54 protein-coding genes (2 of these 54 running past the window's edge) are annotated in these 55,529 nt (G+C 70.6%); 23 read left to right on the top strand and 31 right to left on the bottom strand.

From position 1 onward, the window contains the following. From nirB to HNQ07_RS15970, 3 genes are all read left to right on the top strand, one after another. Positions 1-972: the 3' portion of a nitrite reductase large subunit NirB gene (gene nirB / locus HNQ07_RS15980; protein WP_184113566.1), read on the top strand. 1,584 nt of this gene lie to the left of the window's left edge; the window shows 972 of its 2,556 coding nt (coding positions 1,585-2,556); the start codon falls outside the window, past its left edge; the stop codon is at positions 970-972. Between the two features lie 87 nt (positions 973-1,059). Continuing rightward, complete coding sequence (gene nirD / locus HNQ07_RS15975) at positions 1,060-1,434, top strand: nitrite reductase small subunit NirD (protein ID WP_184113564.1); 375 nt, start codon at positions 1,060-1,062, stop codon at positions 1,432-1,434. Continuing rightward, positions 1,413-2,249, top strand: coding sequence for a uroporphyrinogen-III synthase (locus tag HNQ07_RS15970; RefSeq protein ID WP_184113562.1), 837 nt, complete (start codon positions 1,413-1,415; stop codon positions 2,247-2,249). The genes nirD and HNQ07_RS15970 overlap by 22 nt, the downstream gene beginning before the upstream one ends. 215 nt (positions 2,250-2,464) lie before the next feature. On the opposite strand, the gene HNQ07_RS15965 is transcribed toward HNQ07_RS15970, so the two are convergent. Together HNQ07_RS15965 and HNQ07_RS15960 are read right to left on the bottom strand one after the other, a co-directional pair. Continuing rightward, entirely contained in the window at positions 2,465-3,292 is an 828-nt protein-coding gene (locus HNQ07_RS15965) for a DUF72 domain-containing protein (protein WP_184113560.1), read from the bottom strand. 64 nt (positions 3,293-3,356) lie between these two features. Beyond that, entirely contained in the window at positions 3,357-3,797 is a 441-nt protein-coding gene (locus HNQ07_RS15960; protein WP_184113558.1) for a response regulator, read from the bottom strand. Between the two features lie 214 nt (positions 3,798-4,011). On the opposite strand from HNQ07_RS15960, the gene hisF reads away from it, so the two are divergent. Together hisF and hisIE are read left to right on the top strand one after the other, a co-directional pair. Next, entirely contained in the window at positions 4,012-4,803 is a 792-nt protein-coding gene (hisF, locus tag HNQ07_RS15955; RefSeq protein WP_184113556.1) for an imidazole glycerol phosphate synthase subunit HisF, read from the top strand. Then, the gene (gene hisIE / locus HNQ07_RS15950; protein ID WP_184113554.1) at positions 4,800-5,474 is read left to right on the top strand and encodes a bifunctional phosphoribosyl-AMP cyclohydrolase/phosphoribosyl-ATP diphosphatase HisIE; all 675 of its coding nucleotides are present in this window, start codon (positions 4,800-4,802) and stop codon (positions 5,472-5,474) included. Before hisF ends, hisIE begins: the two co-directional genes overlap by 4 nt. 28 nt (positions 5,475-5,502) lie before the next feature. Here the strand turns inward: hisIE and HNQ07_RS15945 are convergent, their stop codons facing one another. Then, complete coding sequence (locus tag HNQ07_RS15945) at positions 5,503-6,882, bottom strand: MBL fold metallo-hydrolase (RefSeq protein ID WP_184113553.1); 1,380 nt, start codon at positions 6,880-6,882, stop codon at positions 5,503-5,505. 199 nt (positions 6,883-7,081) lie between these two features. Here HNQ07_RS15945 and HNQ07_RS15940 point away from each other — a divergent pair, with 199 nt between their 5' ends. Further along, a complete protein-coding gene (locus HNQ07_RS15940; protein WP_184113552.1) occupies positions 7,082-7,360 on the top strand; it encodes a metal-sensitive transcriptional regulator in 279 nt (92 codons plus the stop codon). Between the two features lie 61 nt (positions 7,361-7,421). Here the strand turns inward: HNQ07_RS15940 and trxC are convergent, their stop codons facing one another. From trxC to HNQ07_RS15920, 4 genes are all read right to left on the bottom strand, one after another. Next, positions 7,422-7,847, bottom strand: coding sequence for a thioredoxin TrxC (trxC, locus tag HNQ07_RS15935; protein ID WP_184113551.1), 426 nt, complete (start codon positions 7,845-7,847; stop codon positions 7,422-7,424). Positions 7,848-7,982: 135 nt separating this feature from the next. Beyond that, positions 7,983-8,246 carry a metal-sensitive transcriptional regulator gene (locus HNQ07_RS15930; RefSeq protein ID WP_184113662.1) on the bottom strand — a complete coding sequence of 88 codons (264 nt, stop codon included), beginning with the start codon at positions 8,244-8,246 and terminating at the stop codon, positions 7,983-7,985. Positions 8,247-8,290: 44 nt separating this feature from the next. Continuing rightward, a complete protein-coding gene (locus HNQ07_RS15925) occupies positions 8,291-8,878 on the bottom strand; it encodes a DUF305 domain-containing protein (protein ID WP_184113550.1) in 588 nt (195 codons plus the stop codon). Beyond that, positions 8,875-9,096: a CopZ family metallochaperone gene (locus tag HNQ07_RS15920; protein ID WP_184113549.1), complete on the bottom strand. Its 222-nt coding sequence runs from the start codon at positions 9,094-9,096 to the stop codon at positions 8,875-8,877. Before HNQ07_RS15920 ends, HNQ07_RS15925 begins: the two co-directional genes overlap by 4 nt. 130 nt (positions 9,097-9,226) lie before the next feature. On the opposite strand from HNQ07_RS15920, the gene HNQ07_RS15915 reads away from it, so the two are divergent. Next, entirely contained in the window at positions 9,227-11,731 is a 2,505-nt protein-coding gene (locus HNQ07_RS15915) for a heavy metal translocating P-type ATPase (RefSeq protein WP_184113547.1), read from the top strand. A gap of 144 nt (positions 11,732-11,875) precedes the next feature. Here the strand turns inward: HNQ07_RS15915 and HNQ07_RS15910 are convergent, their stop codons facing one another. From HNQ07_RS15910 to HNQ07_RS15895, 4 genes are all read right to left on the bottom strand, one after another. Beyond that, a complete protein-coding gene (locus HNQ07_RS15910) occupies positions 11,876-12,724 on the bottom strand; it encodes a carbohydrate ABC transporter permease (RefSeq protein WP_184113545.1) in 849 nt (282 codons plus the stop codon). 20 nt (positions 12,725-12,744) lie between these two features. Continuing rightward, positions 12,745-13,677 (bottom strand): carbohydrate ABC transporter permease, encoded by a 933-nt coding sequence (locus HNQ07_RS15905; protein ID WP_184113543.1) that lies wholly within the window; start codon positions 13,675-13,677, stop codon positions 12,745-12,747. Between the two features lie 138 nt (positions 13,678-13,815). Beyond that, complete coding sequence (locus HNQ07_RS15900; protein WP_184113541.1) at positions 13,816-15,099, bottom strand: ABC transporter substrate-binding protein; 1,284 nt, start codon at positions 15,097-15,099, stop codon at positions 13,816-13,818. Positions 15,100-15,186: 87 nt separating this feature from the next. After that, a complete protein-coding gene (locus HNQ07_RS15895) occupies positions 15,187-15,867 on the bottom strand; it encodes a glycerophosphodiester phosphodiesterase (protein ID WP_184113539.1) in 681 nt (226 codons plus the stop codon). A 104-nt stretch (positions 15,868-15,971) separates the two neighbouring features. Between HNQ07_RS15895 and HNQ07_RS15890 the strand changes: the two genes are divergently transcribed. Beyond that, entirely contained in the window at positions 15,972-16,826 is an 855-nt protein-coding gene (locus HNQ07_RS15890; RefSeq protein WP_184113537.1) for a MerR family transcriptional regulator, read from the top strand. 37 nt (positions 16,827-16,863) lie between these two features. Continuing rightward, positions 16,864-17,235, top strand: a complete 372-nt coding sequence (paaI, locus tag HNQ07_RS15885) for a hydroxyphenylacetyl-CoA thioesterase PaaI (protein WP_184113535.1) — start codon at positions 16,864-16,866, stop codon at positions 17,233-17,235. Between the two features lie 9 nt (positions 17,236-17,244). On the opposite strand, the gene HNQ07_RS15880 is transcribed toward paaI, so the two are convergent. From HNQ07_RS15880 to HNQ07_RS15835, 10 genes are all read right to left on the bottom strand, one after another. Beyond that, the gene (locus tag HNQ07_RS15880) at positions 17,245-18,246 is read right to left on the bottom strand and encodes a Gfo/Idh/MocA family protein (RefSeq protein WP_184113533.1); all 1,002 of its coding nucleotides are present in this window, start codon (positions 18,244-18,246) and stop codon (positions 17,245-17,247) included. Next, positions 18,243-19,214 carry a Gfo/Idh/MocA family protein gene (locus HNQ07_RS15875; RefSeq protein WP_184113531.1) on the bottom strand — a complete coding sequence of 324 codons (972 nt, stop codon included), beginning with the start codon at positions 19,212-19,214 and terminating at the stop codon, positions 18,243-18,245. The genes HNQ07_RS15880 and HNQ07_RS15875 overlap by 4 nt, the downstream gene beginning before the upstream one ends. 13 nt (positions 19,215-19,227) lie before the next feature. After that, a complete protein-coding gene (locus HNQ07_RS15870) occupies positions 19,228-20,109 on the bottom strand; it encodes a carbohydrate ABC transporter permease (RefSeq protein ID WP_184113529.1) in 882 nt (293 codons plus the stop codon). Further along, positions 20,106-21,038: a carbohydrate ABC transporter permease gene (locus tag HNQ07_RS15865; RefSeq protein WP_184113527.1), complete on the bottom strand. Its 933-nt coding sequence runs from the start codon at positions 21,036-21,038 to the stop codon at positions 20,106-20,108. Before HNQ07_RS15865 ends, HNQ07_RS15870 begins: the two co-directional genes overlap by 4 nt. Positions 21,039-21,117: 79 nt before the next feature. After that, the gene (locus HNQ07_RS15860; protein ID WP_184113525.1) at positions 21,118-22,371 is read right to left on the bottom strand and encodes an ABC transporter substrate-binding protein; all 1,254 of its coding nucleotides are present in this window, start codon (positions 22,369-22,371) and stop codon (positions 21,118-21,120) included. 153 nt (positions 22,372-22,524) lie between these two features. After that, positions 22,525-23,226, bottom strand: coding sequence for a 7-cyano-7-deazaguanine synthase QueC (queC, locus tag HNQ07_RS15855; RefSeq protein ID WP_184113523.1), 702 nt, complete (start codon positions 23,224-23,226; stop codon positions 22,525-22,527). 2 nt (positions 23,227-23,228) lie between these two features. Next, on the bottom strand, positions 23,229-23,927 hold the full coding sequence (locus HNQ07_RS15850) for a 7-carboxy-7-deazaguanine synthase QueE (protein ID WP_184113522.1): 699 nt from the start codon (positions 23,925-23,927) through the stop codon (positions 23,229-23,231). Between the two features lie 4 nt (positions 23,928-23,931). Continuing rightward, positions 23,932-24,342: a 6-pyruvoyl trahydropterin synthase family protein gene (locus HNQ07_RS15845; protein WP_184113519.1), complete on the bottom strand. Its 411-nt coding sequence runs from the start codon at positions 24,340-24,342 to the stop codon at positions 23,932-23,934. A 1-nt stretch (position 24,343) separates the two neighbouring features. Then, positions 24,344-24,844 carry a preQ(1) synthase gene (gene queF / locus HNQ07_RS15840; protein WP_184113517.1) on the bottom strand — a complete coding sequence of 167 codons (501 nt, stop codon included), beginning with the start codon at positions 24,842-24,844 and terminating at the stop codon, positions 24,344-24,346. A gap of 209 nt (positions 24,845-25,053) precedes the next feature. Further along, on the bottom strand, positions 25,054-26,310 hold the full coding sequence (locus HNQ07_RS15835) for a S53 family peptidase (protein ID WP_184113515.1): 1,257 nt from the start codon (positions 26,308-26,310) through the stop codon (positions 25,054-25,056). A gap of 198 nt (positions 26,311-26,508) precedes the next feature. On the opposite strand from HNQ07_RS15835, the gene HNQ07_RS15830 reads away from it, so the two are divergent. The 3 genes from HNQ07_RS15830 (at position 26,509) to HNQ07_RS15820 (ending at position 29,170) form a co-directional block, all read left to right on the top strand. Next, a complete protein-coding gene (locus HNQ07_RS15830; RefSeq protein WP_184113512.1) occupies positions 26,509-26,970 on the top strand; it encodes a MarR family winged helix-turn-helix transcriptional regulator in 462 nt (153 codons plus the stop codon). After that, the gene (locus tag HNQ07_RS15825; RefSeq protein WP_184113511.1) at positions 26,967-28,421 is read left to right on the top strand and encodes an MFS transporter; all 1,455 of its coding nucleotides are present in this window, start codon (positions 26,967-26,969) and stop codon (positions 28,419-28,421) included. Before HNQ07_RS15830 ends, HNQ07_RS15825 begins: the two co-directional genes overlap by 4 nt. Positions 28,422-28,651: 230 nt before the next feature. Then, a complete protein-coding gene (locus tag HNQ07_RS15820; protein ID WP_184113510.1) occupies positions 28,652-29,170 on the top strand; it encodes a DinB family protein in 519 nt (172 codons plus the stop codon). Positions 29,171-29,234: 64 nt separating this feature from the next. On the opposite strand, the gene HNQ07_RS15815 is transcribed toward HNQ07_RS15820, so the two are convergent. The 7 genes from HNQ07_RS15815 to HNQ07_RS15785 are packed head-to-tail and all read right to left on the bottom strand — an operon-like array spanning position 29,235 to position 38,873. Next, positions 29,235-31,058 (bottom strand): glycoside hydrolase family 2 TIM barrel-domain containing protein, encoded by a 1,824-nt coding sequence (locus tag HNQ07_RS15815; RefSeq protein ID WP_184113509.1) that lies wholly within the window; start codon positions 31,056-31,058, stop codon positions 29,235-29,237. 19 nt (positions 31,059-31,077) lie between these two features. Continuing rightward, entirely contained in the window at positions 31,078-32,979 is a 1,902-nt protein-coding gene (locus tag HNQ07_RS15810) for a glycoside hydrolase family 127 protein (RefSeq protein WP_184113508.1), read from the bottom strand. Further along, positions 32,976-34,010 (bottom strand): zinc-dependent alcohol dehydrogenase, encoded by a 1,035-nt coding sequence (locus HNQ07_RS15805; RefSeq protein ID WP_184113507.1) that lies wholly within the window; start codon positions 34,008-34,010, stop codon positions 32,976-32,978. The genes HNQ07_RS15810 and HNQ07_RS15805 overlap by 4 nt, the downstream gene beginning before the upstream one ends. Position 34,011: 1 nt before the next feature. Continuing rightward, positions 34,012-35,010: an arabinan endo-1,5-alpha-L-arabinosidase gene (locus tag HNQ07_RS15800; protein ID WP_229832090.1), complete on the bottom strand. Its 999-nt coding sequence runs from the start codon at positions 35,008-35,010 to the stop codon at positions 34,012-34,014. Beyond that, a complete protein-coding gene (gene araA / locus HNQ07_RS15795) occupies positions 35,010-36,518 on the bottom strand; it encodes an L-arabinose isomerase (RefSeq protein ID WP_184113506.1) in 1,509 nt (502 codons plus the stop codon). Before araA ends, HNQ07_RS15800 begins: the two co-directional genes overlap by 1 nt. Before the next feature lie 40 nt (positions 36,519-36,558). After that, entirely contained in the window at positions 36,559-37,230 is a 672-nt protein-coding gene (locus HNQ07_RS15790) for an L-ribulose-5-phosphate 4-epimerase (protein ID WP_184113504.1), read from the bottom strand. After that, positions 37,227-38,873 carry a ribulokinase gene (locus HNQ07_RS15785; RefSeq protein ID WP_184113502.1) on the bottom strand — a complete coding sequence of 549 codons (1,647 nt, stop codon included), beginning with the start codon at positions 38,871-38,873 and terminating at the stop codon, positions 37,227-37,229. Before HNQ07_RS15785 ends, HNQ07_RS15790 begins: the two co-directional genes overlap by 4 nt. 408 nt (positions 38,874-39,281) lie before the next feature. Between HNQ07_RS15785 and HNQ07_RS15780 the strand changes: the two genes are divergently transcribed. The 5 genes from HNQ07_RS15780 to HNQ07_RS15760 all read left to right on the top strand — a co-directional run bounded on the left by HNQ07_RS15780 (position 39,282) and on the right by HNQ07_RS15760 (position 45,337). Next, a complete protein-coding gene (locus HNQ07_RS15780) occupies positions 39,282-40,817 on the top strand; it encodes an alpha-N-arabinofuranosidase (RefSeq protein WP_229832088.1) in 1,536 nt (511 codons plus the stop codon). Between the two features lie 169 nt (positions 40,818-40,986). Continuing rightward, on the top strand, positions 40,987-42,279 hold the full coding sequence (locus tag HNQ07_RS15775) for an extracellular solute-binding protein (protein WP_184113500.1): 1,293 nt from the start codon (positions 40,987-40,989) through the stop codon (positions 42,277-42,279). Positions 42,280-42,363: 84 nt separating this feature from the next. Beyond that, on the top strand, positions 42,364-43,269 hold the full coding sequence (locus tag HNQ07_RS15770) for a carbohydrate ABC transporter permease (protein WP_184113498.1): 906 nt from the start codon (positions 42,364-42,366) through the stop codon (positions 43,267-43,269). Position 43,270: 1 nt separating this feature from the next. Further along, a complete protein-coding gene (locus HNQ07_RS15765) occupies positions 43,271-44,152 on the top strand; it encodes a carbohydrate ABC transporter permease (protein WP_221275114.1) in 882 nt (293 codons plus the stop codon). 105 nt (positions 44,153-44,257) lie between these two features. After that, positions 44,258-45,337 carry a LacI family DNA-binding transcriptional regulator gene (locus tag HNQ07_RS15760; RefSeq protein ID WP_184113496.1) on the top strand — a complete coding sequence of 360 codons (1,080 nt, stop codon included), beginning with the start codon at positions 44,258-44,260 and terminating at the stop codon, positions 45,335-45,337. 11 nt (positions 45,338-45,348) lie between these two features. Here the strand turns inward: HNQ07_RS15760 and HNQ07_RS15755 are convergent, their stop codons facing one another. Together HNQ07_RS15755 and HNQ07_RS15750 are read right to left on the bottom strand one after the other, a co-directional pair. Next, positions 45,349-47,457: an HD domain-containing phosphohydrolase gene (locus tag HNQ07_RS15755; protein WP_184113494.1), complete on the bottom strand. Its 2,109-nt coding sequence runs from the start codon at positions 47,455-47,457 to the stop codon at positions 45,349-45,351. Positions 47,458-47,462: 5 nt separating this feature from the next. Further along, a complete protein-coding gene (locus HNQ07_RS15750; protein WP_184113492.1) occupies positions 47,463-48,773 on the bottom strand; it encodes a S8 family serine peptidase in 1,311 nt (436 codons plus the stop codon). Positions 48,774-49,042: 269 nt separating this feature from the next. Here HNQ07_RS15750 and HNQ07_RS15745 point away from each other — a divergent pair, with 269 nt between their 5' ends. Then, positions 49,043-49,906: a hypothetical protein gene (locus HNQ07_RS15745; RefSeq protein ID WP_184113491.1), complete on the top strand. Its 864-nt coding sequence runs from the start codon at positions 49,043-49,045 to the stop codon at positions 49,904-49,906. Beyond that, positions 49,903-50,247 (top strand): hypothetical protein, encoded by a 345-nt coding sequence (locus tag HNQ07_RS15740; protein WP_184113490.1) that lies wholly within the window; start codon positions 49,903-49,905, stop codon positions 50,245-50,247. Before HNQ07_RS15745 ends, HNQ07_RS15740 begins: the two co-directional genes overlap by 4 nt. Positions 50,248-50,277: 30 nt before the next feature. Here HNQ07_RS15740 and HNQ07_RS15735 read toward each other — a convergent pair whose 3' ends face one another. Then, a complete protein-coding gene (locus HNQ07_RS15735; protein WP_184113489.1) occupies positions 50,278-53,190 on the bottom strand; it encodes an insulinase family protein in 2,913 nt (970 codons plus the stop codon). Between the two features lie 131 nt (positions 53,191-53,321). Between HNQ07_RS15735 and HNQ07_RS15730 the strand changes: the two genes are divergently transcribed. The 4 genes in view from HNQ07_RS15730 to HNQ07_RS15715 are tightly spaced (at most 25 nt apart) and all read left to right on the top strand, a layout consistent with a single transcriptional unit that may run on beyond the window. Continuing rightward, on the top strand, positions 53,322-54,269 hold the full coding sequence (locus tag HNQ07_RS15730) for an Ig domain-containing protein (RefSeq protein WP_184113488.1): 948 nt from the start codon (positions 53,322-53,324) through the stop codon (positions 54,267-54,269). Then, positions 54,266-54,745, top strand: a complete 480-nt coding sequence (locus tag HNQ07_RS15725; RefSeq protein WP_229832086.1) for a hypothetical protein — start codon at positions 54,266-54,268, stop codon at positions 54,743-54,745. The genes HNQ07_RS15730 and HNQ07_RS15725 overlap by 4 nt, the downstream gene beginning before the upstream one ends. Next, complete coding sequence (locus HNQ07_RS15720; RefSeq protein ID WP_229832084.1) at positions 54,742-55,428, top strand: hypothetical protein; 687 nt, start codon at positions 54,742-54,744, stop codon at positions 55,426-55,428. Before HNQ07_RS15725 ends, HNQ07_RS15720 begins: the two co-directional genes overlap by 4 nt. A 25-nt stretch (positions 55,429-55,453) precedes the next feature. Continuing rightward, positions 55,454-55,529, top strand: the 5' portion of a protein-coding gene (locus HNQ07_RS15715; protein WP_184113487.1) for an RNA-binding S4 domain-containing protein. It continues 128 nt past the right edge of the window; only the first 76 of its 204 coding nucleotides appear in the window; the start codon lies at positions 55,454-55,456; the stop codon falls past the right edge of the window.

The raw sequence follows: 55,529 nt of genomic DNA, 5'->3' as shown, positions 1-55,529 counted from the left end.
AAGCCCGCCGTGGCGTCCATCCTGGCCAGCCTGCACAACGAGCTGATCGTCAAGCCCCAGCACGCGCCGCTGCAGGACACCAACGACGCCTTCCTGGCGAACATCCAGAAAAACGGCACGTACTCGGTGATGCCGCGCGTGCCCGGCGGCGAGATCACCGCCGAGGGCCTGATCGCCATCGGCGCGGTCGCCAAGAAGTTCGGGCTGTACTGCAAGATCACCGGCGGGCAGCGCATCGACCTGCTCGGCGCGCACCGCGATGACCTGCCGGCCATCTGGGAGGACCTGATCGCGGCCGGCTTCGAGAGCGGGCACGCCTACGGCAAGAGCCTGCGGACCGTCAAGAGCTGCGTGGGCTCCACGTGGTGCCGCTACGGCGTGCAGGACTCCACCAGCCTCGCCGTGCGGCTGGAGCTGCGCTACCGGGGCCTGCGCAGCCCGCACAAGCTCAAGAGCGGCGTGTCCGGCTGCACCCGCGAGTGCGCCGAGGCCCGCAGCAAGGACTTCGGGATCATCGCCACCGAGAAGGGCTGGAACGTGTACGTCGGCGGCAACGGCGGCGTGACCCCCAAGCACGCGGTGCTGCTCGCCGGTGACCTCAGCGAGGACGAGGTCGTCACGCTGCTGGACCGCTACCTGATGTTCTACGTCCGCACCGCCGACCGCCTGCAGCGCACCAGCACGTGGCTGGAGAACCTGGACGGCGGCCTGGAGTACCTGAAGTCCGTGATCATGGACGACCGCCTGGGCCTGTGCGCCGAACTGGAGGCCGAGATGGCCCGCCACGTCGCGTCGTACGAGGACGAGTGGGCGGCGGCCGTGAACGACCCCAGCATCCGCGCGCGGTTCCGCACCTTCGTGAACTCCGACGCCCGCGACGACGGCGTGCAGTGGGTGGATGAGCGCGGTCAGATCCGCCCGGCCGACTACCCGCAGCTCACGCCCCTCCCCATGGCCGGCGGCGATGACTGACCGGCGCGCGCGGCCCCTGACCGGCCGACAACGACCGTGCCAGCGGACCCGTGCCTGCCCTCCCCCATCCGACCCCAAGGAGTCCCCATGACCCTGCTCCCCTCCGCTCCCCCGTCCTCCGTGCAGCCCACCTGGACGCCCGTGTGCGCGCTGCGCGACATCCTGCCCGGCCTGGGCGTGTGCGCCCTGGTGCGCGGCGAGCAGGTGGCCGTGTTCCACGTCGCCGGTCAGGTCTATGCCGTCGGCAACCGCGATCCCTACACCGGCGCGAACGTGATGTCACGCGGCCTGACCGGCAGCTATACCCGCAGCGGCGAGACCCGCGTGAAGGTGGCCTCGCCGCTGCTGAAACACGCCTTTGACCTGGAAACCGGCGAGTCGCTGGACGACCCGGCCACGGCGCTCCCCACCTACCCGGTGCGGGTGGAGGGAGGTGACGTATGGATTGGTTCGGCGGTCTGAGGGTCCTGAGTCTGGAATCGCGCCGCTCCGAGGAGATGGCGACCCTGATCGAGAAGTACGGCGGGCGCGCGGTCGTGGCCCCCAGCATGCGCGAGCAGAAGCTCGACCTGACGCAGCCGCTGGCCGCCTTCGAGCGTGACCTGCGTGCCGGCACGGTCAGTGCGCTGGCGTGCATGACCGGCGTGGGCACGCGGCTGTTCCTGCGCGAACTCGTGGCGCGCGACCCGGCGCTGCTGGAGCTCCTGAAGGGCGTGCCGCTGATCGCGCGCGGCAGCAAGCCCCTGCAGGCCCTCAAGGAATTCGGGCTGACCGGCGTGAACGTGCCGCGCCCGCACACGTGGCAGGAGGTCATGGAGGCCCTGGCCGGGCGCCTGGAACGCGGCCAGCACGCCGTGATCCTGGAGTACGGCGAGGCGACGCCCACCGCCATGCTGCGCGAACTCGGCTACGCCGGCATCCGCGTGACCAGCGTGCCGGTGTACCGCTGCGCCTTCCCGCTCGACACCGCGCCGCTGGCACAGGCCGTGCGGGACGTGGTGCTGGGCGGCCCGGACGTGCTGCTGCTCTCCAGCGGCACCCAGGCCCTGCACTTCCTGAAGTACGCCGAGAAGATGGGCCTGCTCGACGAGACCCGCGCCGCCCTGAACCGTCTGGTGCTGGTCAGCATCGGCCCGGCGTGCTCGGAGGCCGCCGCAGACCTCGGGCTGCGCATCGACCTGGAAGCCAATCCGCACAAGATGGGCATCCTGGTGCGCACCGCCGCCGAGCACGCGCCCGGCATCATCGCGGAACGCACGCTGCGCAAGACCGGCTGATTCCCTGGGAGGCCGCAGACGAAACGGCCTCCCGTCCATCTCCAGGCGGCAGCGGTCCCAAGGCGGTGTTCCCCCGCGTTAAGGCCGCAGCACCCACACGACTTCCGGGCACCACCCGGGCGGAGCGGCTGCCGGGATGCACCGCTCCACCCCCGAGGCGCCACGACCGGCCGCGTTTCCTGAACCCCCAGGCGCGGCCGGTGACCTGTTCCCTGTTACAGCAGGCGGCCGTCGTCGCCCGGGTCGGGGGTCTTCACGGGCACACCGCGGGCGTTCAGGGCGTCGCGCAGCAGGGGGATGTTCTTCAGGGCGTGGCCCTTGGTCGTGTTCTCGAAGAACACGTACAGCTCGCTCAGGTCGTCATTCACCACCGCGATCTTCTCGGCCCATTCATCCATCTCGGCGCGGGTGTAGCGGTAGTCGTGGCGCTCGGCGGCGCTGGTGCCCTCCCACCAGCTGCCGGCGTTGCGCCCGTGCAGCCGCAGGTAGCCCACGTCGGCGGTCACGTGCACCTGCGGTTCAGGCATGCCGCCCACCGGCGGGTAGTCGGGGCTGACCCAGATCAGGCCGTACTCGCCCATGCCCTCGCGGACCTCGGGTTTGTCCCAGCCGGCGTGGCGCAGTTCCACCGCAAGCTCATGCCCGGCGAAGCGCTCGGCCAGCATCAGCAGGTACTTGCGGTTCTCGGCGGTGCGGTGAAACGAGTACGGGAACTGGGCCAGGTACGGTCCCATCACGCCGGCCTCGCGCAGCGGTTCGGGGCTCTGGAGCATGCGGTCAAAGTCCGCGTCGGTGGGCGCGCGGTCGTGGGTGAAGGCCCTGTTCAGCTTCACGGCGAAGCGGGTGCGGCCCGCGCTCTTGCGCGCCATGCCCTCAAAGGCCTTCAGGCCGGGAATGGCGTAGAAGCTGGAGTTGAGTTCCACCGCGTCGAAGTGCCGCGCGTAGGTGTCCAGGTACTCGTCTTTCTTCACGCCCTCGTAGATCAGGCCGGGGGCCGTCCAGTCGTCGTTGCTGTACCCGCCGCAGCCGATGTAGACCCGCATGCCCTGAGCTTACGGGAGGCGGCCCGGCCGGCCCGGCGGCATGAAGGGCCGCACAAGACCCGGCTCAGTTCAGGCGGGGGTGGCGGTTCAGGGTCGTCCAGAACGAACGGATGGTGAGCATCGCCTCGCGGAACTGCGTGAAGTCCATGGGCTTGATCACGTAGGCGCTCGCGCCGTGCGCGTACGAGTCGCGGATGTCGCGGTCCTCGCCGCTGGTGGTGAGCATCACGACCGGGATGTCGCGCAGGTCGTCCTGGGCGCGGATGGCGTCCAGCACGGCCAGACCGTCCATCTGCGGCATCTTCAGGTCGAGCAGCACCAGGTCCGGCAGGTGGTCCTGGCCGTGCCCCAGCGCGGTGCGCAGGTTGGAGATGGCTTCCTCGCCGCTGCCCGCCACGTCCACCTGATAATCGAGGCCGTCGCCGGACATCTCCCCGAAGGCGCTCAGGGCCAGCTCCAGATCATTGGGATTATCGTCGACGAGCAGAATTTTGCGGGTTTTCACGGTTCTCCACGGGTGAAGAAGGCAGGCGGCAAGAGGAGGAGTGGGTGTGGGGCCGCCCTGCCGGGAGCACCCGACCTGTGATCAGTTTAGCAAAGTGTGTGAAGATTCATTAAAGGTTTGGCACGTTTTCGAAGCCTGAACGCGGTTCATTCCATGTCAAGCGACCTGGGCAGGATCACGCCGTGCCCTGCCCGGCGCGCGTAGACTGCCCGGCATGCTCACCAAACGCATCATTCCCTGTCTGGACGTGCAGCGCGGCCGGGTGGTGAAAAACGTCCGGTTCTTCGAGAACCACCGCGACGCCGGCGACCCGCTGGCGCTCGCGCAGGCGTACGAGGCGCAGCAGGCGGACGAACTGGTGTTCTACGACATCACCGCCACGCACGAGGGCCGCAGCCTGATGCTGGACGTGGCCGCGCAGGTCGCGGAACAGGTCATGATGCCCCTGACCGTCGGCGGCGGGGTGGGTGCCCTGACGGACTTCCGGCAACTGCTGCTCGCGGGCGCGGACAAGATCAGCGTGAACTCTGGCGCGCTGACCCGCCCCGAGCTGATCCGCGAAGCCAGCGACCACCACGGCGCGCAGTGCGTGATGCTGTCCATTGACGCCAAGCGCCGCCCGGACGGTCACGGCTGGAACGTGTACCGCGCCGGCGGCCGCATCGACACCGGCCTGGACCTGATCGAGTGGGCCACCCGCGGGCAGGAGCTCGGCGCGGGCGAGATCTGCCTGAACGTGATGGACGCCGACGGCACCCGCGCCGGCTTCGACCTGGAGGCCACGCGCGCCGTGTCGCGGGCGGTCGACCTGCCGGTGATCGCGTCGGGCGGCGCGGGCCAGCTGTCGGACTTCCGGGACGTGCTGCTGGGCGGCGACGCCGGCGGGCAGGCCGACGCCGCGCTGGCCGCCAGCGTCTTCCACTTTGGAGAGTTGACGGTGCCGCAGGTGAAGGCCTATCTGCGCGGCCAGGGCCTGCCGGTGCGGCCCGAGTGGAGGGATGCATGAGCGGCCCGGCCCACAGCGCCACGCTGGACGACCTGCGCTTCGGCGCGGACGGCCTGATCCCGGTCGTCACGCAGGACGCCCGCACCGGCGCGGTGCTGATGCAGGCGTACGCGGACCGCGCGGCCATCGAGCGCACGCTGGACACGCGCGAGGCCACGTACTGGTCGCGCTCGCGCCACGAGCAGTGGATCAAGGGCGCGACCAGCGGGCATACCCAGCGCGTGGTGGACGTGCAACTCGACTGCGACGGCGACAGCGTGCTGTACCGCGTGGAGCAGCGTGGTCCCGCGTGCCACACCGGCGAGTATTCGTGCTTCCACCGCCCGCTCCAGACCGGTGAGGCCCCGGCCGCCGGCCTGGACGGCACGCTGGAGCGCGTGTACGGCACGATCAGCGAGCGCCTCGCCACCCTGCCGGAGCACAGTTACGTGGCGCGGCTGCACGCTGGCGGCCTTGACCGCGTGCTGAAAAAGATCGGCGAGGAAGCCGCCGAGGTCATCCTGGCCGCCAAGAACGCCGACCGCGCCGAACTGGCGACCGAGGCGGCGGACCTGATGTTCCACGTGCTGTTCGCCATGGCCGAGGTGGGCGTGTCGCCGGGCGACGTGGCCGCCGTGCTTCAGGGCCGCGAGGGCAAAACGGGGCTCAAGGGGCCGAAGGAAGTCGGGTAGCAGGACACGGCCAGGCCTGGACCGCCGTTCACGCGGGCGGACCGGCTGCCCCTGCCCGCACCCACGCGTCGTAGCCGCCGTCCAGTTCGCTGACCCGGAAGCCCTCGGCGCGCAGCACGCTCGCGGCGGCGGCGCTGCGGGCTCCGCCCTGGCAGTACACGAGGAGGTCGCGGCCTCGCGGCAGGGTCCCGAGCTGTCCCACCAGACGGCCGGCGTGCACATGCCGCGCTCCCGGCAGGTGCCCGGCCGCGTACTCGGTGGCCGTGCGGACGTCCAGCAGCAGCGCGTCCTCGGGCAACTCGCCCGGCGGGATCACGGTGGCCGGCGCAGGGTCCAGACCGTCCGCGCTCGCCGTGAAGCCCACCACGGCGTCGATGCCGACCATCCACAGGCGGCGGCGCAGGGCCTCGGCCCGGCCGGCGGGGGCAAGCAGCACGTATGCGCGGGCCGGGTCGAGCAGCCAGCCCGCCCACGTCTCCACGGTGGGACCGTCCGGGAGGTTCACGCTGCCGGCGGGCGCGCCGGCGTGGTGCTCGGCGCGCGGGCGGGTGTCGATCACGCGGGCACCGGCCGCGACGCGCGCCCGCACCGTCGCCGTGTCCAGCTCGGGCAGGGGCGACAGACCACCCAGCAGCGCGGGGCCGGCGCGGTTCTGCGCCTTTATGCGGGCGTAGTAGAGCGGGGCGTCCGGCTGCCCGGACAGCAGGTGCGCCGTGAAGGCCGCGTCGTCGCCGGCCGTCACCAGGGGCGCCCACCACCCCACGGCGCGCTCGTAGCCGACCGTGGTGCTGGGCACCGCGCCCAGGGCCTTGCCACACGCGCTGCCGGCGCCGTGGCCGGGCCAGACCTGCACAAAGTCCGGCAGCGTCAGGATGACGTCGCGCAGCGACGCGAACAGCTGGCGCGCGGCCGCGAAGCGCGTGTCCACCCCGCCCGCCGCCTCGTCGAGCAGGTCCGGGCGGCCGACGTCACCGACGAAGACGAAGTCGCCGGTGAAGAGCATCACGGGCTGCTCGCCGCGGGCGGAATCGGTCAGCAGGAACGACACGCTCTCGGGCGTGTGGCCGGGGGTGTGGAGCACGTCCACCCGCAGATTCCCGACCCTGAAGACGTCGCCGCCGCGCAGGCCGGTGTGTGGGAAGGCGTAGGCCCACTCAGGGCCGCCCTCGGCCGAGAGCAGGAGCTGCGCGCCAGTGGCGGCGGCGAGTTGGCGGCTGCCCGAGAGGTAGTCGGCGTGAATGTGCGTCTCGGTCACGTGCGTGACGCTCAGGCCCTGCGCCGCCGCCGCCCGCGTGTAGATGCCGACGTCCCGCACCGGGTCGATGACCAGCGCCTCGCCGCGGCGCTGGCAGCCCAGCAGGTAGGACGCCTGGGCCAGGTCCGGGTCGTAGAAGCGTTCGAAGTACATGGGCCCTCCTGGGAACCGGCCGGGAGCCGTGGCCGCCCGCGTCGCCTCGACAATAAACCCCCCGGGGGTATACTGTCAACGGGCCGCATCGGCTGATCCCCCGGACCGCGGAACCCGGGTGGCCCCACAGACGCCACGCTCCGACATGCGCGATACTGACGGCACGGCCGGCCCACGGCCGGACAGCGAAAGGACCTCCATGACCACCCCACCCAGTGTGCCCCCCCTCAGCGAAACCGACGACAAGGTGCTCAAGCGGCTGCGCCGCATCGAGGGCCAGGTCCGCGGCCTCCAGCGCATGATCGAGGAGGGCCGCGACTGCCACGACGTGCTGACCCAGCTCTCCGGCGTGCGCAGCGCCCTGGACGCGGCCGGCGAACAGATCCTGGAGCAGTACGCCTCCGGCTGCCGCGCGCACCCCGGCGAGACGATCACGCCGCAGGACGTGGTGCGCGCCGTGAAACTCCTGCGCGGCTAGACCACATGGGGCGGGCGCCGGTTGAGATCACCCTCAACCGGCGCCCGTTCTGGTTTTGGCTTCAGTTCGCCTGAACTGCCGCGAGCCGCCGCACGATCTCGGCCCTGGGCACCGCCCCCACGATGCGGTCGACGGGCTGCCCGCCCTTGAACACGATCATGGTCGGAATGCCCTGCACCTGAAATGACGCAGGCGTGCGCGGATTCTCGTCCACGTTCACCTTCACCACGCGCACCCGGCCGGCGTGCTCCCGGGCGATGTCCTCCAGCACCGGGCCGATCACGCGGCACGGCCCGCACCACGGCGCCCAGAAGTCCACGATGACTGGCACGCCCGCGTGGATATCGGCGGCGAAGGATTCGTCCGTGCCGTTGTGCAGCCACGGCAGGTTCTCGCCGCAGCGGGCGCACACCGGCACCTGGCGCTCCGGAACGGCCGACACGCGGTTCTTCGCGCCGCAGTGGGCGCAGGTCAGGACGTCGCTCATGGTCTACCCCTAGTCCTCTGGCTGTGCGCTCCAGGGCAGGGCCAGCCCCGGCTAGCCCCTCCGCTCCGGCCGCTCCCCGGGCGGCAGTTCGCTTCGCTCGGGTGAGGTCGGACACGCTGCCCGACCTCACCGCCGTCACGCATACTTGAGCGCCTCCATGAGTTCCTCGACGATCTCCACCGTGTCGCCGCGCTCGTGGGCGGTGGCGACGTGCGCCTCCAGATGCCCGCGCAGCACCACCTCGGTCGCGCCGCTCAGGGCGCCCTGCACGGCCTTGATCTGCCGCAGGACGTCCACGCAGTACACGTCCGGGGCGTCCAGCATGCGGACGATGCTCTCCAGGTGCCCGCGCGCGATGCTCAGGCGGCGACTGGCGCGCTTGCGGGCGTCCTCGGGCATACACAGTTTGCCCTCGACGTGGCAGTGCGGCGCGGCGTCCGCGGTCACGGCCGGGCCGCGAGCCACGCCGTGAAGCGGGCGATCTCGGTCGTCTGCGTCCGGACGATGTCGGCCGCCAGGGCGCGCACCTGCGCGTCGGCCGTGTGGGTGGGCGCCAGCCGCGCCATCTCGACGGCGCCGCGGTGGTGCGGAATCATGCCGGTCAGGAACCAGCGGTCGGTGCTGCCCATGATCTCCATCAGCTTGCCCATGCCCCGGGGCGCGTACTCCTGGCCGGTCCAGGCCCGCAGCCAGCCCTGCATGACGGCGATCTCGCGCTGCTGCGCCGTGATGATGGTCTGCGCGGCGGCCTTCACGCGGGGATCGGTGCCCCCCGCGACCTCCACGCGCGCCATGTCCACGGCCATCTGGTGGTGGTCGGCCATGAGCTGCGCGAAACGGATGTCGAAGGCGCGGCCGCTCAGGGGCTGGAGTTCGGCCGTCATGCGCTCGCCCATGGCCTGCATATCGGCGGCCATCGACATCTGCGCCATGCCCTGAACCGAGTGGTCCATGCCGGACATGGGTGCGCCGCCCCCGCCCGCCAGGGCCGCGCCGGTCAGCAGCAGGGTCAGAACCAGGGCCCGGTTCATGCGCCGGCGACCTGCGCCGCGTAGCCTTCCTCGCTCACGGCGGCGAGCATGGCCTGCGGGTCCGCGTCGCCCTGGACGGTGGCCCGGCCGCCCGGAAGGTCGACACTGACGGCCTGCACGCCGGGCACGGCCTTCAGGGCGCCCTCGACAGCTTTCACGCAGTGGCCGCAGCTCATGCCGGTGATGGTCAGTTCGGTGGTGGGGGTCTGGGTCGTCATGACCGGAGGCTAGACCCTCCCCCTGGGGATTGTCAACGACTATGGACGAACGCTCAACGCCCTGCTTGATCTGGTCAGTCAATGGGCGCTAGCCTGGAGCCATATCCCCCCAGGGGGGATCGGGAGGGCCATGAGCAAGACCGTCGAACTCGATATCCAGGGCATGACGTGCGCGGCGTGCGTGGGCCGCGTGGAACGCGCGCTGAAGAAGGCCGGGGGCGTGGAGGACGCCAGCGTGAACCTCGCCACCGAGCGCGCCACCGTGACCTACGACGCCGCGCAGACTGCCGTACCCGCCCTGGTCCAGACCGTGCAGGACGCGGGCTACGGCGCCCGCACGCTGCACACCGAACTGAGCGTGAGCGGCATGACCTGCGCCGCGTGCGTGACCCGGGTCGAGCGGGCGCTGCGCAAGGTGGACGGCGTGCTGGACGCCACCGTGAACCTCGCCACCGAGCGCGCCAGCGTGGACGCCCTGAGCGGCGTGAGCGCGGCGCAGCTGCGGGCCGCGGTCCGGAACGCCGGGTACGACGTGCTGGACACGGGCGCCGGCCCCTCGCGCGTGGACGTGGAACGTGAGGCGCGCGAGCGGGACGTGCGCGAGCTGCGCCGCGCGGTGACCGTCAGCGCCGCGTTCTCCGTGCCGCTGCTGCTGCTGGCGATGCTGCCCATGCTGTGGCCCGCGCTCGACATGTGGCTGATGGACCGCGTGGGCGCCCGGACCCTGAACGTGCTGATGCTCGCGCTGGCCGCGCCGGTGCAGTTCGGCCCCGGGCGGCGCTTCCTGCGCTCCGGCTGGGCGGCGCTGCGCCACCGCAGCCCCGACATGAACTCGCTGGTCATGCTCGGCACGCTGGCCGCGTTCGGGTACAGCGTCGCCGTGACCGCCCTGCCGGGCGCGTTCCCGGCGGGCAGCGCGCACGTGTACTTCGAGGCGTCCGGCGTGGTGATCACCCTGGTCCTGCTCGGCAAGTACGTCGAGGCGGTCGCCAAGGGCCGCACCAGCGAGGCGATGAAGACCCTGCTGGCCCTGCAACCGGCCACCGCCACGGTCCTCCGGGACGGCGCGGAGGTCGAGGTGCCGGTGGACGACGTGCTGGCCGGCGACCTGCTGCGCGTGCGGCCGGGCGGCAAGGTCCCGGTGGACGGCGAGGTCGTCACCGGCTCGTCGTGGGTGGACGAGAGCATGCTCACCGGCGAGAGTGTGCCGGTCGTCAAGGAGGTGGGCGCCGGCGTGACCGGCGGCACGCTGAACGGCACCGGCACCCTGACCGTCCGCGCCACCCGCGTGGGCACCGACACCGCGCTCGCGCAGATCATCCGGCTGGTGGAACGGGCGCAGGGCAGCAAGCCGCCCATCCAGGGCCTCGCGGACCGCGTGGTCGCCGTATTCGTGCCGGTCGTGCTGGTCATCGCCGCGCTGACCTTCCTGACGTGGCTGCTGCTGGGAGGTCCCGGCGCGCTGGCTCAGGCGCTGGTGCACGCAGTCGCGGTCCTGATCATCGCGTGCCCGTGCGCCATGGGCCTCGCCACGCCCACGTCCGTGATGGTCGGCACCGGGCGGGCGGCGGGCCTGGGCGTGCTGTTCCGCAGCGGCGCGGCGCTCGAGGCCCTGGGCCGTGTGAACGTCGTGGCGCTCGACAAGACCGGTACCCTGACGCTGGGCCACCCGGACCTGACCGATCTGCACGTGCGCTCCGGATTCGGGCGCTCCGAGGTGCTGCGCCTGATCGCGGGCGCCGAGCACGAGTCCGAGCATCCCATCGCCCGCGCGATTGTCGGCGCGGCCGAACGCGAGGGCCTGACGCTGCCGGGTGCCACGGACTTCCGCGCCCGGCCCGGCCTGGGCCTGGAGGCGACCGTGGACGGCCGCCGCGTACAGATCGGCGCCGACCGCTACATGCTGGAGCTGGGGCTGGGGCTGGACACCACACCCTTCGCAGCCCAGGCTGCCCGGCTGGCCGACGGGGGCCGCAGTCCGCTGTACGCCGCTGTGGACGGCCAGCTCGCTGCGCTGGTCGCCGTGGCGGACCCCGTGAAGCCCGGCAGCGCGCCGGCGGTCGCGGCGCTGCACGCCCAGGGCGTGACGGTCGCCATGGTCACCGGCGACCACGAGGGCACTGCGCGGGCCGTCGCGCGCACGCTGGGCATCGACACCGTGCACGCGGGCGTGCTGCCCGGCGGCAAGAGCGACGTGGTCACGGCCCTGCAAACGGGCGGGCAACGGGTCGCCTTCGTCGGGGACGGCATCAACGACGCGCCCGCGCTGGCGAGCGCCGACGTGGGCGTCGCCATCGGCACCGGCACGGACGTGGCCGTCGAGACGGCGGACGTGATCCTGATGGCCGGCGACCTGCGCGGCGTACCGAACGCCGTCGCCCTCAGCCGCGCCACGCTGCGGAACATCCGCCTGGGCCTGTTCTGGGCCTTCGCGTACAACACCGTGTTGATCCCGGTCGCGGCGGGCGTGCTGTCGCCCGTGGGCGTGACCCTGAATCCGGTGCTGGCGGCGGCGGCCATGGGCCTGAGCAGCGTGTTCGTGCTGGGCAACGCCCTGCGCCTGCGCGGCTTCCGGCCACCTGTGACGGCTTCCGCCGCCCAGGTACCGGCCGTGGGCCGCGCCGTGCCGGCCTGACGCCCTCCACAGTGAGGCCGCGCCATCCGGGGGAACACCGGGCGGCGCGGCCTCTGACTTGATGGGTGAGAACGAGCCCTGCATCCTGAGTGCTCGCCTGTGAAGAGAACCCGAGTCTGTCAGGCTGGCGTGACGGGACTCTGACTACTTGTCCTCGGTCAGGGCGAAGCCCCGGCTGAACTGCTCCTGGAGCGCCGTGAAGACCAGCAGGGGCGGCACGGCCGTGATGATCGCGCCGGCCATCACCGCGCCCCAGTCGGTCTGGCCGCCCACCTCGATCAGCTTGCGCAGGCCCACCTGCACGACCTGCTTGTCGTCCTGCTGCATGATCACCAGCGGCCAGATGTACTGGTCCCAGCCGTACACGAACTGGATCACAGCCAGCGCCCCAATGGTGTTCCAGCTCATGGGCACCAGCACCCGGGTCAGGAAGGTCAGCGGGCCGCAGCCGTCGATGCGCGCCGCGTCGGCCAGCGACGTGGGGATGTTCATGAAGTGCTGCCGGAACAGGAATGTGCCAGTGGCACTCGCCAGGAACGGCACAATGATTGCCGCGTAGGTGTTCGCCCACTTCAGGTCGCGGCTGACCAGGTCGAACAGCGCGATGATCAGCACCTCGGTCGGGAGCATGAGCGAGAGCAGCACCAGCCCGAAGGCCACGCCCTTGAGGGGAAAGCGGAAGTACACGAAGGCCAGCGCGGCCAGCAGCGCCAGGACGGTCTTGCCGACCGTGACGCTCAGGGCCACGATCAGCGAGTTCGTCATGTAGCGGCCCAGGTGCGCGCCGCTCCACACCGACTCCAGATTGCGGAAGAACGCGCCGCCCGGAATCAGGCTGGGGCTCAGGACCGCGCTGGAGTCCTGCGTGGCCTTGATCAGCGCGAAGATCAGCGGCGCGCTGATGATCAGCACTGCGAGGATCAGCGCGAGGTGCGTGGGCCACGTGCGGCGGTGCGCCGGCGCGTGGGCCGGGACCGCGGCTCTGGACGTCACCGGTTTAAGCGCCACGGTGTTCACGCTCCATAGTGCACCCGCCGTTCGCCCACCCGGAACTGCATGACGGTGATGAACGCGACCAGCGCGAGCATCAGCGCGGCCTGCGCGGCGGCCGCCCCGGTCTTGAAGTTCACGAAGCCGTCCTGGTACAGCTGATACACCAGGAAGGTCGTGATCCCCGCGTGCCCCACATACGGCCCGCCGCGCGTGAGGATGTCGGTCAGCGCGAAGGAATCGAACAGTGCGGAGATGATGTTCGTGAACACCAGGAAGAACGTGATGGGGCTCAGCAGCGGGAAGGCAACCCGCCAGAACACCTGCCGGGGCGTGGCCCCGTCGATCTGCGCGGCCTCCATCACGTCGCCCGGCAGGTTCTGGATGCTCGCCAGGTAGAACACGATGTTGTACGCCAGACCCTTCCAGATGGACGCCAGCGTGACCAGCCCGAAGGCGAGGATGGGCGTGTCCAGCCAGCGCGGCTGCACGTGGAAGGCCGCGCGCAGCACCTGGTTCACCACCCCGATCTCCGGGTTGAACAGAAACAGCCACAGCGTCCCGGCAATCGCCGGGCTCAGCGCGTAGGGATAGATCAGCAGCAGGCGGTAGGTCTTGGCGCCGCGGATGGGCCGGCTCGCCAGCCACGCCAGCGACAGCGAGCACAGCAGGCCCCCCGCGACGGTCAGCACCGTGAACACCAGGGTCTGGAACGCCACCTGCTGGTACGCCGGGCTGGCGAGCAGGCCGGCGAAGTTGCCCAGGCCCACGAACTGCTCGGTGCCCAGGATCACGTTGGCGCGGAACGCGGCCAGGCGCAGGGTCCGCAGCGCCGGCAGGTAGATGAACACCGCCAGGATCAGCAGGGTGGGCAGCAGGAATAGCCACGGCAGCGCAGCGCCCCGGAAGACGGCACGCTCCTCGGACGGCGCGGCGCGGGCGGCGGGTTTCAGCACGGGAACAGCCTCATGGAACCTCCAGGGAAGCGGGGAATTCACGTGCGGCCCGCCCCCCGGACAGGGAAGGCGAGCCGCGCGTTTCGAGCAGGAAGCCAATGGATTCCGACACAGGGACGGAATCCAAGGTAGTCAGTCTTACTTGAAGTTCGCGCTGTACTCGCTCAGGGCGGCGTCCACGCGGGTCTTGGCCTCGGCCTGGGCGGCGTCCACACTCTGGCCGCCCAGCACCTTCTGCAGCCCCTCTTCGATGATGGTGCGCGTCTGGATGGCCGCGCCGTTCAGGCCGCCGGCCGTGGCGGAGCTGGGCACGGTCTTGAGCAGCTGGTTGAACGCCACGAGTTGCAGCGGGGTCTGCGTGAACCAGCCCTGCGAACGCAGAGAGTTGATGCTGCTCTGGCGCACCGGGTAGTAGCCGGTCAGCTTGTGCCAGTCGGCCATGTTCTTGGTGCTCGTCATGTACAGCGCGAAGTCCAGCGCCGCTTCCGCCTGCGGCTTGCTGACGCCCTTGGAGATCCACAGGCTCGCCCCGCCGATCACCACGCCGTTGCGCTTGCTGCCGTCCGGGATGGGCAGCACGCCCACGCCCAGCTTGAAGCCGGCCTTCTTGGCCGAGTCCATCTGGTTGCCCAGGTCCGCGGTCGAGTTGATGGTGAACACGGCCTTCTGGTTGGAGAAGATCGCGTTGGTGCCGTCGGTGTCGGCCAGCTTGCCCGAGTACGTCTCGTAGCCGCCGTCCTGCAGGTTCTTGAAGAACTGGAAGATCTTCTTGGCGGCGGCGCTGTCGAGGTTGCTGGCCGTGGCGCGGCTGTCGCGGCCGTTGCCGTTGTTGACCAGCGGCGCGCCCTGCTCGGCCATCCACTGCTCGAAGAGCCAGCCGTAGACCGGGACGGCCGCGCACTTGGCCTCCAGGCCCGCCGCCTTGATCTTCGCGCAGGCCTTGAGCAGCCCGCTGAAGGTCGTGGGCGGCGTCTTGGGGTCCAGGCCCGCTTTCTTCATCAGGTCCTGGTTGAAGTACAGCACCGGGCTCGACGAGTTGAACGGCAGCGAGTTCACCTTGCCCTGAATGGTGTAGTAGTTGATGACCGGCTTGATGTAATCGCTGAAGTCCACGTTCTTGATGGAGCTGACCGGCTGGAACGCGCCGCTGTCGAGCGCGAGTTGACTGCCGACCTCGAAGATCTGCACCAGCGCCGGGGCCTTGCCCTGACGCGCGGCCAGGATGGTCGCCTGCAGCGAGTCGTTGTAGCTGCCCTTGTAGGTGGGCATGATCTTCACGTCGGAGTGGGTCTTGTTGTACTCGTCAGCCCGGGCCTGGATCCAGCCGGAGCGCTTGGCGTCCCCGAACGAGTGCCAGAACTCCACGGTGGTCTGCGCGGAGGCGGTGCCCAGCATGGCCAGCGTCAGCAGTATTCTTTTCATGGGAATCACAGTAAGCGCCCACAATCATGGGCTTGTCAAGCGTCTGGGACGGCATCCAGGGGCTTATGGCGTCGTGCCACGGAGGTGTCAGCGCGCGGTCAGGAGCACGTCAGGCAGGTCCCCGATCAGGGCGCTCACGCCCAGCTGTGTCAGGCGCGCGACGTCCGCCGGCTCGTTGACGGTCCAGGTGTTCACGCGCCAGCCCCGGCGCTGCGCGCGCGTCATCAGCGCCGCGTCGATCAGCGAGTGGTGCGGGTGCAGCGCCACGCAGTCGGCGGCGCGCATGGCGAGCGGCACCGCGTCCAGCGGCCCGCGGGCGTAGGTCTTGTGGTACAGGAAGCCGCGCTCGATGTCCGGGGCGGCCTGCCGGGCGGCCACCAGCACCAGCGGATTGAAGGAGCTCAGGATCACGTGCCGGGCCAGGCCGTGCGCGCGGATGGCGTCCAGCGAGCGCGGCACCCGGTCGTCCGGCCGCGCGGACTCGTACTTGAGTTCCACGTTCACGTACGCGCCCGTGTCGGCCGCCCACGCCAGCGCGGCGTCCAGGGTGGGCACCTCGGCCGGCAGCTCGTCCAGGGTCAGGAACGGCAACAGGCGCCCGTCGGGCAGCGCCTCGTCATGGTGGATGACCAGCGTGCCGTCGGCCAGGCGCCGCACGTCCAGCTCCACGCCGTCCAGACCGGCGTCCAGGGCCGCCTGAAAGCCCGCCAGGGTGTTCTCGCGGTGAAGCCGGGGAGTGCCCCGGTGGCCGAGGAGCAGAGGGGTCATGGGTGCAGAGTAGCGAAGTCGCCCCGCCGCGGTGCCGGAGCGCGCCCCCTTGACCCTGCCCCTGGGGCAGCCCCCATGCTGGACCCACCTCCGGAGGCCCGCCCATGACCCAGCCCACGCCGCCCTCTCCCACCGCCGCCCTGATGGGCATCGGAGCCTTCGCGCAGGCCACCCGCCTGAGCCTCAAGGCGCTGCGCCTGTACGACGACCTGGGCCTGCTGCCGCCCGCCCACGTGGACGCCCAGACCGGTTACCGCCACTACCACCCGGACCAGCTGGGCACCGCCCGCGTGATCGGCCTGCTGCGGCAGCTGGACATGCCGCTCAGCACCATCCGCAGTGTGCTGGACGCCCCGGCCGGCGCCCGCCCCACCCTGATCCGCGGGTACTGGGAGGGCGCCGAGCGCCAGCACGGCCAGCACCGCGCCCTCGCCCAGTACGTCCTGAACACCCTGGAAGGAGCCACCATGCAGGAGACCTTTACCGTGCACACCCGCGACCTCCCCACCCGCCAGCTCGCCACCATCCAGCGCCGGGTGTTCCAGCCGGAACTCGACGGCTTCCTGCCGCCCAGCATCGGCCGACTGATCGGGTTCATTCCCGCGCAGGGCGCCGTGGTGGCCGGAGCACCCTTCGTGATCTATCACGGCGCCGTGACGGCCGACAGCGACGGCCCCGTCGAGGTGTGCGTTCCCTACACCGGGGCGCTGACCCCCACCGGCGACATCACCCTGCGCGAGGAGGCCGCGCACCACGAGGCCTACGTGACCGTCACGCGGCGGCAGTTCGAGTTCCCCACCATCCTGGAAGCCTTCGACGCGACCGGCGCCTACGCCGACGCCCACGGCGGCCGCAGCCCCCTGACGTGCCGCGAGGTCTACCCCTACGCGTGGGACGGCGCCGGGCCGGACGACCCCGCCGGCGAGGTCGCGTGGCCGTACACGCCGAGCGCGACCTGACCCGCCCGGCGCACGCCCGGCTGCCCTACCCTGACGTATGGCGTACGCCGACACCCTGGGCCTGAGTGTGCTGGAAGCCGCCCCCGAGCGTACCCGCGTGACCGTCCCCGTGACGGACGCGGGTGTGAACATGCACGGCACGGCGCACGGCGGCCTGATCTTCAGCGTGGCCGACGAGGCCTTCGCGGTCATCAGCAACCTGCACGCGCAGGCCGTGGCGATTGAGACCCACCTGAGCTTCTTCCGCGCCGCGCGCCCCGGCGACGTGCTCGTGGCGACCGCCACGCCCGAGCGTGTGGGCCGGACGCTCGCCACATACCGCGTCGAGATCCGCAACGGCGAGGAGGGTGACCTGCTCGCGCTGTTCACCGGCACGGTGAGCCGGCGGGAGAAAGAGGATCAGACCTGACGCGAGGGCTCAGGGCAGCGTGACGGCCTGCCCGCTACGGCTGGCGTCGTACGCGGCCAGGACGACGGCCAGCGCGTCCAGGCCCTCCTGACCGCTGGCGAGGAGGGTCGGGACGTGGCCCCGGCACACGCCCACGAACTCGCGCAGCATGGCGGCGTTCAGGTCGGGGCCGAAGCCGGCCCACTGCCGCCCGCGCGCGTTCGTCACGTGCAGGTGCTCGGCAAAGGCGTCCAGCGAGCGCAGGCCGGCGGTGCCGGTCACATCGAGCTTGAGGTGACCCCAGCGCGGGTACGTGCGCGGCCGGCTCCACGAACAGTCGATGGTGGCGACCGCGCCCGACACCAGGGTCAGCGTGACCAGTCCGGCGGCGTCCGCGTGTTCGTGGCCCGGCACCGTCCACTCGGGCACGGAGCGCAGCTGCGCCCGGACGCCCTGCACGCGCTCGCCGAAGTGGTGCAGCAGATCAGCGATGTGGATGATGTGGTCCATGCCCGCACCGCCCCCGGCCAGGGCGGGGTCGCTGAACCACGCGCGCTCGTGGTCCGGCGCGACGGAGTGGTTCACGCCGCTGTACGCGAGCGGCGCGCCGAGCTGCCCCGCCCGCAACTGCGCTCGCAGGCTCTGCACGGCGGGCGAATAGCGCACCGGGAACGCGGCGTGGACGGTCACGCCAGCTTGCGCACACGCATCCAGCAGGGCCTGCGCGTCCGCGAGGGTCGTGGCGATGGGCTTCTCGCACAGCACGTGGGCACCGGCCTGCGCGGCGGCCTCGACGTAGCGGAGGTGATGGACCGTCTCGCTGCACACGAGCACGCCGTCCGGACGCCACTCCAGCAGCTCCGCGAGGGGTCGGTGCCGCAGACCGGTGCCCGCCGCGAAGTCCTGAGCGAGGGCCGGATCGTCCTCCGCGAAGCCGACGATGTCGAGGTCCGGCTGGGCCGTGAGCCACGCCGCGTAGCCGTCCGCGTGCACATGCGCGACGCCCAGCAGCGCGATCCGCACGGGGGTCATGGGGTCACCCCCACCGGCTGCCCGGTCTGGATGCTGCGGCCCACCGCGAGGGCCACGGCCAGCGACGCGCGGGCGTCCCCCGGCTCGATCAGGAACGGGGTGCCGCTCTCCAGCGCGTCGTAGGCGTGCCACAGTTCGGCGGCGTAGGGATCGTCCGCACCCAGGTCCGGCAGCGCGGCGCCGTCCTGCTCGGGCGGCGGCGCGGCCACGCCGTGGGCCTGGAGAGGCGGCGCTGCGGCCGACGTCCACTCGATCACGCCCGCCGTGCCGGCGATGTCCAGATGCGTGCGGAACACGCCGGGCGGCGCGGCCCACCCGCCCTCGACCAGGGTGACGGCGCCGCCCGCGTGGGTCAGCGTGGCGTGAACCGTCACGCGGCTGCCCCGGCGGGCCTCCACGGCGCACACACTCCGCACCTCCCCGGCGATCCAGCGGGCGTAGTCGAGGTCATGGATCAGCAGGTCGAGGGGCACGCCGCCGCTCTGGGCCTCGTCCAGCAGCCAGCTGCCGGCGGGCGGCGGCGAGGACAGCCGGCCCAGGCGCAGCACGCGGGGCGAGCCGATGGCCCCGGCCTGCACCTGTTCCCACGCCGCCCGGTACTGCGGGAAGAAGCGCAGGACGTGCGCCACGAACAGCCGCACGCCGCCCTCCCGGCACGCCTGGATCATGCGGTCGGCGTCGTCCAGCGTGCGGGCCAGGGGCTTCTCGCAGATCACGTGCCGGCCCGCGCGGGCGGCCTGCACCGCGTAGTCGACGTGCGTCGGGGTCGGCGTGCACAGGTCGACCACGTCCACCTCGGACAGAAGCCCGTCCACGGTCGGGGACGCGTGCAGGCCGTGCTGGGCGGCGAAAGCGCGGGCGCGCTCGTCCGGAGTGTATACGGCGACCAGCACCCCGGGCCGCTGCGCCCAGGCCTGGGCGTGCACGCTGCCCATCACGCCCGTGCCGATCAGACCGACGCGCCTCATGCCCACGCTCCGGTCACTTCAGCGCTCCACCGGTGATGCCGCTCACGAGCTGCCGGGAGAACACCACGTACAGGATCACGACCGGCACGATCGCCAGGGTCAGCGCGGCCAGCACGGCGTTGTAGTCGTTCACGAACTGGCCCAGGAACGCGCTCGCGCCCAGCACGACGGTCTTGGTCTTCTCGCCGGGTGCGAGGATCAGCGGGAACCACAGGTCGTTCCAGATGGGAATCATCGAGATCGCCGTGACCGCGCCCAGCGCCGGGCGGATCAGCGGCAGGATCAGGCCGTAGATGCGGTACTCGCTGGCCCCGTCGATGCGGGCGGCCTCCTTCAGGTCGCGGGGCACGCCGCGCATGAACGAGGTGAGCACGAACACCGCGAGCGGAATGCCCTGCGCGGTGTACACCAGGATCAGCGCCCACAGCGTGTTCACGAGGTGCAGGTCCACCATCAGGTTCAGGATGCCCACCGTACCCAGGCGGATCGGCACCATGATGCCGATGCTGAGGTACAGGCCGGTCAGGGTGTTCAGCCGGAAGCGGTATTCGCTGAGGGCAAATGCCGCCATGCTGCTGGTCAGGACGATCAGCAGCAGCGACCCGACCGTGACGGTGAGGCTGTTCAGGAAGAACAGCGCGAAGTTCGCGGAGGTCGCCACGGTGTGGTAGCCGTCCAGCGTGAAGGTCGAGGGCGTCGGCAGCGCGAAGGGGTGCGAGAAGATGCTCAGGCGGTCCTTGAACGAGTTCATGATGATCAGCAGCGTGGGCAGCGTGGCCAGCGCGCTGAACAGGATCAGGCCCAGGTGCGCGAAGACCTGCGTGCTGCGGCCCACCACGGGTTTCTCGGCGCTCGGCGTGGCCGCCGCGCCGCGTACATTGCCCGGCGCGGTCACAGTTCCACCTCGGTCAGGCGGCGCTGCACGGTCACGAGGTACAGCAGCAGCCCGGTCAGGATGATCAGCAGCATCACGCCTGCCACGGCCGCGCCCATGTACGGATCACCGGCCTGGAGCTGGTATCCGAAGAAGGTGCGGTAGAACAGCGTGCCCAGGATGTCCGACGCGAAGTTTGGCCCGGCCAGCGCGCCCTGCACGGAATAGATCAGGTCAAACGCGTTGAAGTTCCCCACGAAGGTCAGCACGCTGACGATGCCCACGGTGGGCAGGATCAGCGGCAGCTGGATCGAGCGGAAGATCCGCCACCCGCCCGCGCCGTCCAGCCGCGCGGCCTCGTACAGCTCCTCCGGGATGCGCACCAGCGCCGCGAGGAACAGCAGCATGGGAATGCCGATGTTCTGCCACACCGAGATCAATCCCAGGGTCGGCAGGGCGCTGCCGGGCAGGCCCAGCCATGGCTGATCGAGAGCCCCCAGATGCAGCGGCTCCAGCAGCGAGCGCTGCACGCCCCACGCGGGGTTCAGGATCAATTTCCACGCGAAGCCGATGATCACCACCGACAGCACGGTCGGTGTGAACAGCAGCGTGCGGTACAGCGCCGAGCCGCGCAGCCGGAAACTGAGCAGCACCGCCAGCAGCAGGCCCACCGGGTTCTGCACCAGCATGTGCAGGGCGAAGAACACCACGTTGTTGCGCACGGCGTTCCACAGCGGCTGCGCGTACAGCTCCGTGCCCAGCAGCCGCTGGTAGTTCGCCAGCCCCACGAAGTGCTCCGGGCTGCCCGGCACCTGCCCCCGCAGCGACAGCCACAGCGACGACAGGATCGGGTAGATCATCACCACCGTGTAGATCAGCACGGCCGGCGCCAGGAACACCACGATGTGCCACGGAAAGGGCCGGCGGACACGGCGGGCGGGATACGTCATTCAGGGCACCTCTGGAGAACGCGCGGTAAGGTTCAGGCCCGGCCCGGAGGACACCGGACTGGGCCTGCCGGGAACGGGCTTACTTGCCTTTCTGCGGCGCGTACCAGCTCGCCAGGTTCTTCTGCACCATGTCCCCGGCGGCCTGCGGCGTCATGGAGCCGTTGAGCACCTGCGCGGAGACGTTCCACAGGTCGTTCTCGTTGTTCGGATTGGCGTTGCGCGACAGGATCTGGTACGAGCTGCGGAAGCTCTTGCCGCACTGCCCGCGCCACTTCAGGAACTCCTGCGCGACCGGGTCCTTGACCGTGTACTTCACGTTCGCCAGCGGGAAGAAGCCCGGCAGGGCGTTGGCGTACAGCGTGGCGAAGGCGTCGGACGCCACCCAGTTCAGGAAGGTCTGCGCCGCTGCCTGGTTCTTGCTGGCCGCGTTGATGCCCATGCCGATGTCCGGATGGTCGTCGATGACGCACTTCTTGCCGTCGATGGAGTACGGCGGGAAGGCCCCGATGTCCAGCTTGGGGTTCATCTGCCGGAACGTGCCGATGTCCCAGCTGCCGGCCGGGTAGACCACGCCGCGGCCCTGCGCGAACATGTTCTGCGCGTCCGGGTACGCCAGCGCCTGATAGCCGCGCGGCAGGAAGGGCGTCCAGCGGGAGAGCGCCTGGAAGGCCTGCAGGAAGCCGCCCTTGTTGTACTGCGCCGCGCCCGAGATCAGGCCCTTGCGCCCGGTCTCGCCGTTCCACAGCGTCGGGCCGATGTTCTGGTAGCCCATGGTGGCGGATTCCCACTGGTCTTTCGTGCCCATGACCAGCGGCTCGTACTTGCCGCCCTGCTTGATCTTGGTCAGGCCCGCCAGGAACTGGGCCTCGGTGGTGGGCACGTTCAGGCCGAGTTCCTTGAACAGCGCCTTGTTGTAGATGAACCCGTGGATCACCGAGGCCATCGGAATGCAGAAGGTGGTCTTGCCGTCGTCGGTCGACCACGCCGCCTTGGCGACGTCGTCGAAGTTCTTCAGCCCGGAGAGGCTGTTCAGGCTGGTGAGCCGCTTGGCGGTGTACAGCTCCAGACTCTTGTCGAAGGGACGGCAGGTGATCAGGTCACCGGCAGTGCCCGCCTTGAGTTTCGCGTCCAGCACAGCGTTGTACTCGGCCGGCGCACTGGGCGAGAACACCACGTGGATGTCCGGGTGCTGCTTCTCGAACGCGGGGATGATCGAGTCGCGCCACGTCTTCAGGTCGTCGTTGCGCCAGCTCTCGATGGTCAGGGTGGTCTTCTGGGCACCGGCGGCCCCGGCGAGCAGCAGCACAGAGAGCGGAATCAGGATCCGTTTCATGGGCAAAGCCTCCTGCGGAAGATGGTCGGACATGCGGCGTGATCGGTAATTGTGCTGAATACGGCTCAGGTATATCCCCCGGCCGGGGGAGTGTCAACATCAACACAATGCCCCCGGCCCTGTGGGGCACCGGGGGCAGGGACGCGGCGAACGTCAGCCGCGCGCCCGTTCGTCCTGCGCGTGGCGGGTGGCGAGTTCGGGATGCCCGGCGTCGATCAGCGCCCTGTCCCGGATGCGGCAGGAATCGCACACCCCGCACGGCTCCGCCCCGCCCTGGTAGCAGCTCCACGTCCACTCGATGGGCACGCCCAGCTCCAGCGCCGCGTTCACGATGTCCGTCTTGCTCATCTCCACCAGCGGCGCGGTCAGGACCGCGCCGTGTCCCTCCAGACCCGCTTTGGTGGCGAGATCAGCCAGTGTCTGGAACGCCGCGAGGTACTCCGGTCGGCAGTCCGGGTAGCCGCTGTAGTCCACGGCGTTAATGCCCAGGTAGATCCGCTCGGCGTCGATGGCCTCGGCCAGACTCAGCCCCACCGCGATGAACACGGTGTTGCGGCCGGGGACATAGGTTGGTGGGATGACGCCCTCCGCCGTTCCCTCCGTGGGCACGGTGATGCTCTCGTCCGTCAGGGCGCTCCCGCCGAACGACCCGATGTTGATGTCGATGACGCGGTGATCTGCGCCGAAATGCTGGGCGATCTTCGCCGCACGTTCCAGCTCCACCGTGTGCCGCTGCCCGTACCGGAACGACAGCGCCATGCACGCGTATCCGTCCCGGATCGCCATCGCCAGCACGGTGCTGGAGTCCAGGCCGCCCGACAGCAGCACCACCGCGCGTTTGTGTGTGTCCGTCATGGTCAGTACCCCAGTTCCAGGTTCCCGCCGAGCGGGATGGGTCGCTTGTCGCTGTGCGCGTCCAGGTCGTCCGCGCGGTACAGCTTGTGCATCTGGTAGCCCGCGCGCAGCCTCGGCGTCGCCTTCACGGCCTCGGTGATGGCGTTCAGCACGTCCGCGTCGCGGTTCCTGGCCCTGCTCCACTCCGGATGCAGCCACACCACCGCGTCGTCCCGCAGCCCCGTCAGCGTGTCCAGCCCGGCCCGGATGTCCCCGAGGTCGTGCACGATGATCTTCACCTCGTCCGCCCGCGCCACCACCGACGCCTCCGGCCACTGGCCGAAGGGTTTGGGCGACAGCGTCACCCAGTCCAGATCGCCCCGCAACGGCGCAATGCCGCTGGTCTCGATGTGGACACGGCGCCCGATGGCGTGCAGCGCGTCCACCAGCGGCGCGAGGTCGAACAGGATCGGCTCGCCGCCCGTGACGACCACGAAGGCGCCCTCCGGGCTTTCCTGCTGCACAACCGACACGAGGTCGGCGGCCGTCATCAGGGTCACGCCATTGGGGCGGTAGTCCCTGTGCCACGTTCCGGCGCTGTCGCACCACGGGCACGCCTGCGGGCAGCCGTACAGCCGGATGAAGTACGCCGCGCGGCCGAGGTGCACGCCCTCACCCTGCCACGTGTAGAAGCGCTCGTAGACCGGGTACTTGAGGCTCACAGGCTCATTCCCAGTACTCGCAGGACGAGTCGGGCGTTTCCCAGAGGGTCACGCGCAGTTTCAGGTCTCCCCCGTCGTCTCCATCCGGCAGGTCCGCCCGCACACGCTCCATCGTCTTGTGGTGGAGATACGCGGCGATCACCTCGGCGGTCGTGTCGTCCCCGAGGTCCGGCACGTCGTTCAGGAACGCGTGGTCGAGGCCGCCGTGCTCGACGTCCTTCTTGGCCCACTTGAGGGTCCTGAAGTCCGCGACCATGATGTTGCGTTTCACGTGCGCGCTGGGGCGCAGCGTCTCGCTGCTGAGTTCCATCCGCACGCGGTAGGTGTGGCCGTGCAGCCGCCCGCACGGCCCGTCGTAGCCCGTGATCACGTGCGCCGAGTCGAAGGTGAACTCGGCGCGCAGGGTCCACGGCACGTCAGGCCCCCCGCTGATCCGGGGCGGTGTACCGCACGGTGCAGATGGTGTTCATGCCGCCGCGCATGCCGTAGTCGCAGCGGATCTCCATGCTCAGTGGATCGAGGAGCGCCACGAGGTCCGCGAGCACCCGCCGGGTGGCGTGCTCGTGGAAGATGCCCACGAAGCGGTAGCTGGTCAGGTAGTACTTCAGGCTCTTGAGTTCCACGCAGTGGTGCCGCGGCAGGTAGCGGATCTCCAGGCGGCCGAAGTCCGGCAGGCCACTCCACGGGCAGATCGGGCTGAACTCGTCGGTGACGATCTCGATCTGCATGGGCTCGCCGGGATACGCCACGGGGTCGTCCTCGCGGACATGCGGGAAGGTGCCCAGCACCTGCACGTCGATGTCGTCCAGGCCGCGCACGTCGTAGCGGCGGTCAAAACCCGGATTCTGCGGGGTGGCGAACTGGGGAGCAGGGGCGGGCTGGGCGGCCGGGGCCACTCCATCGTGAACGTCGGTCATAGTGGCTCTCCTGGCGCGCCGTCCGGTCTGGACGGGCGGGATGACAGCACAGGTCATCCGGTATGGAAGAGTGTTCCGGCCACGCGGGGCGGCCGGAACCCGCGGCCATTATCGGGGCGCGGGCCGGGGGGCGCAAAGGGCCGCCTCACCTTGCTTAGGCGCGGCGCCCCCACCACAGGAACGGGTGGGGGCACCGGCAGCGGGCAGGCTCAGTGACTCTGGAGGTACGGCACCAGGGCCGAGGCCCTGGGACTGCCGACCCCGGTGGTCAGGTCGTAGCCGGTGCTGGCGCTGCACACGCTGCCGCAGGTGCCGTTTGTACCGGATGTGATGTCCGTGTAGTTCGCGCCGGAGTTCGTCGAACCGGTCGCGGCGCTGTAGAAGGGCGACGTGCTGGCGCTGGTGGTGGTCAGGGGACCGGCGCTGCGCCCGGAGTTCACGACGGCGATCAGGGCCGACCACTGCGGCGCGCCGGCGCTGGTGCCGCCGAAGACCAGCCACCCGGAGCTGCCCTGGCTGGGCGTGCTGTCGTACACGGCGACGCCGGTGTTCGGGTCGGCGTTGTAGGCCACGTCGGGGCTGCCGCGCTTGCCGCTGGTGGTCGTGATGCCGTACGCGCTCTGGTAGCCGGGCTCGGTCTCGCTGGTGCTGATGCCGCCGCCGGAGCCGCTCCACACGGTCTCGGCGCCGCTGCGATTTCCACTGGCGTCCAGGGGCAGGTGGGTGCCGCCCACCGCGAGCACGTAGGGGCTGGTGGCGGGGTAGCTGGTGCCGGTGCCGTTGTCGCCGCTGGAGGCGACGAAGCTCACGCCCGGAACGGTGTAGTGCGCGTCGTTGGCGGCGCTACCGGTGTCGCCGCCGCCGTAGCTCATGCTGACCACGCTGGCGTGCCGGGCGGCGTAGTCCACCGCAGCGTTCAGGTTGGTCAGGCTGGCGCTGCTCGCCTCGACCAGCAGGATCTTGGCCTGCGGCGCGATGGCGCACGCCCACTCGACATCCAACGAGATCTCCTGCGCCCAGCCGGCGTTCACGCGCGGGTACCTGGTGCCGCCCGTCTGGTTGACCTTGCTGAGGCTGCACCCGGTGATGCCGTACTGCGTCTTGAACACGCCCAGGTCATTCACGATGGTCGGGTCGTCGTAGGCGTCCACGATGGCGATGGTCTGCCCGGCCCCCTGGGCCGAGAGCGTGTCGAAGCCGTAGGCGTGGCGCATCTGGGCGGGGCTGTACCCGGCGGGCGTGGCGGTCGCCAGAGGGGCGCCGCTGGCGTCCACGACCACCTGCGCGTGGCAGCGGCCCCGGCCGGAGTCAAAGCCGCAGTCGACCGCGCGGACGTTCCGGTGGGCACTGCCCTGGCTCACGCCCTGGGCGGCGAGGTCGCTGGGCGTGGCCGACAGGTTCTGGCCGCACCCGGCCAGCACGAGGCTCGAGGTGAGGGCGAGGAGGACAGTGCGGGACAGCGTCATTGGGCTCCTTGGCGTGCTCGTGGAAACGGCTGGTGATGGCCGCGACTGTAGGCAGCGCTCCTAACGCAGACATGAAACGGGCCGGAAAAAGCGTGTCCAGCAGCGCGGCAGGCCGGTGCGTACCGACTGCCTGGACGCACGTCCCGGGCACGCCGCCCAAGACTTTAAACCTATATAGTTTAGGTCTATACTATCGACATGACGGATTCCTCCCCTCCGACCCGACCCCCGGCCGTGCGCCTGTGGGTCGACCTCGACCGCGTGTACACGGTGCTCAGCCGGCGCGTCACCGCCCGCATGGCCGACTTCGACCTCACCACCCCCCAGTTCCGCGTGCTGCGCCAGCTCTCGGGCCAGCCGCGCAGCCCCGGCGACGTCGCCGAGCGGATCGGCGTCACGCCCGGCAACCTGACCGGCATCATCGACCGGCTGGAACACGACGGCCTGGTGAGGCGCGAACGCGGCGAGGAAGACCGCCGCTCGCTGACGCTGCACCTCACCCCGGCCGGCGAGGAGGTGCTGGGCCGCGTGGTGCCGCAGATGCACGCGCACCTCCAGGGCCTCTTCAGCGCCCTGAGCCCCGACGAGATCACCCAGACCCTCAGCGTGCTGGACAAGCTCGAACGGCACCTGAATGCCAAGGAAGCGGTGAACGCATGAGTACCCTGCACGAGAAATTCAGTTACAAGTGGCTGGCCCTGAGCGTGACCAGCCTGGGCGCGCTGATGGCGTCCATGAACTCCGGCACGCTGATCATCGCGCTGCCCACACTGCTGCGCGACCTGCACACCACCCTGCTCAGCCTGATCTGGATTCTGCTGGCCTACAACGTCACGCAGACGGTGTTCGTCCTGAACGTCGGGCGGCTGTCGGACATGCTGGGCCGCAAACGGCTGTACGTGCTCGGCTTCGGCGTGTTCACGCTGGCCTCGCTGCTGGCGGGCTTCACGGCCCACGTGCCGCTGCTGATCGCGCTGCGGGCGCTGCAGGGCGTGGGCGGGGCGTTCATGCTCGCCAACTCCAGCGCCATCGTCACCGATGCCTTTCCGAAAAAGGAGCTGGGCTTCGCCATCGGGACGAACCAGATGATGGTCGCGGTCGGCGCCATCCTGGGGCCGATCATCGGCGGGGCGCTGACCGCGCTCGGGTGGCAGTGGGTGTTCTGGTTCAACGTGCCGCTGGGCATCCTCGGCACGCTGTGGGCGGCCTTCACGCTGCGTGACCTGGCCAGCAAGCAGGACCGGAACGACGCCTTCGACTGGTGGGGCAACCTGACCTACGCGGCGGGCTTCGCGCTGCTGATGATCGGGCTGTCGCAGGGCGGCATCGAGTCGTGGAACGGCGTCCTGGGGTACCTGGTGGTGGGCGTGGCCGCGCTGGCGCTGTTCACGGTCATCGAGGGCCGCGTGCGGGCACCCATGCTCGACCTGCGGCTGTTCCGCGACCGGGCCTTCACGCTGAACAACGCCACCGTGTTCCTGAACGCCGTGTCGCGCATGGCGCTGACCTTCCTGTTCGTCTTCTACTTCCAGGGCGGCAAGGGCATCGACGCCGTGGTCGCCGGGATCATGCTCGCCCCGGTCGCCGTGGGCCTGCTGATCGCGTCGCCCGTCGCCGGGCGGCTGTCGGACCGCATGGACCCGCGCACCCTGATCCAGTGGGGACTGGTGCTCGGCACGCTGGCGCTGGCCGGCATCGCCGTGAGCCTCAGCCTGAGCACGCCGTACTGGCTGATCGCCGCGCTGATGTTCGTGGCGGGGGTCGGCAACGGCCTGTTCAACTCGCCCAACTCCAGCCTGATCATGGGCAGCGTCGCGCCGGACCGCCGCGGCGTGGCCGCCGGCGTCCGCAGCCTGCTGATGAGCGTGGGCGGCGTGGTCGCCATCATCTTCACCCTCAGCATCGTGGTGAGCGCCGTGCCGCGCGACATCATGCTGCAGGTGTTCAGCGGCCTGAGCAGCACCCTGCCCGCCGCGACCCTGAACCCCTTCATCGACGGGCTGAAGACCGCGTTCTGGATGCTGGCGGGCGTGAGCGCCGTGAGCGCCGCGCTGGCCTACGTGATCCCCGCGCCGCGCCCGGCAGGCGTGACGGCCCAGGCCGCCGACTGACAGCGCTACCCAGATCGGTTGAAGGGAATCCCCTCAATCAATCTGGGGCGAGCGGAGCGAGTCACCGCGACATGCAGCGGTTGGAGTGGGGTTGACGGGGGTGCTGTCGACCCGTCAATGGAACGGAACACCGCTATGATCCCACCAGCACGCAGGGCGGGCCTCTCCGGAGCGCCCGCCCTGCGCCATTCATGACACGACCTGACGGCAATCACCGCTACGCTTGGGGCATGGACGCCCACGCCTTCTACCACTACCTGACCCTCGCCCGCCGCGACCTGTGGGCGGCCCTGCGCGCCGTGCCCGAGGCCGACCTCGCCCGGCCGCTGATCGACACGGACGGCGCGCGGTGCGTCAAGGACCTCGTGGCGCACATCCCGGTCGTGGAGGACGGCTGGTTCCGCGGCGACCTGCTCGGCGTGCCGTTCGTCATGGAGCGCTTCCGTCCCGAGCCCCAGTCTGCCGACGAGTACTGGCACCACCAGGACGAACCGCTCGAGGACCTGCTGGCCTACTGGGAAGCGGTGGAGGCCGACACGCTGGAACGCTGGCCGGCCCTGATGGAGGTCGCGGCCTCCGGGCGCCGCGTGAAGGTGGACGACAGCCGCCCCGAGACCTTCACGGCCGACGAGGCCATGTGGCACGTCATGCAGCACGAGGTGCGGCACAGCGCGCAGATCGTGCTGCTGCTGCGCATGCTCGGGCACCGGCCGCCCTCGCTGGATCTGGTGTTCCTGGTCGCGCACTGACCGGGCGGCCACAGCGAAGGGCGCCTCCGTTGACGCAGCGGAGGCGCCCTTCACAGCTGTGGGTTCAGCCCCCGGCCCCGGCCGGCTCCTTGCTCAGCCGCGCCAGCCAGCGGCGGTGGTAGCCGAGCGGGTTTTCGCTGTCCACGGCCCGGCCGCGCGTGGCAGCGGCCAGCGCGGTCACGTCCGCCTTGGGCGTGCGCGCCAGGGTGGTCAGGCCGTTGATCTCCTGGTAGGTGTCGGTCAACTGCGTGTAGCAGAAGCCCGCCAGCATCCGGCAGTCGTGGATCGTGGCCATCAGCGCCCGGTAGCGCTCCAGGAAGCTGGCCTCATCGCCCGCCTCGCTGTAGCCCCAGCCGGCCGTGCCGTCGGCGTTGTAGGCGATGCCGCCGAACTCGCTGAGGATCACGGGCTTGCCGGCCGGATCGTAGCCGGGCAGGGTCAGGCGCCGGCCCGCCGAGCGGTAGTCCTCCAGCGTGGTGCCCAGCGCGTCCCGCTGCCCGTAGCGCTGGCGCAGCACGTCCGTGTCGGCGGCGTAGTCGTGGATCGTCAGCAGATCGCCCGCCACGTGCTCCCAGCCGTCGTTGCCGATGGCGGGGCGGGTCGTGTCCAGGCTGCGGGTCAGCGAGTACAGCCCCTGCACCAGCGCCCGCTGCTCGGGCCGCAGCGGCAGGTCCGGCACGCCCCAGCTCTCGTTGAACGGCACCCACGCGACGATGCACGGGTGCGAGTAGTCGCGCTCGATGGCCTCCAGCCACGTCTGCGTGAGCTGCGACACGCTCCTCGGCGTGAAGGCGTAGGCGCTGGGCAGTTCCTCCCACACCAGCAGGCCCACGCGGTCGCACCACTCCAGCCACGTGGGGCTCTCGATCTTCTGGTGCTTGCGCACGCCGTTGAAGCCCAGCCGCCGCGCGAGTTCCACGTCGGCGCGCAGTTCCTCGCTGGTGGCGGTCATTCCGCCGTCAGGCCAGTAGCCCTGGTCGAGGGCGAGGTGCAGCGGGTACGGACGGCCGTTCAGCAGGAAATGCCCGCCGTCCAGGCCGACCGAACGCAGCGCCGTGTAGCTGTGTACGCGGTCGTGCGCCGCGCCGTCCGCGCCGCTCACGGTCAGGGCGGCGTCGATCAGCTGCGGGTGTTCGGGCGACCACAGCAGCAGGTCGCGGGCGTCGTCGATGCCGGGATCGGGCAACGACACCGTGCGTGTCACGGTGGTGCCGGTCAGGGCGGAGGACTCGTCCGCCAGCGTCTCGCCGTTCATGCTCAGATTCACGCCGAGGCGGCCGCCCACCGCTTCCTGGGTGACGGTCACGGTCAGCGTGAGGGACAGGGTCGCCACGTCCGGCGTCCAGCGCACGCTCAGCACGCGGGCGGCGGACACGCGCTCCAGCCACACGGTCTGCCAGATGCCGCTGGTGCGCGGGTACCAGATGCCGTGGCCGGTGCCCTCCGGCAGCCAGTCCTGCTTGCCGCGCGGCTGGCCCATGTCGGCGTGGTCGTCGGCGGCGCGCACCTCCACGCGCATGTCCGGGCCGTTCAGGGCGTCCGTGATGTCGAGGGTGAAGGGCGTGTACCCGCCCGCGTGAGCGCCGACGAAGACGCCGTTCACCCACACCTGCGCGTCCCAGTCCACCGCGCCGAAGTGCAGCAGCAGGCGCTCGCCGTCACCGGGCGTATCGGCGGCCTCCAGGGTCAGGTCGCGGCGGTACCACACGACCGGGTGCGGCGCGGGGTCGTTCACGCCGCTGCGGGGCGATTCCGGCGCGTACGGCACGGTGATCTGCCGGTCGAAAGTCACGGCGGCGGGCGTACGGGCGTCCGTGAAGGCGCAGTTCCACGGGCCATTCAGGTCGCGCCACGCGGCGCGTTTCAGCTGGGGTCGGGGGTGGGTCATCGGGGCTCCTTGCAGGGATTCAGCGGGCACTCTCGCGCAGCCACACGCGCATGGGCGTGGGCTCGCGGTTGTCCCACACGGCGTAGGGAATGGCCGTCACGCGGGCGGGGCGGGTGGGTGGGGGCACGTCGGTGTACAGGTCGGCGGTGGTGGCCGTATCGGCCACGGCGTCGCCCTCGATCACGGTGACGCCGCCGAGCAGGTCGGGGTCGAAGCGGGCGCTCAGGGCCGCGCCGCGCGGGACGCTCAGGGCGTGCAGGGCAGCGTCCTGATCCACGCCCTCCACGCAGTACACCAGCGGGCCGTATGCCAGAGACACCAGCCCGGCGTCCTGCGGCACGGCCGGGTGCGCGTACACGCGCCGGGGCACCAGGGGCAGCGTGAGGTCGATGCGGTCGCCGCTGTGCCACTCGCGCGTGAGCACCGCGTAGCCCTGCTGGGGGGTCACGGCCTGCGCCTCGCCGTTCACGCTCAGGGTCGCGCCCTGGGCCCACGCGGGAATCCGCAGGCGCAGCGCGAAGGTCGCGGGGCTGTCCAGCTCCATGCTGAAGTGCACGTCGCCGCGCCACGGGTACGCGCCCTCCTGCGTCAGGGTGAGGGCGTGGCCGGCCACGTCAGCGCTCAGGGTGCTGCCGACATACAGGTTCACGGTGACGTCCTGCGCGCTCACCGCGTACACGTACTCGCCCAGCGACGCCAGCAGCCGCGCGAGGTTCGGCGGGCAGCACGGGCACGCGTGCCACGCCCAGCGGCGGTGCGTGCCGTCGGACTCCAGCGGGTTCTCGTACAGGAAACGGTCGCCGGCCAGCGATACGCCGCTCAGGACGTTGTTGTACAGCGCGCGTTCCATCACGTCCGCGTACTTCGCGTCGCCGGTCAGGGCGGCCATGCGCCGCGCCCAGAACGCGAGGCCCACGGCGGCGCAGGTCTCGGCGTACGCGCTGTCGTTCGGGAGGTCGTAGGGGCGCGTCATGCCCTCGTTGCTCGCGGACGGCCCCAGACCACCCGTGACGTACAGGCTGTGGCGGGTCAGGTCGTCCCACAGCCGCTCGCACGCAGCCCGCAGTCCAGCGTCCCCGTCGGCGGCCGCCAGGTCGGCCATCGCGGCATACAGGTACACGGCGCGCACCGCGTGCCCGACCACCTGCGACTGCTCGCGCACCGGCTGGTGCGCCTGCATGTACTCGTAGGTGCCGGCCCAGAAGTCCTGCGGATTGTCGCCGCGCGCCAGCGCCTCGGTCTCGAAGTAGTTCGGGAACTGCCCGCGCTGGTCGATGAAATACCGCGCGAAGTCCAGGTGCTCCCTGCGTCCGGTCGCGTGGTACAGCCGCAGCAGCGCCAGCTCGATCTCCTCGTGGCCGGGGTAGCCGGGGCGCTGGCCCTGCCCCGTGCCGTACACGCCCGACAGGAAGCGCGCGTAGCGTTCCACCACGTCCAGCAGCGAGGTCTTGCCGGTCGCCTGATAGTGCGTCACCGCCGCCTCGATCAGGTGCCCGGCGTTGTACAGCTCGTGCCAGTCGCGCTCGTTCGTGAGCTTGCGGTCCGGTTCGATGGCCGTGAAGTACGTGTTCATGTACCCGTCCGGCTGCTGGGCGCCCGCGATGCGCGCGATCACGTCGTCGAGCTGCGCGTCCAGCGCGGGGTCCGGGTGCGTGACCAGCGACGCGCTCGCGGCCTCGATCCACTTGGCGACGTCGCTGTCCCACCACATCTGCGGCGTGACGTGGTGCGTCTTGGGAATCGTGATGCCCCGCTCGGCGTAGGCATCCAGGTCGAAGGCGTCCAGCGCCCCGACCTCCTGAAGCTTGCCGTGCAGGACGGGCAGCGTGCACGCGCGGTTGGCCTCCAGGCGCGGCGACCAGAATGCGTCGTGCACGCGCACCTGCGTCAGCGCGGGCGGCAGGGTCAGCGTTCTGGTCATGGTTCCAGCACCACCTTGATGGCGTTGTCCCGGTAGTCCGCGAGCATCTCGAAGGCGGGACGCACCTCCGAGAGCGGCAGCGTGTGCGTCACGATGGCATTCACGTCGATCCGCCCGGAGCGGACGTACTCGATGGCGCGCGGGTAGATGGCGCCCATGCGCCGCGAGAGCTTGATGGTCAGGCCCTTGCGCCGCACGTGCGAGCCGGTCAGCGTGAACTCGTCTCCGTCGGGAATGCCCACCAGGATGACCTTTCCGCCGATACGGGCGGCCTCGGTGGCGTGGCGCGGCCCCAGCGGACTGGTGGTGGCCTCGACCACCACGTCCGCGCCGCGCGTCGGCGTGTTCTGCACCGCCGCGAGGTAGCTGGGCACGTCCGTGTACACGGCGGTCGCGCCGAGTTCGAGCGCCTTGTCGCGGCGGTACGCCAGCGGGTCGATCACACTCAGGGTGAGCGCGCCGCTGATCCGCGCCAGCATCAGCACGTACAGGCCGATGGTGCCGGCGCCCAGGATGGCGAGGTTCGTGCCGGGCCGCAGCTTCGCCAGGTCCAGGGCATGCATGGCGACGCCCAGGGGTTCGAGCAGCGCCGCCTGCGCAGCCGTGAAGCCCTCGGGCACAGGGAACACCGTGCTGGCCGGCACCGCGATGTACTGGGCCATCGCGCCCGCGTAGGGCGGCGCGCCCACGAAGATCATGTTCGGGCACAGGTGGTGGTTGCCCTCGTGGCACCAGAAACAGTGCCCGCACGGCTGAGCGGGATCGACCGCGACCAGCGTGGCGTCACTCAATCCGTGCGCCTCACCGCTGCCCTCCACGACCGTGCCCGCGAATTCGTGGCCGGGCGTGAAGGCCCCGGTCACGACCGCCGAGCCGATCTTGCCCTCGTGCCAGTAGTGCAGGTCAGATCCGCAGATGGAGTTCGCGCCCACCCGGATCAGCACGTCGTTCGGGCCGGGCACCGGCTTGGGAATCTCCCCAAGTTCGATGTGGTGGTCGCCGCGCATGATGGCGGCGGTCTGGCTAGTCACTTCAGTTCCCTCCGTTCGGCAGCGCGCCCAGGTCGGGCCAGCCGTCCGCGTCCCAGTTCAGGCGGGCGGTCTGGAAGTGGCTCACGCCGTTCTCGTTGCCGTCGTAGTAGTGGTACACGAGGCGCTGCTCGGCACCGTCGGTGTAGACCTCCTGCCCACCGGGGCCGATGTAGCGGCCCTTGCTGGCCTGCACCTGCGTGCCGCCGCCCTGCATCATCGGCACGCCCTCGCGGTCCACATACGGCCCGGTGATGGCCGTGGAGCGGCCGACCATGATGCGGTACGTGCTGTCCACGCCCGCGCAGCAGCGGTCGAAGGACACGAACAGGTAGAAGTATCTGCCGTGCTGCACCAGCGTGGCGGCCTCGACCGCTCCGCCCCCGCGCGACGCGAGGTCGTACTGCCGCGTTCCCTTCAGCTTGCCGCTCACGGGATCGAGTTCGCGCAGCTTGATGCCGGTCCAGTACGAGCCAAAGACCATCCACGCCCGGCCATCCGGCGCGTCGAGGCGATACGGATCGATGGCGTTGAAGGAATCGGACTTCTTGGTGGTGAGCACCGGGCCGCGGTCCACCCAGCCGCGCTCCGGGTGCGCCGGGTCGAGCTTGGCGTTCGTATACAGGCCGATCACGCTGGTGTTCTCGCCGAACACCGACGCCGCGTAGTACAGGTACGTCACGCCGCCGTGCGTGGAGAGCGTGGGCGCCCACAGGTTCGGGGGCTGCGTGCCGATCTGGTCATAGATCCACTCGGGGATGCTCACGCCCAGCGTGCCCGCGTCCGTCCACGTGACGCCGTCGGGCGACGTGCGCAGCCGCAGCGTGCCGCCGTCCACGTTCTCGAGGCCGGTGCCCATCGCCACGTAGCGGGACCCGACCTTCAGGAGCGTGGGGTCGTGGAGTTGCGTGTTGCCCTTCAGGGCGGGTTGCACGGGCGGGCCGCCGCCGCCGGCCAGCGCCGCCGAGGTCAGCAGCGCCGCCATCAGCATCCGGGCGCGCATCACGCCCTCAGGCCGTGGGCCAGCACGTAGTACAGGTCGTTCAGGCGAAGGCCCTCGCGGAAGGAGCGCAGTTCGGTCCCCGCGTCGATGATCGCCAGTTCCACGCCGGCCATCGCGGCGAAATCCTCGATCATCTCGGTGGTCACCGCGGTCGAGTACCCGGTGTGGTGGGCGCCGCCCGCGTAGATCCACGCGGCGCACGCGGTCTTGAAGTCTGGCCGGCACTCCCACACCGCCCGCGCGACCGGCAGTTTCGGCAGCGCCGGGTGCTCCACCGAGTCCACCTCGTTCACGATGAAGCGGAAGCGGTTCCCGAGATCGACCAGCGAGACGTTGATGGCCGCGCCCGTCTGGGCGTCGAACACCAGCCGCACCGGGTCCTCCTTGCCGCCGATGCCGAGCGGATGCACTTCCAGGCGCGGTTTACCCTCCGCAATGGTCGGGCAGACTTCCAGCATGTGCGAGCCCAGCACCTGGTGCTTGCCGGGTGCGAGGTGGTAGGTGTAGTCCTCCATGAAGCTGGTGCCGCCGGGCAGGCCGTGGGCCATCACCTTCATGGCGCGCACCAGTGCCGGCGTCTTCCAGTCGCCCTCGCCGCCGAAGCCGTAGCCCTCGGCCATCAGGCGCTGCGTGGCGAGGCCCGGGAGCTGCTTGAGGCCGTGCAGGTCCTCGAAGGAATCGGTGAAGCCCCGGTAACCGCCCTCGGACAGGAACGTCCGCATGCCGGCCTCGATGCGCGCGCCGTCCAGCAGCGACTGGTGCCGCTCGCCGCCGGGACGGAGTTCCTCGGCCACGTCGTATTCCTTCAGGTACGTGTCGATCAGCGCCTGGACATCCTCGTCCGTGGCGGCGTTGATCTTCTCGGCCAGGTCGCCGATGCCGTGGGTGTTCACGGAGAAGCCGAACTTCATCTCGGCGCTGACCTTGTCGCCGTCCGTCACGGCCACGTAGCGCATGTTGTCGCCGAAGCGCACGAACTTCGCGCCCTGCCAGTCGTGCCACGCCCACGCGGCGCGCGTCCACGCGCCCAGGCGGGCGTGCACGTCCTCGTCACTCCAGTGGCCCACCACGACCTTGCGCTCCAGGCGCAATCTGGTGTGCAGGAACCCGGCCTCGCGGTCGCCGTGCGCCGACTGGTTGAGGTTCATGTAGTCCATGTCGATGCTGTCCCACGGCAGGTCGCGCTCGAACTGCGTGTGCAGGTGCACGAAGGGCTTGCGCAGGCTGCCCAGGCCGCCGATCCACATCTTCGCGGGACTGAAGGTGTGCATCCACAGGATCAGGCCCGCGCACTCGGGGTCGGCGTCCGCCTGGCGGCACAGCGCGCGGATCTCCTCGGGCGTGGTCATCACGCCCTTGGCGACGATCTTCAGCGGAATGTCGCCGCTGGCGTCCAGCGCGGCGGCGATCTGCCGCGCATGATCCGCGACCTGCGCGAGGGGTTCCGGGCCGTACAGGTGCTGCGAGCCGCACACGAACCACAGTGAGGGGGTATCGAGATGGATCATTCGTGGCGCTCCTTTGGTCGGTGGGCGGCCCGCAGACGCATCAGCGCTGGCCGTACACGTTGGTATAGCGGTCGTAGAGTTTGTCGATGTCGGCGGGGTCGAGGGTCTTGACGGGCGTGCCCAGGCTCGCGGCGAGCTGCACCGCCAGGAACACGCTGCGGGCCACGTCTTCCGCCATCACGGCGGCCTTGAGCGCCGCTTTGGGCGTGGGGCCGATGGTGAACACCCCGTGGCTCTGGAGGATGATCGCGGGCGAGCGGTGGCCGGTCAGCACCCGCACGACCTCCGCGCCGATCTGCTCGCCGCCGATCAGGGCAAAGCCGCCGCAGGGAATCGGGCCTCCGAACTCGTCGGCCATGGCGGTCAGGAGGCAGGGAATCTCGCGTCCCTGCGCGGCCCACGCGGTCGCGTAGGGGCTGTGCGTGTGCACGACGGCGCCCACGTGCGGCAGGTGGCGGTAGATGTACGCGTGCGTGGCGGTGTCCGAGGACGGGCTGTGCGTGCCCTCCAGCACGTTCGCGTCCAGATCGGTCAGCACCATGCTCTCGGGCGTGAGGTTCTCGAAGGTCACGCCGCTGGGCTTGATCAGCATGCCGCCGTCCACGCGGGCGCTGATGTTGCCGCTCGTCCACGTGACCAGACCGTTCTTCGGCAGTTCCAGATGGAGCGCCGTCAGGTCGCGGCGCACCTCAGGGTGGGACAGAGACGTCATTCGGCCCTCCGGCGCGCCCGCAGGCGGTGCATGACCTCGTTCGCGCCGCGCCCGAAGTAGTCGTGCAGCGTGCGGTACTCCCCGTACAGCTCGGTGTACACGGCCTGCGCCTCCGGGTTCGGGGTGTAGACGTTGCGGCTCACCTGCCCCATGGCCCGGGCCGCCTCGAAGATGTCCGGGTAGATCCCGGCGGCGACCGCCGCGTGGATCGCGCTGCCCAGGGCCGGCCCCTGCTCCGCGTCCAGCACGCTCAGGGGGCGGCCGGTCACGTCGGCGTAGATCTGCATCAGCAGGCGGTTCTTCTTCAGGCCGCCGGCGATGACCAGCTCGTGCACCGGCACGCCGCTCTGCTCGAAGGTCTCGATGATCAGCCGCGTGCCGTACGCGGTCGCCTCAATCAGCGCGCGGTAGATGTCGGGCGCGCGGGTGCCCATGGTCAGGCCCACGATCATGCCGCTGAGTTCGGCGTCCACCAGCACGCTGCGGTTGCCATTGATCCAGTCCAGCGCGACCAGGCCGTGTTCGCCCGGCGCCTGCTTCGCGGCCTCGCGTTCCAGCAGGGCGTGGATGTTCAGGCCCTCCTGCTCGGCCTGCGCGTAGTACTCGGCGGGCACGGCATTCCTGACGAACCACGCGAAGATGTCGCCCACGCCGCTCTGCCCGGCCTCGTAGCCGTACAGGCCCGGCACCACGCCGCCCGGCACCACGCCGCACATGCCCGGCACCTCGCGCAGCTGCTCGTCCACCATCACGTGGCACGTGCTGGTGCCCATGATCGCCACCAGGCGGCCGGGTTCGGTCACGCCGGCGGCGGGCAAGGTCACGTGCGCGTCCACGTTCGCCACGGCGACGGGAATGCCGGCGTTCAGGCCAGTCCAGCCGGCGGCCTCGTCGGTCAGGTGGCCGGCGACGCCGCCCAGCGGGCTGAGCTGCTGGCCCAGGCGGGTCTGCGCGAAGTCCGCGAACTCCGGGTTCAGCGCGCCCAGGTACTCGGCGCTGGGGTAGTGGCCGTCCTGGTAGATGGCCTTGTAGCCGGCGGTACACGCGTTGCGCGTCTCCACGCCGGTCAGGCGCCACACCACCCAGTCGGCCGCCTCGATGAAGCGCTCGGTGGCAGCGTAGGTGTCGGGGTCCTCTTCCAGAATCTGGAGGGCCTTGGCGAACAGCCACTCGGAGCTGATCTTGCCGCCGTAGCGCGCGAGCCAGCCCTCGCCGCGCTGCTCGGCCACGGCGTTGATGCGGTCGGCCTGCGGCTGCGCGGCGTGGTGTTTCCACAGTTTCACCCATGCGTGCGGGCGCGCGGCGTACTCGGGCAGCAGGGCCAGCGGCGTGCCGTCGGCGCGGGTGGGGAGCACGGTGCACGCGGTGAAGTCCACGGCGAGGCCCGCGACGTCGTCGGCGCTCACGCCGGACTGGCGCAGGGCGGCGGGCACGGCCTGCTGGAACACGTCGAGGTAGTCCTGCGGGTGCTGGAGCGCCCAGTCCTTGCCGAGGGGCGTGCCGTCCGGCAGGGCGGCGTCCATCACGGCGTGCGCGTAGGGCGTGACGCCCTCGCCGACGACCTGACCGTCCGAGGTGCGGACGACGACGGCGCGGCCGGATTCGCTGCCGAAATCGACGCCGATGGTGTACGTGTCGGCCATGAGGCCTCCTGTGGGGCTGAGTGGAGTGGGCCGCGGCCGTGGGGGCCGCTCGGGCGCGGGTCCGGCCGCGTTCGGCCGGGGAGATGCTTGACTGTGAACGATCACAATGTATGATGAGTCGTCCGTATCTGTCAACGCAATCCGGGCCGGGCGTCCGTGCCCAGCCCCCCCGCTCCACCCGGTTTCCGTCCGTCCACCACGCATTTCGCGATCCGTGACGCCCGCGCCGCCCGCGTGCCGGGTGCCGCCCGCCGAAACCCGAGGAGGTGCCCCGAGCGACCCGCTCCCTGACCAGATCCTCAGTCCTGCTCCGCACCTGCCCCGAGCTGCACCGGGAGCCCTCCTTCCCTGCCCACCCTGCGGGCCGGGACGCGGCCACGCTGTCCCGCCCACCCCGAGAGGATGACCGTGACGACCCGATCCAACACCCGCACCGCGACCGTCGCCCTGAACACGCAGCGCATCGTGTCGGACATCTCGCCCCTGATCTTCGGGGGCTTCGCCGAGCACATGGGCCGCTGCATCTACGAGGGCATCTACGACCCGGCCTCGCCGCTGGCCGATGCACGCGGCTTCCGGCCGGACGTGATGAAGGCCCTCAAGGACCTGAACTACCGCATCATGCGCTACCCCGGCGGCAACTTCGTGTCGGGCTACCGCTGGATGGACGGCATCGGGCCCAGAGAGCAGCGGCCGCGCCGCCGCGCGCTGGCGTGGCGCTCCATCGAGACCAACCAGTTCGGCGCCGACGAGTTCATGGAGTTCGCCCGCGAACTGGACACCGAGCCGATGTGGGCCGTGAACCTCGGCACCGGCAGCATCCAGGAGGCCGCCGATCTGGTCGAGTACATGAACCTGCCGACCGGCACGCAGTTCAGCGACCTGCGCGCCAAGAACGGCAACAAGGACCCCTACGGCGTGAAGTACTGGTGCCTGGGCAACGAGATGGACGGCCCGTGGCAGATCGGGCACCTGGACGCCGTGGCCTACGCCGACAAGGCCGTCGAGGCCGCCAAGCTGATGCGCTGGATGGACCCCAGCATCAAGACCATCGCGTGCGGGTCGTCGAACACCGCCATGCCCACCTTCCCGGAGTGGGACCGCGTGGTGCTGGAGCGCGCGTGGGAGCACATCGACTACTTCTCGATGCACTACTACGTCGGCAACCCGAACATGAACTCCAAGGAAGCGGTGGACACCGACTCGTACCTGGCGAGCAGCGTGCACTTCGACGAGCACGCCGAGACCATCGGCGCCGCGATCCGGCTGGCCAAGGCCCAGAACCGCAGCAAGAAAGACGTGGGCATCTGCTGGGACGAGTGGAACGTGTGGTACCGCGCGGTCGGCGGCGACGGGGGCTGGGAGGAAGCGCCGCACATCCTCGAAGAGGTCTACAACCTCGAGGACGCGCTGGTGGTCGCGCAGTGGCTGGGCACCTTCCTGCGCAAGGCGGACATCGTGAGGATCGCGTGCATCGCGCAGATCGTGAACGTGATCGCGCCGATCATGACCCGCGCCGACGGCCTGTTCCTGCAGACCATCTACTACCCGCTGATGATGTTCAGCAACCACGCGGTCGGGAACTCGCTGGACGTGCTGGTGAAGGCCCCCACCCACGAGACCCAGAAATTCGGCGAGGTCTCGCTGCTGGACGCCACCGCCAGCTTCGATCCGGCCAGCGGCAAGGGCGCGGCGTTCCTGGTCAACCGCTCGCAGACCGAGGCGCTGGACGTGACGGTGCTGTGGGAGGACGTGGCCCCGGGCGAGCTGACCCAGGCGTGGCAGATGGCGGGCCACGAGCCGGCCGCCGCGAATTCCTTCGAGCAGCCCGAGGCCGTGACCATCCACACCATCGACGTGCCGAAGCTCGACGGCGGGCGCGTGACGCTGACGCTGCCGCCGCTGTCGTTCACGGTCCTCACCAGCCAGCACAGCCCCAGCTGACCGGAAGGCTTGACAGTCCCGGTACGCCGGCTTACCATGTGATCGTTCACAAATCCAGAGCCGGGGTGCCCTGTCCCCACAGCGTTGCCGCGGCGCGTCGGAATGCCGTACGGAGCCGGTTGTCGTGTCAGCCGATCTCCCCCGCCCCTTTTGCGTCAGGAGGCACCACATGCGGATCACCAAACTGCTCACCCTCGGCATCGCCCTTTCGGCTTCCGCGCAGGCCGCCACGACCATCGTGTTCTGGGACTTCTTCGGCGGCGGCGACGGCATCCGCATGAAGCAGATCGTGGACGACTTCAACAAGTCGCAGAAGGACATCGTCGTGAACCGCACCACCCAGACGTGGGGCAACCCCTTCTACACCAAGGTGCACACCGCGACCGTCTCCGGCCAGACGCCCGACGTCATGACGTACCACCTGTCGGCCGTGCCCTCCGGGCTCCAGAAGAACGACCTGCGGGCCTTCAGCGCCGCGGACCTGGCCCTGGCCGGACTGAAGGCCACCGACTTCCAGGCCAACCTGGTGAGCACCCTGAACACCGACGCCAAGGCCGCCGGCAAGACCGGTCTGTACGCCCTGCCGCTCGACACGCACACCTATGTCGTGTACTACAACAAGGACCTGCTGAAGAAGGCCGGCCTGCTCGGCGCGGACGGCAAGCCCACGGGGATCAACTCCATCGCGGACCTGGGCAAGGCGCTGCAGACCATCAAGGACAAGACCGGGGTCGTTCCCGCCGCGTTCAGCACCAACCAGGACCCCGCGACGCTGTGGCGCATGTGGTACAGCCTGTTCCTGCAGCAGGGCGGCACCATGTACAAGGACGGCAAGCTGTACCTGGGCGACCTGGACACCAAGGGCAAGGCCGCGCTGCAGACCATGGCCGACTGGACCAAGTCCGGCCTGCTGACCAAGAACACCCAATACCCCGCCGCCGTGGCGCTGTTCACCGCCGGGCGCACCGCCATGATGTTCAACGGCAACTGGGAAGTCCCGACCATGGTGGACGCCAAGGCCAAGGGCACCATCAAGTTCGACTACGGCATCATGGCCTTCCCCAAACTGGCCGGCAACAGTGAGACGTGGGCGGACTCGCACACCCTGGCGATCCCCAACAACACCAAGACGCCCATGAGCGCCGACAAGCTCAAGGCCGTCATGACCTTCATCGGCTACGTGAACAAGCAGGGCGGCCTCGGCTGGGCCGGCGGCGGGCACATCCCCTCGTACCTGCCCACCCAGAACAGCGCGGCCTTCAAGGCCCTGCAGCCGAACGTGCAGTACTCCGCGACGGCCGCCAAGGACGCGACCCTCGAGCCCAACGTGCCGATCTTCGGCGTGGGCGGCCCGGTGTACGACGCCGTGGGCAACAACTTCACCCCCGTGCTGCTCGGCCAGCTCAGCGCGGACCAGGGCATCGCCAAGTTCAAGACGGCCCTGACGAACTTCAACAAGTAAGCGCGGCGGTCAGCGGGGAGGGAGGTCGCGCCCTGGCGCCCTTCCCTCCCCCGACGCCTTTTCCAGCCGCAGAAGGCAGGTGACATGCTCAAGACCGCTCCCTCACGGACCACGGTGCTCAGTCCACAGAAGCAGGTTCAGGTCAGGAAACGCTGGCTGACCGCCGCACTGATGGTCGCTCCCTTCGTGCTGATCTACCTGCTGTTCCTGATCTACCCGTCGCTGCGCGTCATCCAGCTGTCCCTGACCAACGCCGACCTGACCGGGGTCGGCCGGAACGTCGGCCTGAGCAACTACACCAAGCTGCTGCGCGAGCCCACCTTCTACACGGCCCTGCTGGGCACGCTGTACTTCATCCTGCTGACGGTCGTGCCGAACACCCTGGTGGGCCTGGGACTGGCGCTGCTGGTCATGCGCCTGCGCCGGCTGCGCAACGTGGTGCTGGCGGCGTTCTTCCTGCCGCAGGTGCTGCCGGTCAGCGTGGTCACCAGCATCTGGAACTGGATGCTCGACTCGAACTTCGGCCTGGTGAACTCGGTGACCGGCTCGACCATCTCGTGGTTCCAGGACCCGGTGTGGGCCATGCCGGCCGTGGCGCTGGTGACCATCTGGTGGACCGTGGGCTTCAACGTGCTGCTGTTCATCGCGGGTCTCCAGAACATCGCCCCGGACATCTACGAGGCGGCCGCTCTGGACGGCGCGGCGGGCTGGCGGATGTTCCGCTCGATCACGTGGCCCAACCTGTGGCCGGTCACCAGCCTGATCCTGCTGCTGCAGCTCATCGCGCAGTTCAAGATCTTCGACCAGGTGTACCTGCTCACTGGCGGCGGCCCCTTCGACAAGACCCTGGTGCTGCTGCTGTACTCGTACCGCGAAGGCTTCCAGCAGCAGCACGGCGGCTATGCCTCCGCGATCGGCGTGGTGCTGATGGTCATCATCCTGGTCGTCTCGGGCGTGCAAAACCGCCTGCTCAACCGAGGAGAGCGCTGACATGACCGCGACCCCCAGCCCCGTCCTGCGCACCACCAAGCCCCCTCCCACCCTGAGCGTGCGCCTGAGCCGCATGTGGGGCGGCGTCGTGACCGCCCTGACCCTGCTGCTGGCCGTGGTGTGGTTCTTCCCGCTCTACTGGGCGGTCATCACCTCGGTCAAGCCCGAGGCCGATACCATCACCGCGCCGCCGACCCTGTGGCCCAAGACCTTCGACGCCAGCAGCTACACCTACATCTTCCAGAACAGCCCGATCGTGCGCTGGTACGTGAACAGCGTGCTGACCACCGCGATCATCACGGTGCTGGTGCTGCTGCTGTCGATGCTGTGTGCCTACGCGCTGTCGCAGATCGACTTCCGCGGCCGGCGCTGGCTGTTCTGGCTGATCCTGGCGGGCTTCATGATTCCGTTCCAGGCCAGCCTGATTCCGCTCTTTATCTTCATCAACAAGCTGGGCCTGGTGAACAACTTCCTGGGCCTGATCCTGCCGCAGCTCGCCGCGCCCATCGCGGTGGTGATCTACAAGCAGTTCTTCGACCAGATTCCGCCGGAACTCGGGGACGCGGCGCGCATCGACGGCGCCAGCGAGTGGCGGGTGCTGTTCGGGATCTTCCTGCCGCTGAACTGGAGCATCACCGGCGCGCTGGCCATCGTGACCTTCATTGGCGCGTGGAACAACTTCCTGTGGCCGTTCATCGTCATGAACGACACGGCGCGCCTGACCATCCCGGTCGGGATCACGCAGGTACAGTCCGCGTACGGCGTCGCCTACGCCAAGAGCATGGCGACCGCCGTGACCGCCGCCGTGCCCACGATCCTCGCGTACCTGCTGTTCCAGCGGCGCGTGACCGAGGGCGTGATGGCGACCGCCGGCCTGAAATAGCGGACGCGCACCCGTCCCTGCCCGCCGCTTCCGCCACTGTATGAAGGCAAGCGGCGGGCAGGTGTTGATGGTCCACGCGCCCCGAGCGGCGAGAATGGAGGGTGCATGACCACGCCCGAGAAGTCCCCGACCCACTCCCTCCCCGACCGGGCCCGCTCGCAGAACGTCACCATCCACGACGTGGCCCGGCACTCCGGCGTGTCCTACCAGACGGTCTCGCGGGTGATCAACAACCACGCCAACGTCGCGCAGCAGACCCGCGCGCGCGTGCTGCAGACCATCGAGGAGCTCAACTACCGCCCCAGCCTGCTCGCCAAGGGCCTGGTGACCCGCCGCTCGCAGCTGATCGGCGTGGTCGCGCACGGCATGAACCAGTACGGGCCGTCGCAGATCCTCCAGAACGTGCAGGAGAGCGCGCACGAGGTCGGCTACCAGATCATGCTCACCACCCTGCAGCAGGTGGACCTGGAGTACGTGCAGGAACAGGATGTCCTGACCGCCGCCCGGCGCCTGCAACAGTTCGGGGTGGACGGCCTGGTGCTCCTGACCAACTACGACGCGCACGACATCGCCCGGGGCCTCGGCGACAGCCTGCCCTTCGTGATGATCGACGCGACGCCCGACGTGCACGGCCCCACCGTCAGCATCGACCAGTTCGGCGGCGCGGTCACGGCGGCCCGGCACCTCAGCGCGCTGGGGCACCGGCGGCTGCTGCACATCAGCGGCCCGCCCGGCTGGAGTGACGCCCGCCTGCGCCGCGAGGGTTTCGAGAGCGTGGTCCAGCGCGACGGCCTGGACATCCTGCCGCCGTACGAGGGCGACTGGAGCGCGTACAGCGGCTACCACGCGACGCTGCGCGCGCTGGACGATGGCCTGGACTTCACCGGGGTCTTCGCCAGCAACGACCAGATGGCCCTGGGGGTGCTCAGCGCCCTGAAATCCCGCGGCCTGAAGGTGCCCGGCGACGTGTCCGTGATCGGGTTCGACGACACGCCCGAGGCCGCGCACTACGACCCGCCGCTCACCACGGTGCGGCAGGACTTCGGGCAACTGGGCCGCAAGAGCCTCGAGGAACTCCTGCGGCTGATCCAGGAACCCGCCGGGCGCGAACGCCACTACGTGTTCGGCTCGCAGCTCGTGGTGCGCGCCACCACGGCGCCGCCCCGCGAGTCTCCAGCGCGCTGAGACCCGGCGCCCTACGACGCTGCAACCACCGGCGGAGGCCGGACCACCGGGGCGGGCGGCTGGGCGTCCGGCGGCTCGGCCGGGCTGGCCGCGGCCGTCGTCTCGCGATGAATCAGCAGTTCCGGCAGCTCGTCGTCCGTCTCGACCGGGCCCGTCAGGGGAAGCGTGCCCGCCGCGTGCAGCGCCAGCAGGGCGTCCACGACCTCCGGCTCGAAATGCCGGCCCCGCTGCGCCCGGATCTCGACCAGTACCTGCGCGACCGTCCACGCCGCCTTGTAGGGCCGCGGGTGCAGCAGCGCGTCGTACACGTCCGCGACCGCCACGATGCGCGCCATGACCGGAATGTCGTGGCCCTGCAGGCCCGCCGGGTACCCGCTGCCATCCCAGCGCTCGTGGTGCGCGAGCGCGATCTGCTCGGCCATCTGCAGCAGCGGGGACTCGCCGCCGCTCAGGATGCCGGCGCCGATGGTGGTGTGGCGCCGCATCTCCGCGGTCTCCTCCGGGGTGAGGCGGCCGGGTTTCTGCAGGATCACGTCGCTGATCCCGATCTTGCCCACATCGTGCAGGCGGGCGGCCACCCGCAGGATCGCCACGTCCTGCGCGCCGCATCCAAGCTGCTGCGCGAGCAGGGCAGCGACGTGCCCCACCCGCAGGGTGTGCTGGCCCGTCACGTCGTCACGGTACTCGGCGGCGTGCGCGAGGCGCGCGACCACCTCCACCTGCGTGAGGGCCAGGCGCCGGGTCTGGGTGGCGACCTTCGCCTCGGCGTCCAGGTGCGCCTGGCGGGCGATGGCGGTCTGCAAGTGCGACACCGCCGCCTCGTGGTGGGCGCGTTCCACGTCGAACTGTACGGTGAGCTGCATGGTGCGGCGGTCGCGTTCCTGGGCGGACAGTTCGCGTTCCAGCGCGCGCAGCGCCCACAGGTGCGCGACGGCGTCCTGGGGGCGGCCGCTGGCCTCGTCCACCCGCGCCAGCAGTTCGTGGCTGCGCGCCGTCTGCTTGACCGCGCCCAGGTCCGACGCGAGCGCGAGGGCGCGGTCCAGCAGCGCGCGGGCCTCGCCGGGCCGGCCGAGCAGCACCTGCACCTCGCCCAGGCCCAGCCGCGCGTCGAGTTCGCTGTGCTGGTCGCCCAGCTCGCACGCGATGTCCAGCGCCTGCCGGAACTGCTCGTGCGCGTCGTGCACGTGGCCCAGGATGGTCGCGGCGCGGCCGAGACCGTGGTGCGCGCAGCCCACCAGGTAGCGCATGCCCAGGCGCTGCGAGACCTCGAGCGCCTCGCCGAAGCGCTCCCGCATCTCCTCGGGCCGGTCGAGGTTCAGCAGGGCCTCGGCGAGGTTGTTCAGGCAGTACGCCTCCAGGCTGTGCAGGTGGTGGTCGCGGGCGACGGCCAGGGCGCGTCCGGTGTACTCGTAGTTCTGCTGGTGGTCCCCGAGTTCCTCGTACACGTGCCCGATGTTCACCAGGCAGTGCGCGCTGGTCGCCGGGTCGTTCGCGGTCTTGAGCAGGTCGTAGGCCTGCGTCAGGCTGGACAGGGCTGCGGTCAGGTCATGGCGCGCCAGATGCACGTGCCCGATGTTGTTCAGGCACTGCGCGGCGCCCAGCGCGTCCCCGAGACCCTGGCGGATGCGCAGCGCCGCCCCGAGCTGCTCCAGCGCCACGTCCGGGCGCCCCGCGCTGTTGGACAGCGCCGCCTGGTGGTTCAGGATCGAGGCCCTCAGCGCCTCGTCGCCCAGCGTGCGCGACAGCCCGAGCGCCTCGTCCAGCACGGCGCCCACGCGGTCGAGGGCGCCCAGGTCGCGCAGCACCGTGCCGTGGGCGATCAGCGCCTGCGCCTGCGCGCCCCGGTCTTCCAGCGCGCCGTACAGCGCGTGCGCGGCCGTCAGATGCTCCTCGGCCTGCGGCAGTTCACCCAGCCGGTGGCGTGCGCGGCCCAGCAGCAGGTGCGCGTCCGCCTCGCCGGCCCGGTACGCCAGGTCGCGGGCGAGGCCCAGAGCGTCCTCGGCCATGCTGCCGGCGCGGCCCGGCGCGGTGGCCAGCAGCGCCCCGGCCGCCCCGAGCAGCGCGTCCACGGTGGTGGCCGAGGGCGGGGTCGGGGGAGTCGGGGCGGCGGCGACGTACATGGGGCTTACGGCAGCGTGGCGGCCTGGAGAAAGCCCGCCACGTCGAGCCGGCGCCTGACCTTGCTGCCGTAGGCCTTGTTCAGGGGGCGGATGTCGGTGGCGGTGTCGACCAGCGTGGCGAGCAGGTCCTTGGGCGCCACCCTGAGCGGCTGCCCCAGCGCGAGGGCGACCGCGCCGGTCACCTCCGGGGCGGCCATGGACGTGCCGCTCCAGTACGAGAAGTAGTTCCCGGGCACCGGCCCCCACACCGTCTCGCCGGGCGCCATCACGTCGAGCTTGTCTCCGTAGGTCGAGAAGGAGGACTTGCGGTCGTCGCGGTCCACGCTGCCGACCCCGAGGGTCTTCTTGCCGTCGGCGTCGCGGGCCGGCGCGGTGATCTTGTCGTCGCCGGAGTTGCCGGACGAGGACACCACGCTCACGCCCTGCTCGGTCGCGAACTTGATCATCCGGGCGATCACGTCGGACTTCTGGGTGGAGCCGAGCGACAGGTTGATCACCTGGGCGCCGTGCGATACGGCAAAGTTGATGGCCTGCGCGATGGCGGTCTCGTCGCCGCTGCCGTCAGGCCGCAGCGCGCGGATCGGCATCACGGTGGCGTGCGGCGCGATCTGCAGGACGATGCCCGCCACGCTGGTGCCGTGCCCGAAGCCCGGGTCGCTGAAGCCGCCCTCATCCTGCGGCACCGGGTCGCCATTCACGAAGTCCCACTGGTCGGCGGGGCCGGCCAGAGCGCCCTGGAACATCTCGTGCGTGAGGTCGACGCCGGTGTCGATCACCGCCACCTTCACGCCCTGGCCGAGATTCGGGGCCGCCGCCCACGCGGCCGGCAGGCCGATCTGTGCCCACGAGGCGCTGTTCTCGGGAACGCCGCCCACGGTGCCGGTGCCGCCGCTCCAGATGACCGCGCGGCCCCCGCTCCAGATCACGGCCCGGCCGCCACTCCAGATCACGGCGCGCCCGCCCGCATCGACCCGGGTGGCCTGACCCGACCACGCGCTGAGGGTGCCGCTGGCGCCGTAGGCCTGGACATTCGGTTCGACCGCGATGGATCCGCCCGCGTCCGACTGGGCGCTCAGGACGCCGGCCGCGTGGTGCGACAGGCCGAGCACCGCGAACGCCGCTTCCGGACGCCACACCACGACCTGCCCGCCGTACCGCTGTTCGACCGCCGTCGGCGTGTCCGCGCTGCCCACCGGAACCACCGAGGTGTACGGAAAGGTGGCCGGCGGGGTCGTGGTGGCCGTCTGGGCACAGCCCACCACGAGGGTCAGGGTCGAGACGACCGTCGCGAGAGCCGGAACAAGCTTACGGGGCATGCGTGTACCTCCTCGGCCTCACGCCGCAGGCCGCTTCGGGCGTCAGCACGCCCGACGGGACCCTGTAGCAGTGAGCCGTAGGGGCCACTGTGGCGCCGGCCCTCCCACATGCGCCTTGCCGTACCTACAATGAAGGTCAGTTATCGATCATTAATGTCGAGCTGCGGCGCGGGCCGGGGTGTGATGGGCTGGCCGCCGGGAGAAGGGTCGCCGGACAGGGTGGCGCCTGTTTTCATGTCCGCCGCAGGGTCGTGGTGCACGCTGGGCGCATGACGTCACGGTGGCTGGTCTTCCTGGTGCTGGGCGGGTCGGGGGCGCTGGCCCTGACGGCCGGTCCTCCCCTGCTGCCAGACCCGGCGCTGACGCCGGGAGACGTGCTCACGACGGACGCGGCGGTGATCTGCCGCCCCGGTTACTCGCGGACGGTGCGGGCGGTGCCGCAGGCCCTCAAGGAGCAGGTGTACCGCGAGTACGGCATCACGTCACGCGCGCCGGGCGAATTCGAGGTGGATCACCTGATCAGCCTGGAACTGGGTGGGTCGAACAGCCTGCGCAACCTGTGGCCGGAGTCGTACGTGACCTCGCCACTGAACGCGCGCGTGAAGGACACGCTGGAAAACCGCCTGCACGACCTGATCTGCGCGGGCACGGTGGGCGTTCCGGACGCTCAGCGGGCCATCGCGCACAACTGGCAGGAGGCGTACGTGAAGTACGTGGGACCGCTGCCGGGCGGCGGAAAACCGCAGCGGGCGCCGAACCAGCCGGCGATTGCGCCCACGCACGTGCCGGCCCTGCCGCCCGGCGCGGCCGATCCGGAGCACCCGACGCTGGACCTTCCCATCCTGCCGGGGCTGCCGGCAACGAGCGCGCCCGAACCGGTGTCTCCAGATGCCCTGCCGGACACGGCGCCGCCCACCCCGGAGCCCCCGGCCGCCACGGACAGCGCGCCGCCGTCCGGCCCCACCCCGCCGGACGCGCAGGGCGCCTGCCCGGCCGACGCGCCCGTGAAGGTGAGCCGCAGCGGCGTGTACCACCTGCCGCAGGGCGACGTGAACTACGCGGTCACGCGGGCGGTCGCGTGCTTCCCGGACGGCCCGTCGGCCGGGGCTGCCGGGTACCGGGCGGCACGGTGAGCAGTCCTGCGCGCCCACCGCTGCTGCTGGTGCCGCCCAGTGCGGCGAGCGAACCGACCGACCGGCAGCGGCAGCTGTACGCGGCGGCGGCGGCGCAGATCGAGGCGGCGCCGGAGTTCGCGGCCCTGCACGGCGCGGCGCCCAGCCGCGCAGAGGTGAACGTGGGCCTGCCGGACACGCAGCGCGGCTACCTGTACCTGCGCTACGACGTGCCGGGCGGCACCCCGCAGGAGTTCTGGGCGCACGTGGGGCGCGCCGCGCGGCTGAACTGGCGCACGGGGCAGGTCACGGTGCCGCTGGACACCCCGCCGGCCTCCACGGCAGCGGGCCGCACCCCCTAGGAGCGCGGCCCGGCCGTCGGGCCACCGGGTTCAGATGGCCTGGACGTCGAACTCCAGGTTCAGGTCGCGCACGTCGTCGTTGGGGTTCTGTCCGGCGACCAGCGCGTACGCGGCCCTGTCGGGCGTGAGGTAGGTGTCCATCACGCGGCTGAGGTCAGCGAGCGTGACGGCCAGCAGCCGCGCCTTGTAGGCCTCCTGCACCTCGGGCGTGTAGCCGGCGCGGTCGCCGAAGAAGCGCATGCGGCCGATGGTATCGGGACTGGTCAGCGGGTCGAGGAGCTTGCTGGCCGACAGGATCGCCTCGGTCAGGTCGCGCTGGCCCAGGTCTGTGTCCAGATAGGTGCGGGCGTCACGGAAGACCTCGAAGGTGCGCTTCACGTTCGGGTCGCGGTACGAACTCATGGTGAACACGCCCTCACGGGTGTCGAAGCCGGCGCCGCCGCCGTACGCGCCGCCCTTCTCGCGGATCTCCTTGAGGAGGTAGCCGCTGCGCAGCAGCCGCGACAGCACCAGCAGCGCGGGGCTGTCCGGGTGCGTGTACGGCACGGTGCGGAACGCCACGGCATTGAACGCGACCGGCGAGTCGGTGGTGCGCGCCTGCGGGCGCAGCGGCGCGGGCTGCGGCGCGGGCTGGCCCACCGGCGCGTCTCCGACGAAGGCGGCCGTGATGGGCGTGACGTCGAGGTTCAGGTCGTCGGGCGTGGCGGTCACGCACAGCGCGGGCGTGCCGGTCAGGAGCAGCGCGTGCACGCGGTTCAGGCGGACCAGCAGGTCGTCCAGGCCGCCGCCCTCGACGATGGTCTTCAGGGAGGCCAGGGCGGTCAGGCCGCTGAAGCGCTCGGCGATCACGCCGGCCGGACTGACCTGCGCGGCGGCGAGGCGCTCGGCGTAGGCGTTGCCGCCCTGCAGGATGCTGGCCTTGAGGCCGGCGAGGCGCTGCTTGAGCAGCTGTTCCAGGCGGTCACGGGTGAACATCGGCGTGGCGAGCACGTCGCGCAGCACGTCCACCAGGGCCGGGGCGTTGCGGGCCAGGGCCTTGCCGCTGAGGGTCAAGCTCAGGCGCAGCCCCGCCAGGTCGTCCGGGCGGGTGCCGACGCCGACGCTGGCGCTGATCCCGCCCGTTACGGCCTCGATGCGGCGGGCCAGGGCCACGTAGTCGTCGCCGGCCGCGCCGCCGCGCGTGACGGCGAAGGCGTACAGCGGCAGGGTCTCCAGCAGGTCATCCGGCACGTCGGGCAAGCGCACCTGCACGTCGAGGTACGTCAGGCCGCCGGTCGGTTGCGGCACGCGGGCCACGGTGGCGCGCCCAACCTCCTCCTGCGTGTAGGCCACACGCGGCACGCGCGGCGGTACGTCCGAGAGGGCCAGGGTGGGCAGTACGTCCGGGGTGCCCTCCTGCGCCTGGAGTTCTTTCAGCCGCAGGCTCTCCGCGACGATGCGCGAGCGGTCCTCGTCGGTGAAGTCGGCGCTCAGGCGCGTGACCAGGGCCTGCTCGTCGGCCTCGGTGCGCTCGGCGAGCTGCGGGTCCGGCGCGAGTTCCAGCGTGACGCGGTGGGGATTGTCCAGCAGGCCGCGCTCGATCATGGGCTCGAACACCCGGCCACGCGCGAGGTCGGCGCGCAGGCGCGTCAGTTCGGCCTCCAGCCGCAGCCCCGTGACGGGATCGCCGCCGTACAGCCACGGCCCCAGCAGCCGGAACATCACCTGGAGTCCGTAGGGGTACCCAGCGTTGCTCACCTCCTTCTGGGCGATCTCGAACTGGTGCAGGCTGCTCTCGATCAGCGCGGGGTCGATGCCCTGCGTGGCGATGTCCCGCAGGGTGTCCAGTACCAGCGTCTCCACCTCCTGCGCTCTGCCGGAGGGGAGGCCCTTGAGGCCGGCGGCGAAGGCGCCCTCACGGAAGGAGTCGCGGTAGCCGCTGAGGTCCGCCAGGCCCGCGCCCAGGCCGGACTCGATCAGCGGGCGGGTCAGGGGCGCGGCCGGATTGCCCAGCAGCACGTCGCTCAGGACGCTCCAGCGCAGGTTCGCGTCGGCGTCGCTGCTGTGGCCCAGCTTCCATGCCACGCTGACCTGCGCGCCGCGCTCCACATCCGAACCGGGGTACGTGACGGTCTCGCGGCGCGGCTGCGCGAAGGCCGCCTGGTCCGGGATGCTCACGTCCAGTTCCTGACGCGTGAAGTGCGTCATCACGTGGGACTCGATGTCCGAGAGGATGCGAGCGAGCGGCAGCTTGCCGTAGGTGTAGAAGAAGGCGTTGCTGGGGTGGTAGTGGGCGGCGTGAAACGCGCGCAGGCCCTCGTAGGTCAGGTTCGGGATGTCCTGCGGCGCGCCGCCGGAGTTGTTCGCGTATGTCAGGTCCGGGTACAGGGCCTTGCCGAAGGCCCGCCACATCACCGCGCCGGGCGCGGCCATGGCGCCCTTCATCTCGTTGTACACCACGCCCTGGAGCTTCAGCGGACTGCGCGGGTCGTCCGGCGTCTCGAACTCGAAGCGGTGGCCGTCCTGGCGGAAGGACTCGTAGCGCATCAGTGGGAAGAACGTCGCGTCCAGATACACCGACAGCAGGTTGAAGTAGTCCTGCTCGTTGCGCGTGCTGAACGGATAGGTCGTCCAGTCGTTGCTGGTCATGGCGTTCATGAAGGTGTTCAGCGACCGCGGCAGCATCGCGAAGAAGGGATCGCTCACCGGGTACTTCTGGCTGCCCATCAGCACGATGTGCTCCAGGATATGCGCCACGCCGGTCGAGTCCCTCGGCACGGTCGGGAAGGTCACGCCGAAGGCGCTGTTGTCGTCGTCGCGCACGACATGCGCGTGCCGGGCGCCCAGCTCGTGCTCAAGCAGGATCAGCGTGCCCTGCATCTCCGGCAGGGCTTCCACGCGCTGCACGGTGTACCGGCCCAGACGGTCGCCCACGTGGGGCAGGGCGGAGGTGGTGGCTGTCATCCCGGAAGTCTAGTGCAGGCCCTCGCCGGGAAGCGTGCCAGGACGCGCACTCGCCCGCCCGGCGGGGGCGGCTGCGGAAGATCATGCCCTCCTCACCGGGCACGCACCCGCCGCCGCGTACACTGCGGGGCATGGTTCTCCTGCCCTCTCCGCGCCGCGCGGCGCTGGCCCTGCTGCTGGGCGCGGCCCTGGTGTCGTGTGGTCAGACGACCACGGGCTCCACCACCAGCGGCAAGGACGCCCTGTACTTCGCCGACAGCGCCGGCGGCCTGCCGCCCATCTACGTGAACGAGCCGTACACGGCGACCGTGGCCATCGCGGGCGGGGTGGGACCGTACTCGCTGCGGCTCGCGGGCGGCACGCTGCCGCCGGGCGTGAAGCTGGACGCCTCGCAGCGCACGCTGTCCGGGCAGCCCACCAAGACCGGCACGTACACCTTCACGCTGGAAGCCACCGATTCCACGCTGAGCACCAAGGCCAGCGAGTACACCCTGAACGTGCAGGACCTGCCGCCCCTGGCGATCACGCCGACCCTGCCCAGCGGGGAGATCCGCGGCGAGACGCGCATTCCGCTGACCATCACCGCGCCGCGGAGCGCGCGGGCCGCCCACCTGTCGTGGACGCTGCCGCAGGGCGTGAAGGTCACGCGAGTGCAGAACGCGGACGCGGGCGGCCTGCTGTTCTGGCGGCAGGACGGGCAGACGCTGCTGCTGGACATCGGCTTCCGCAAGGTGCCGCGCACCGGCACGCGCGTCGCGCTGGTCAGCGTGAAACCCAGCAAGGCCGTGACCCTGAGCGGCGGGGCGCTCACCGTCGAGGCGCGCGGCGCAGACGGCGCGCTGGTCGGCGTTCCGAACGCCGCGCCGTCCACCCCGGCGTCCGGGTCGCAGACGACCGCGCCGAGCGCCGCCCCAGCCACGACCCCCACGACGGACACCACGGCGCCCAGCACTTCGCCGAGCACGGCGCCCGCCACCAGCACGGACACCACGGCGCCCGCCACCGATCCGAACGCCTCGCCCACGCCGCCCAATCCGCCAGATCCCACGCCGCCCTCCCCGGGTGGGGGCACGCCGTGAGGGCCGCGCTGCGCGCCCTGAGCCTCGGCCTCTGGCTGCTGATGGCGGTGCCCGCCGGAGCGACCACCGCGCCCACCCTGACCTTCGCGCAGCAGGCGAAGAAGGCCGAGGTCATCGTGCGCGCCACGCTGGGCACGGCGGCGACGGTCACCGAGGGCGGCGCCGCGTACACCGTCTACCCGCTGACCGTCGCGGAGACGCTGACGGGCGACGCCGGCACCCTGCCGCAGTACCAGGGCCGCCCGGCGCTGTATGTGTTGCAGGGCCTGGCCGACCTGCCGACCCTTACCGCGGGCCAGGAGGTCGTCGCGCTGCTGTACGCCCGGCGGCTGGACAGCCCGGTCGTGGGCTTCAACCAGGGGCTGTACCCCGTCAGCAGCGGGAAGGTCACGGGGGCCAAGGACGCCGCCGGCAAGGACATCACGGATCTGGGCGCCCTGCGGGACGCCATCCGCGCAGCCCGGGAGGCCAAATGAAGCGCCTGAGAACCGCACTGACGGGCACGCTGCTCGTGGCTGCCCTGCTGGGCGCGGCCCAGGCGGCCACCGTCAAGCTGCGCCCGCAGGGCGACGTACTCACGAAGGCCGTTCAGGAGGCCCTCGCGGCGCTGAGCACCAAGGAGCTGCCGGTCACGCTGGACACCAGCGCCGGGCCTTTGCTGTTCCTGGGGGGCAGCGGGACCAGCAGCGCACCCTTCAACCCGGACGTCGCCGCGCGGGTCGTGACGGTCGGCACTGAACGTCGCATCGAGTTCAATCCGCAGGGTCCGCTGCCGCTGGCAGACGCCGTGAAGGCCGAACTGACGAAGGAACTCGGCCTCAGCGCGTGGACACAGGACGCCGCCCGCGCCCGCCTGAGCGGCGCCGACCTGAACGGGGACGGCAAGATCACGCTGGCGGACCTTGCGATCCTGATGGGCAACTATGGCAAGACGGGCGCGCTGCCCGGCGACCTCAACCAGGACCAGCGGGTGGACGACGCCGACCTCAAGCTCTTCAGCACGCAGTACACCCTGAGCGTGCCGGCTGCGGCCCCGGCCACCACGCCGGCCACTCCCCCCTCGACCGGCACGGGCACAGCGCCCGCCACGGCTCCGGCAACCACGACCCCCGCCACCACGCCACCCACGAGCAGCCCGCCCCCGGCGTCCAAGCCCTGAGGGTGCGCCCTGCTACCCTGGCCGCATGACGGCACCTGAGCGCGACACCATCGACCTCCAGGACTTCCTGAAACTGACCGGGCTGGTCGAGACGGGCGGCG

Origin of the sequence: Deinococcus metalli (genome assembly GCF_014201805.1) — a bacterium.
Classification (GTDB): domain Bacteria; phylum Deinococcota; class Deinococci; order Deinococcales; family Deinococcaceae; genus Deinococcus; species Deinococcus metalli.
This window is presented reverse-complemented; position numbering and strand designations above follow the sequence as displayed.

Coding starts and splice junctions, on each gene's coding strand:
- nirD (WP_184113564.1), top strand. CDS start 1,060: ATGACCCTGCTCCCCTCCGCTCCCCCGTCCTCCGTGCAGCCCACCTGG.
- HNQ07_RS15970 (WP_184113562.1), top strand. CDS start 1,413: ATGGATTGGTTCGGCGGTCTGAGGGTCCTGAGTCTGGAATCGCGCCGC.
- HNQ07_RS15965 (WP_184113560.1), bottom strand. CDS start 3,292: ATGCGGGTCTACATCGGCTGCGGCGGGTACAGCAACGACGACTGGACG.
- hisF (WP_184113556.1), top strand. CDS start 4,012: ATGCTCACCAAACGCATCATTCCCTGTCTGGACGTGCAGCGCGGCCGG.
- hisIE (WP_184113554.1), top strand. CDS start 4,800: ATGAGCGGCCCGGCCCACAGCGCCACGCTGGACGACCTGCGCTTCGGC.
- HNQ07_RS15945 (WP_184113553.1), bottom strand. CDS start 6,882: ATGTACTTCGAACGCTTCTACGACCCGGACCTGGCCCAGGCGTCCTAC.
- HNQ07_RS15940 (WP_184113552.1), top strand. CDS start 7,082: ATGACCACCCCACCCAGTGTGCCCCCCCTCAGCGAAACCGACGACAAG.
- trxC (WP_184113551.1), bottom strand. CDS start 7,847: ATGAGCGACGTCCTGACCTGCGCCCACTGCGGCGCGAAGAACCGCGTG.
- HNQ07_RS15930 (WP_184113662.1), bottom strand. CDS start 8,246: ATGCCCGAGGACGCCCGCAAGCGCGCCAGTCGCCGCCTGAGCATCGCG.
- HNQ07_RS15925 (WP_184113550.1), bottom strand. CDS start 8,878: ATGAACCGGGCCCTGGTTCTGACCCTGCTGCTGACCGGCGCGGCCCTG.
- HNQ07_RS15920 (WP_184113549.1), bottom strand. CDS start 9,096: ATGACGACCCAGACCCCCACCACCGAACTGACCATCACCGGCATGAGC.
- HNQ07_RS15915 (WP_184113547.1), top strand. CDS start 9,227: ATGAGCAAGACCGTCGAACTCGATATCCAGGGCATGACGTGCGCGGCG.
- HNQ07_RS15900 (WP_184113541.1), bottom strand. CDS start 15,099: ATGAAAAGAATACTGCTGACGCTGGCCATGCTGGGCACCGCCTCCGCG.
- HNQ07_RS15895 (WP_184113539.1), bottom strand. CDS start 15,867: ATGACCCCTCTGCTCCTCGGCCACCGGGGCACTCCCCGGCTTCACCGC.
- HNQ07_RS15890 (WP_184113537.1), top strand. CDS start 15,972: ATGACCCAGCCCACGCCGCCCTCTCCCACCGCCGCCCTGATGGGCATC.
- paaI (WP_184113535.1), top strand. CDS start 16,864: ATGGCGTACGCCGACACCCTGGGCCTGAGTGTGCTGGAAGCCGCCCCC.
- HNQ07_RS15880 (WP_184113533.1), bottom strand. CDS start 18,246: ATGACCCCCGTGCGGATCGCGCTGCTGGGCGTCGCGCATGTGCACGCG.
- HNQ07_RS15875 (WP_184113531.1), bottom strand. CDS start 19,214: ATGAGGCGCGTCGGTCTGATCGGCACGGGCGTGATGGGCAGCGTGCAC.
- HNQ07_RS15865 (WP_184113527.1), bottom strand. CDS start 21,038: ATGACGTATCCCGCCCGCCGTGTCCGCCGGCCCTTTCCGTGGCACATC.
- HNQ07_RS15860 (WP_184113525.1), bottom strand. CDS start 22,371: ATGAAACGGATCCTGATTCCGCTCTCTGTGCTGCTGCTCGCCGGGGCC.
- queC (WP_184113523.1), bottom strand. CDS start 23,226: ATGACGGACACACACAAACGCGCGGTGGTGCTGCTGTCGGGCGGCCTG.
- queF (WP_184113517.1), bottom strand. CDS start 24,844: ATGACCGACGTTCACGATGGAGTGGCCCCGGCCGCCCAGCCCGCCCCT.
- HNQ07_RS15835 (WP_184113515.1), bottom strand. CDS start 26,310: ATGACGCTGTCCCGCACTGTCCTCCTCGCCCTCACCTCGAGCCTCGTG.
- HNQ07_RS15830 (WP_184113512.1), top strand. CDS start 26,509: ATGACGGATTCCTCCCCTCCGACCCGACCCCCGGCCGTGCGCCTGTGG.
- HNQ07_RS15825 (WP_184113511.1), top strand. CDS start 26,967: ATGAGTACCCTGCACGAGAAATTCAGTTACAAGTGGCTGGCCCTGAGC.
- HNQ07_RS15820 (WP_184113510.1), top strand. CDS start 28,652: ATGGACGCCCACGCCTTCTACCACTACCTGACCCTCGCCCGCCGCGAC.
- HNQ07_RS15815 (WP_184113509.1), bottom strand. CDS start 31,058: ATGACCCACCCCCGACCCCAGCTGAAACGCGCCGCGTGGCGCGACCTG.
- HNQ07_RS15810 (WP_184113508.1), bottom strand. CDS start 32,979: ATGACCAGAACGCTGACCCTGCCGCCCGCGCTGACGCAGGTGCGCGTG.
- HNQ07_RS15800 (WP_229832090.1), bottom strand. CDS start 35,010: ATGCGCGCCCGGATGCTGATGGCGGCGCTGCTGACCTCGGCGGCGCTG.
- araA (WP_184113506.1), bottom strand. CDS start 36,518: ATGATCCATCTCGATACCCCCTCACTGTGGTTCGTGTGCGGCTCGCAG.
- HNQ07_RS15790 (WP_184113504.1), bottom strand. CDS start 37,230: ATGACGTCTCTGTCCCACCCTGAGGTGCGCCGCGACCTGACGGCGCTC.
- HNQ07_RS15785 (WP_184113502.1), bottom strand. CDS start 38,873: ATGGCCGACACGTACACCATCGGCGTCGATTTCGGCAGCGAATCCGGC.
- HNQ07_RS15775 (WP_184113500.1), top strand. CDS start 40,987: ATGCGGATCACCAAACTGCTCACCCTCGGCATCGCCCTTTCGGCTTCC.
- HNQ07_RS15770 (WP_184113498.1), top strand. CDS start 42,364: ATGCTCAAGACCGCTCCCTCACGGACCACGGTGCTCAGTCCACAGAAG.
- HNQ07_RS15765 (WP_221275114.1), top strand. CDS start 43,271: ATGACCGCGACCCCCAGCCCCGTCCTGCGCACCACCAAGCCCCCTCCC.
- HNQ07_RS15760 (WP_184113496.1), top strand. CDS start 44,258: ATGACCACGCCCGAGAAGTCCCCGACCCACTCCCTCCCCGACCGGGCC.
- HNQ07_RS15755 (WP_184113494.1), bottom strand. CDS start 47,457: ATGTACGTCGCCGCCGCCCCGACTCCCCCGACCCCGCCCTCGGCCACC.
- HNQ07_RS15750 (WP_184113492.1), bottom strand. CDS start 48,773: ATGCCCCGTAAGCTTGTTCCGGCTCTCGCGACGGTCGTCTCGACCCTG.
- HNQ07_RS15745 (WP_184113491.1), top strand. CDS start 49,043: ATGACGTCACGGTGGCTGGTCTTCCTGGTGCTGGGCGGGTCGGGGGCG.
- HNQ07_RS15735 (WP_184113489.1), bottom strand. CDS start 53,190: ATGACAGCCACCACCTCCGCCCTGCCCCACGTGGGCGACCGTCTGGGC.
- HNQ07_RS15730 (WP_184113488.1), top strand. CDS start 53,322: ATGGTTCTCCTGCCCTCTCCGCGCCGCGCGGCGCTGGCCCTGCTGCTG.
- HNQ07_RS15720 (WP_229832084.1), top strand. CDS start 54,742: ATGAAGCGCCTGAGAACCGCACTGACGGGCACGCTGCTCGTGGCTGCC.